Genomic DNA, 56,513 nt, shown 5'->3' on the forward strand with positions numbered 1-56,513 from the left:
GGACGCTAGTCCTCCACAAGTCTATGGGACGCCCGGGGGCGCATGACAATTAAGGGGTTGCATAGGATACCGAGCCAATACACAGCCCGATAGTGCCAATTTGCTAAAATACATGGCAAAAGTGCCGGAATAACGGCGAAATTGCCGTTATTCCGGTAGAGATGTCGCTTAGGCCACACTCATCAGCTTAGCGTAAGCTTCGAGATGATGGTCGTCATCACCCAACTGATGGCTAATCATTACCAGACGCTTGGCGTAGTGAGCGAGGGAATATTCCCAGGTCATGGCGATACCACCATGCAGCTGGATTGCCTCTTCGGCAACCTTGCGTGCAGAACGGTTAACCAGGAACTTGGCTGCGGTCAGGGTACGGGTACGCTCGACACTGTCTTCTTCGCTTGCAACGCAGGCAGCAAGAATGGTCATCGAGGTAGCCTGCTCCAGCTCTGTACGCATATCTACCATACGGTGCTGCAGTGCCTGGAACTTGCCGATCGGTACGCCAAACTGCTTGCGCTGCTTGAGGTAATCAAGCGTCACATCGCAGGCGACTTCCATGGCGCCGATAGCTTCAGCACACAGGGCAGCGATCGCGCGGCCAGCCTGGTAGGTGATAGCCGGGAAGGCTTCGCCAGCTTGGCCGAGCAATTCGCCAGGAGCATTGTCCAGGAACAGCTCACAACCTTTGCGGCCATCAACAGTAGCGTATTCACGGCGGGTGACACCGGCGCCCTTGGGGTCAACGATAAACAGGCTGATGCCTTTCTCGTCACGAACATCACCTGCAGTGCGCGCGGAGACCAGGATCTTGCCAGCGGTGTGACCACCGATGACTACAGCCTTGCGGCCGCTCAGGGTCCAGTCGCTGCCGTCTTGCTTGGCAGTGGTCTGTACATCGTTGAGCAGGTAGTGGCTGCTCGGCTCGTCCAGTGCGACGGCGGCCTGCAGTTCACCGCTGGCAATGGCGCCCAACAGCTCGTCCTTCTGGCTGTCCGAACCCAGTTGGGTAATCAGACCGCCGGCCAGGATGACCGACTCCATGTAGGGCTCAAGGGTAATACCGCGACCCAGCTCTTGCATGATCAGCATGTTTTCCACACCGGTACCGCCAAAGCCACCGAGTTCCTCGGGGAAGGGAATGGCGGTCAGGCCCAGCTCACCCATCTGTTGCCAGAATTCGGGGCTGAAACCGGTTTCGCTGGCGCTGAACTTCTCGCGCTTGTCGAAGGTGTAGGCGTCGCGTACCAGACGCGCCGCGGTTTCCTGCAGCATCTGTTGCTCTTCTGTGAGTTTGAAGTCCACGACTAATCTCCTACAGTTCCAGAATCATTTTAGAGACGATATTCTTCTGGATCTCGTTGGATCCGCCGAAGATCGACAGTTTACGCATGTTGAAGTAATCGCCTGCCAGCGCTGGGCTGGACTCGCTGTTCAGCATGTCGCCGTCAAAGTCATATTCCAGCTCTTCCGGCAGGAAGGGCAGTGCGTACGGCCCGATAGCCTTGCGCAGCAGGTTGGTGATCGCCTGACGGATTTCGGTGCCCTTGACCTTGAGGATCGAGCTCTCTGCACCGGGGACGCCACCTTCCTTCGCTGCTGCAATGATACGCAGCGTGCTCATCTCGGCGGCCATCAGTTCGATTTCCACCTGGGCAACCTGGGCGCGGAAAACCGCATCATCAATCAGCGGCTTGCCGTTCTTGTGCTGCTGGGTAGCCACTTTTTTCAAGTGGGTCAGGGCAGCCTTGGACGCGCCAATGCCGGCCAGGCCGGTGCGCTCGTGGGTCAGGAGGTACTTGGCGCAGGTCCAACCCTTGTTCTCTTCACCAACCAGGTTCTCTACCGGTACCTTGACGTCGTCGAAGAACACTTCGTTGACTTCATGGTCGCCATCCAGGGTGATGATCGGACGTACGGTGATGCCCGGGGTGGCCATGTCGATCAGCAAGAAGGAAATGCCACGCTGCTGCTGGGCTTCTGGGTCGGTACGAACCAGACAGAAAATCCAGTTGGCGTGCTGCCCCAGAGTAGTCCAGGTCTTCTGACCGTTGACGATGTAGTGATCGCCTTCACGGACCGCACGGGTTTTAAGCGACGCAAGGTCAGAACCAGCACCTGGCTCGGAGTAACCCTGACACCACCAGTCTTCACCTGACAGGATGCGCGGCAGGTAATGTTGCTTCTGCTCTTCGGTACCAAACTTGATGATTACCGGAGCAACCATGTTTACGCCAAAGGGAACGGTGCGCGGCGCGCCGTAGGCGGCGGACTCTTCATCGAAAATGTGCTTCTCGACGGGGCCCCACGTGGTGCCGCCGAATTCAACCGGCCAGCCTGGCGCGTACCAGCCACGCTTGGACAGAATTTTCTGCCAGCGCTCGTGGTCTGCCTTGGACATGTTCTTGCCAGTTTTGACTTTGGCAGCAATGTCCTCGGGCAACTCGTTCTTCAGGAACTCCCGCACTTCATCGCGGAAAGCGAGTTCTTCTGGGGTGTAATGAATGTCCATGTCAGGTCCTCGTTGAAATACAGTTCCGGGCCTGCGGCGGATGCCGTCGGGCCCAGGTCATTAAATAACAGCTGTCAGAGGTCGGCGAACTTGCGTCCTTCTCTGGCAAGCTTCTCCAGCAATGGAGCTGGTTTCCACCAGGCGCCATGTTCCTTGTGGAAAGCGCTGATCCGGGCATATACCTGATCCAACCCAAGGCTGTCAGCATAGAACATCGGACCGCCCTGATGTGCAGGGAAGCCGTAACCATTGATGTAAATGACGTCGATGTCGCTGGCGCGCTGGGCAATACCTTCCTCGAGGATCTTGGCGCCCTCGTTGATCAATGCAAACAGAGTGCGCTCGAGAATGTACTCGTCGGACAGTTGGCGGCGTTCCACGCCCTGTTCTTTCGAGGCAGCCTCGAGAATAGCTGGCAAGGCAGGGTTATCAAGCGGCGTACGCGAGCCCGCTTCATACAGATAAAAACCGCGGCCGGTCTTCTGACCCAGCATACCCGCCTCGGCCATGCGATCAAGGATCGTTGGCAAGGTGTACTCGGCCGGCAGAGTTTCGCGCTGGCGGGTGCGGATGCTCAGGCCGATATCCAGGCCGGACAGGTCACGCATGGCGAAGGGCCCCATGGCCATGCCGAACTTGCGCAACGCGCCGTCGACCTGGGCCGGTGTGGCGCCTTCCTCGAGCAGGAATTCCGCTTCGCGACCGTACTGGAAGACCATGCGGTTGCCGACAAAGCCATCACAGACGCCGACCGGCACCGCGACTTTCTTCAGCTTCTTGCCGATCGCCATGGCGGTCGCCAGAACGTCCTTGGCGGTTTTTTCGCCGCGCACCACTTCAAGCAGACGCATCACATTGGCTGGGCTGAAGAAATGCAGACCCACCACGTCCTGGGGACGCTGGGTGAATTCAGCAATCTGGTTCAGATCAAGTGAAGAGGTGTTGCTGGCCAGAATCGCGCCGGGCTTGCAGTGCTTGTCCAGAGCCTCGAACACCTTCTGCTTGACGCCCATGTCTTCGAACACGGCCTCGACCACCAGATCCACGCTGGACAGATCGGCGTAATCGATCACGCCTTCGATCAGGGCCAGGCGCTTGTTCATGGCGTCTTCGGTCAGGCTGCCGCGCTTGACGCTCATCATGTAAGTGTCACGGCAGCGCTGCATGGCCTTGGACTTGGCGTCTTCGCTGATTTCCAGGATCTTGACCGGGATGCCCGCGTTGGCAAAACACATGGCGATGCCGACACCCATGGTGCCGCCACCGATGACGCCTGCGGCGTTAATTTCGCGGGTCGGGGTGTCCTTGGGTAGATCGTCAATCTTGGACGCCAGGCGCTCGGTGAAGAACGCATGCACCAGGGCACCACGCTGGGGTGATACCAGGCACTCGGCAAAAAGCTCGCGCTCGCGCTTTAGGCCCTGCTCCAATGGCAACGTGAAGGACGCTTCGACAGCGGAGATGCAGCGCTGGGGAGAAAACAGGCCGGGCATCTTCTTTTCGATTTCGGCGCGCTTGGCTTCAACCAGGGCAGCGTTATCGACGCCATCCAGTTTGTCGGTGCGCTCGCCAGTGCGGCGGGCACCCTTGCCCTCATCGATGAGCCTTTGCGCGTAGGCGATGCCGGCAGCAGTCAGGTCACCCTCGATCAGCTCGTCGATAACGCCCAGTTCCTGTGCTTCGGTTGCGCCAATCGGGTTGCCGCTGACAATCATGTCGAGGGCTTTCTGTACACCGACCAGGCGTGGCAGACGCTGGGTGCCACCCGCGCCAGGCAGCAGACCGAGTTTGACTTCCGGCAGGCCGACCTTGGCGCTTTTCAGCGCAATGCGGTAGTGGCAACTGACGGCGACTTCCAGACCACCGCCCAGGGCTGTGCCATGGATGACCGCGACGCTCGGCTTGTTGCCGGCCTCGATGCCGTTCACCACTTCAGGCAGACCTGGGGATTTAGGCGGCTTGCCAAACTCCTTGATGTCGGCACCGGCCATGAAGGTCGAGCCTTCGCAGACCAGCACAATGGCTTTTACTTCGGGATCGGCTTCGGCGGCCTGGAAGCTATTCTGCAGACCTTCGCGTACCGCAATACCCAGTGCGTTGACCGGAGGATTATTGACTCGGACAACCGCTATGGCGCCCTGTCGTTCCAGTGTGACCACGTCCGACATGCTCGTTCTCCGTCTGTTGTGATGACTAAAACAGTTCTGAAGGGTGTTTCACCCCAGTTTCGCTATGCGAAATAATGAAATTGTATTCCGCCAGGCAAAATACAAAAAAATAAAGCGGTTGTCGATGCCCCGTACGGATGAAATGCGGCCCGATCACTCAGCGTGATGGGAAAGGCTAAACGCCCAGGCGCTCGATATCACGTGCCAGCATGGCAAGCTGATGGGCCAGCTGGTTCTGCACCTTCTCTTCGGAAACCAGATACGAAGGAGCTCCGCAGGTCAGTGCCATCAGGGTGCCGTCCTGCAAATGCAGTGGCACACCCGCGGCATTAACGTTGCGGTCCCAGTCCCCCAAAGATAGACAAAACCCGTGGCGTGCATAGTCCTCGAAGGCCTTTTCCAGTCGCGCTGCCGTCTCTGGCCAGGTGTCCGGGCTGCGGGCGGCCAGGGCGGCGATCACGTGGCTGCGCTCTTCTTCCTTCATCGCGGCCAGATAGGCGCGGCCAGCGGCCGTGGTGCCCAGCGGCAGGCGCACGCCCACATCCATGCGCAATGACGTCGTTTCCGCAGGTCGGCAGTTTTCCACGTAGATCATCGACAACCGGTCGCGGCAGGTCAGGCCCACGGAGGTATTGGTCGAGCGCGCGAACTCATCCATGTAGGGCTTGGCCAACTGGCGAACACGGAGGTTGGAAACGTAGGCGTAGCCCAGTGCGAGTACGCCGGAGTCGAGCTGGTATTTTTCCAGTTGCGGCGAATAACTCAGATAACCCAGTTTGGTCAGGGTATAGGTCATGCGTGAGACGGTAGGTTTGGGCAGACCGGTGATCCGGGCGATATCCTGATTACCCATGACTACCGTGCCCTGGCTGAAGGCCCGCAACACATCGAGCCCGCGCGATAGCGCCTCGACAAACTTGCGATCCTTGGCCGGTGTGGTTTCACTGAGAGTACTGAGGTCGTCGTTCATGCCGGTTACCTTGCTAAAGCGCAGCCTGCATCCATGACCAACCTTCTGTGGTGACGTGGAGCGGCTTTGTTCTGTTTTTATTGTGACGCAGCCGGTTTGTTCCGGTTCTGCCTGGCGGTATCAGTTTACCTGCGTCCCAATGATTGCACAGCAAAAGGGGATAGAATAGCATCTTTTTGGTATTGTATTTCGCTGTGCAAAATAACGATTCAAATAAGAGGTTTTCATGTCGACACCCGTTCATTCCACCGTTGGCGACCAGTTGGCCCAGTTGGGGCACACCAATCTCAGTGATGTCCTGGCCAAGGCCTGCCAGGATTACGGCGACAAGCCGGCTTTCTCCTGCGGGGCTGATACGCTCAGCTTCAATGAGCTGGAAAAGCGCGCCGATGCCTTTGCCCGCTATGTGCGGGGTCCGGCCGGGCTTGAGCCAGGCGACCGTCTGGCCATCCAGTTGCCCAACCTGCTGCAATATACGATTACCATTTTCGGCGCGCTGAAGGCAGGGTTGGTCATCGTCAACACCAATCCGCAATACACGCCCTACGAAACCCGTCATCAGTTTGCCGACTCAGGCGCAAAGGCGGTCGTGGTGCTCGACAAGCTGGTCCCTCTGGTCCGCAAGATTCAGGGTGAGACCGGAATAGAGCTACTGATCGTCACCAGTCTGGATGATTTTGCCAATCCCGAGTACTCCTGTGCCGAGGATGACGAGGTGCGCTTCATGCAGGCCCTGCGCGAGGGCGAGAAGTTGCCCGCAGTCAAACCCGAGCGTGATCTGGATGATCTGGCGCTGCTGCAGTACACCGGGGGCACAACCGGCGTATCCAAGGGCGCCATGCTGTCGCACCGAAACATCCTCAGTAATGTACTCCAGGCGACCAATATCATTCGTCCGGGCGACGTGGAATATGGCAACGAAGTGCGGGTCTCTCCGCTGCCGCTTTATCATATCTTCGCTTTCACCGCGAACTGCATTGCCTCGGTTGCGACTGGGTTCCACAGCGTGCTGATTACCAATCCGCGGGATCTCGACAGCATGATGGCCGATCTCAAACGGCACCGGATAACCCTGCTGACCGGAATCAACTCGCTGTTCGTTTCGCTGATGGCCCATCCGGAGTTCGATAATATCGATTTCAGCCATCTCAAATGGGTCAACTCCGGCGGTGCGCCGCTGAATACCGAGATCGCCAAGCGTTGGCAAGCCCGCACTGGCAGCGTGGTGCGCGAAGGCTACGGCCTGACGGAAACCTCGCCGGTGGTGGTCGCTTCCACCGCGTTCACCCCTTACAAGGAAGGTTTCATCGGGCGTGCGGTCATCGATACCGAAATGCGCACAGTGGATGACGCCGGCAATGAAACACCGCGTGGTGAACCCGGTGAGCTGCTGATCCGTGGCCCGCAGGTGATGCAGGGTTACTGGCAGCGCCCGGAGGCCACGGCCGAAAGCATTACCGATGACGGCTGGCTCAAGACTGGAGACGTGGGCGTAATAGACGAGGAGGGCTTTCTCAAGCTGGTCGATCGCAAGAAGGACATGATTCTGGTCTCCGGCTTCAACGTGTACCCCAACGAGGTTGAAGATGCAGTGATGGTGCATCCGGGAATCCGCGAGTGTGTGGCTGTAGGCATCCCGGACGAGAAGAAGGGCGAAGCAATCAAACTCTTTGTCAGTCTCAATGATCCTGCCCTGGATAAGGACGCGATCATCGCCCATTGCCGCGAGCACCTGACCGGATACAAGGTCCCCAGCACCGTTGAGATCCGCGATGACTTGCCCAAGTCGACAGTCGGCAAGCTGCTGCGTCGGGTACTGCGCGATGAAGCACGCGCGGCGGCGGGTGCAGCATGAGTGAGTGGCTGACGTTCAATATGAGTGATGGACTGGCCGAAATCACGCTGGATGACGGCAAGGTAAACGCCTTGTCCGAGGCCATGCTGGACGCGTTGCTCGAGGCTATCGCCAAAGCGGCCGACGGAGATGCTGCGCTGTTGATCACCGGCAGGCCTGGCTGCTTCAGTGGCGGATATGATCGCAAATTGATCCAGGCAGGCGGCTCGGCCTGTGACGCCATGCGCGCTGCAGGTGATCGCCTGACCCTGGCCATGCTGGATTATCCCGCACCACTGGTCGCGGCCAGTAGCGGCCACGCCATGGCCAAGGCCGCTTTCATGCTGTTACTGGCTGACTACCGGGTAGGAGCTGCTGGTGACTGGCGCGTGGCGCTGAATGAGGTGGCGATTGGCATGACCATGCCCCGGGCAGCCATGGCCATAGCCCGAGACCGGGTAACGCCGCAATGGCTGTCACGTTGCGCTTTGCAGGCGCAGGGGCTGAATCCGGAGCAGGCTCAGGCGGCCGGTTTCTACGATGCACTGCAGCCGCCGGAGCAGGTTATCGCCTGCGCCCGGGAACAATTGCAGCGGTTGGCAGCTCTGCCGCGCCAGGCCTATCGCGAAACCCGCCTCCTGTTGAATGCGCCGTTGCGCGCCGCAGTACTGCCCTGGCTCCAGGCCTGAATAACGACGGACTTGCCACCCCTGTGGGTGGCAAGGCATTGCTATTCCCTGGACACTCCTTGCCTATTCCTTGAAGTAGGCCACCTGCGTGCTGGTGAGCAGCAGGGTGCCGTCGGCTGCCCAAAGATGGGCGATCTGGTCGGCGTAGTTGTGGTGATAGCGGCTGGCGCCAGCCTGTCCGAGCAGAAAGTCACTACCGGTGCGCTGCAGGTCATCCAGGCTGGCATGAAAATAGTGCGTCATGCACACGGTACCTGCGGGGGTGAAACGCTGGCGCCGGCTGAAGATACGCGGTGCGAAGATGTCACCAATGGCCGTCAAGGCAGCGAAATCCAGTGGCCTGGGTGGTTCATCACGCACCCATAGCAGGCTGTCGTGTGTTTCTTCAGCCTCGCCCGGTTTGAACATCCCGCTTATGTAACGCATATCGTAATGCCTGAACCAGGCGCGCTCGTTGCGCTCCATGCGCGGTAGCTCATCCACCGCCGGCGCTGGTGGGCATTCCGCGGCCTGCTCCGACCAGGTTTCGCGGCGGCTGGCAAAAAACGCAGTTGCGCTGGTCATCACTTCGCCGTTCTGGCGCAACAATAGCAGCCAGTGCTGAGTGGAGCGGTTGGTTCGCAGGGGAGTGGCTTCGATCTCGAAATCACCCAGGCCTACTGGGCCAGCGAAGTTGACGGTCAGGGAAACCGGGTCTCCGAGTCGCTCGGGGTGCAGCAGAGCTGCGTTCAGCAAGGTCGCAGCGGTCATGCCGCCAAACGGGCCGACCATGTTCAGGTAGGTTTCATCGCAATGACCGCCAAAACGGTTTGGCGCAGTCATCTGCAGGCTGATCGCCTGATCAAGGGCATGGGAAGTGGGGGTAGTCATCGGGGTTTCCGAACTGCGTTGACGGACAGAAGGGCACGGCATGACACCGTGCCCTCACTTGGATAAACGGGCGAGATCAACCGCGCTGGTAGGTGCCAATCAGACGATTCATGGCCAGGGCGTGGGGCTCGACTTTGGCCAGCAGGTCCCAGAGGCTGAGGTTGGCAGGCAGATCCAGTTCCTTGTCCAGAGCAATGACCCAGAAATAATATTTGTGTTGGCCGTGGCCTTCGGGCGGCATCGGTCCGTTGTAACCGGTCTTGCCAAAGTTGTTCTTGCCCTGGGTAAACTCACCGGTGCCTTCGGACAGTTTGGTTACCGAGCCGGGGATGTTGTACAGCGTCCAGTGGACGAAACCATAGGTGCCATTGGCCGAGATCAGTGGTGCATCCGGGTCATGGCAGATAACAGCATAGCCCTTGGTGCCCTCGGGCGGATTGGTCCAGCTCAGCGCAGGAGAAACATCTTCTCCCTCGCCGGTGAAACGAGCAGGGATAGCACCATCGTTGCTGAAGGCGCTGCTGGTCAGTTGCATGTCGTTGGAAAATGCGAAACCCATACTGTACTCCTTGATTATCAGCGATTGAGTGGTCCAGACAAAACCGGTCTCAGTTGATCAGGGCGCTGAGCAGCCACAGGCCCAGCAGTAGCCAGATTACCGCCCCGAAAAAGCGCCGGTTGATAAGGGAGCGCACGCCGGCGTAGATCAACAGCAGCCCGATAATGACAGCCACAACGGTAAATACATTGCTGTCGACCCCCAGAGCTCGGGAAAAGCCGTTAACAAAAGCGGTGCTTGCTCCGCTCAGGATCTGAAAGACCCAGGCCAGGCTGTCGACAACAAAGCGCACCAGCGTGCCTAAGGCTTCTCCCAGCCATTCAAAGGGATTGGACGATACTTGCATCAATTGTTTCCAAGGTGAATTCAGGCTTTAACGCAGACATACCTTAGCAGAACTCTGCGCAAGCCATACCCAGGTATAGTCGTGCGGAGCTCGCTCCGGCAAGCGAGCGGTGATCGCCCCTGGCGCCAGGCAGCTGAGCCTGGGCCAGGCCGGGGCGATCATGATGCCGTGTTCAGACCCGCTCGATGACGGCGGCAACTCCCTGGCCGAGACCGATACACAGACTGACCAGTGCATAGCGCTTGCCGGTACGTTCCAGCTGGCGCAGTGCAGTGAGAGTCAGGCGCGCGCCCGACGCCCCCAGCGGGTGGCCCACGGCGATGGCGCCGCCGTTGGGGTTCAGGCGCGGATCATTGAAATCCAGGCCGAGCATCTTCGCGCAGCCGAGCACCTGTGAAGCAAAGGCCTCGTTGATCTCGATCACATCCATGTCGTCCAGGGTGAGGCCGGCGCGGGCCAGTGCCTTCTTGCATGCTTCAACCGGACCGACGCCCATCAAACGCGGTTCAACACCGGCTACCGCTCCGCTGAGGATGCGCGCCCGGGGCTTGATGTCGTACTTCTTGCCGATCTCTTCGTTACCAATCAGCAGGGCGGCGGCGCCATCGTTTACGCCCGAGGCGTTACCGGCGGTGACCACGCCGCCTTCGAACAATGGACGCAGCTTGCCCAGAGCTTCCATATCGCTCTGCGGGCGGGGGTGCTCATCCTGATCGACCAGCTTGGCTGGCTTCTTGCGGCCCTGGGAGACTTCGATCGGGTGGATCTCTTCGGCAAAAAAGCCGTCAGCGCGGGCCTGCTCGTACAGCGCCTGGCTGCGCGCAGCGTAGGTGTCCGCTTCCTCGCGGGTGATACCCAGTTTTTCGGCGACGTTGTCAGCAGTTTCGGGCATGGTGTCGCAGCCGTATTCCTTCTCCACCTTCGGATTGGGGAAACGCGCGCCAATGGTGCTGTCGAACGCGCGGAATTCCCGCGAGTAGGGGCTTTCGCTCTTGGCGATCACGAAGGGCGCGCGACTCATGCTCTCCGCGCCCCCGGCGATGATCAGCTCGCCTTCGCCGGCGCGGACCATGCGGTGGGCGTCCAGCACTGCTGCCAGGCCGGAGCCGCACAGGCGGTTGACCGTGAGGCCCGGTACTTCCTGTGGCAGGCCAGCCAGCAGGGCGGCGTGGCGAGCGATATTGCGCGCGTCTTCACCGGCCTGGTTGGTGCAGCCCATGACGACGTCTTCATATTCACGCTGGTCAAAGGGGTTGCGCGCGATCAGCGCACGCATCACTTCGGCGAGCAGGTCATCCGGCCGTACGCTGGCCAGAGCGCCAGCGTGGCGGCCGAAGGGTGAACGCAAACCATCATAGATATAGGCAGTCATCTGCAATTACTCCTGGAAGTCGGGTGTGGTGAGCGGCAGATCGAGCTGCACGCGGCGACGCAGCCAGGGGCTGGGGCGGTAGCGCGGCTCACCGTAGGTCTGCTGCATGTTGTTCAAGATGCTGAGTATGGTTTCTTTACCATAGTGCTCGCCAAAGGCCAGTGGGCCCTTGGGGTAACCGAGGGCCAACTGGATCGCGCGGTCCAGCGTCTCGGGTGTGGCGATGCCTTTCTGGGCGATCTCACTACCCAGGTTGACCACGCCGGCGATCAGCCGCTGAATCACGAAGCCTGGAGAGTCGTTGATGACCTCCACCGGTACGCCATCAGCCGCTAGCGCCTGGCGTGCCTGGGCGACCAGAGCGGCGTCGGCGGCGGGTTGACGCATCAGTGTGCGGCGTTTGTCCCAATTGGCCAGGCTGTCCAGCGCGAGGGTGCGATTGGCTGGCAGCTGCAGGCGAGTGAGCGCCGCGGTGCAGTCTTCGCCCAGGGGTGTGATCAGGCAAATGGCTTGGGCCGAGGGTTGTGCGCCGTCCTCCAGCGTGGCGCCGGCGGCGTCGAGCGCGCTGGCCACCTTGGCACGCAGTGCGTCGTCTTCGGTCTGCAGCCAGAATGGCCGGTTGATCATCACGGTGTCCGGCGTGCTCTCCTGCGGCTCTATCTTCTGGCCGTCTTCATAGCGGTAGAACCCCTGGCCGGTCTTGCGGCCAAGCAGGCCCGCGGCCACGCGCTGGGCCGCAATGAACGAGGGGGTATAACGCGGATCGTGGTAGAACTGCTCATACACCGACTCCATCACCGCGTGGGAGACATCCAGGCCGGTTAGGTCGAACAGCTCGAAGGGACCCATGCGGAAACCGGGGCCGTCGCGCAGGATGCGGTCGATCTGCGCTGGCGTGGCGACGCCCTCACTGAGCATGCGCAGCGCTTCGGTGCCGAACGCGCGGCCCGCATGGTTGACCAGAAAGCCGGGGGTGTCAGGGGTGATGGCGGCAAAGTGCCCGGCCGCTTCGGCCAGTGCCACCAGGCCTTGTACGACCGTCTCGTCAGTGCGTTCACCACGCACCACTTCGACAATCTTCATCAGCGGAACAGGGTTGAAGAAGTGAAAACCGGCTACCCGCTGCGGCCGCTGGCAGCTGCTGGCAATCCGGGTCACGGACAGGGACGAGGTGTTGGTGGCCAGCACGCACTCATCGCCCACCAGAGCCTCGAGCTGGTCGAACAGCTTCTGTTTGACCTCAAGCAGCTCGACGATCGCCTCGATCACCAGGTCGCAATCTTTCAGCGCTTCGAGTTCGGCTGCCGGCTGCATCCGCTGCATGGTCGCGTCGAAATCAGCCTCGCTGAGTTTGCCCTTGGCGACAGAGCGCTTGAGCAGGTTGCGATTGAAATCGATCGCATCGTCGATGGCTTCTGACCGTGTGTCATAGATCAGTACCTGCTGACCGCTGCTGGCAAACAGCTGAGCTATGCCGCGGCCCATGGCGCCCGCGCCGATCACGCCAATTCGATTGAACATGCAGTGCCTCCTCGGTTATTCTTGTTCCGCTGTGCGAAACAGTATTTCGTTCATAACCGTGCGAGATTAAATCCTGCGCCGAGCGAGCGCAAGTTCGTCGACGGCGGAGCTGTGGCATACTCTGCAGCCGACTCCAATGCCAAGATCTGCATCAGTGTAGTGAATAAAAGGTGACCTAGCCGTGAACCCCGACCATCGCCAGGCAGTAGCCCAATCCGTAACCGGTTTTTTCCAGGACCTGGGCTGTGAACTGCTCGAATATTCCGAGGGCCGTGCGGTCGTCGGTCTGACGCTGACCGCCAAGCATCTTAACAACGCCAGTAATCTGCATGGCGGCGTCACTGCCAGTCTGCTCGATATTGCCATGGGGTTGTGCGGCACCTGGGCGCCGACTGCCGATGAGCGTCGAGTGGCCATTACCCTGTCGATGAACGTGAACTTCTCGGCAACTGCTGCTCTGGGCACCCGGATTCGGGCGGTAGCCACTCGGCGCAGCGGCGGCCACAAGATCTTCATGGCCTCCTGCGACCTGCTCGACGATAACGACACTCTGCTCGGCTTTGGCGAAGGTGTATTCAAGAAGGGCGCCTTCCGCAAGGATCTGCCGTGAACACTGTCTGGTGACACTCATGCCCATGGCTAAAATGACCGTCGTGCTGCTTCCCTTGGGCGTTGCTCTGGAGCTGGGCGCATTGCTCAGTCAGGTCGCGTGGCTCAGCTGGCTGGCGGCATTGGCGTTCCTTGGCTACTTCATGCTGCATTTCCGGCGGCTCAATCCGTATCCGCGCTGGTTGGGTATCGTTACCCTCGCGGTGCTGGTTGCGACCGTATTGAGCCCCCGGACGGATGCGTCGCTATGGCCGAAGCTGGCCAGTTCCGCTGCCTACTACACGAGTTTTCTCGGTGCCCTGGGTCTGATGCAACTGCTGGCCAAGCGCTTGCCGCAACTCAGTGAGTTGCACAAGGCGCTATTGTCGGGTTCCAAGGTGGTGCTCTATCCGCGCTATGTACTGACGGCTGGCAGCATTGGTTCGATCCTCAATTTCGGCATGATGAATCTGCTATGCGGGACCCTGGCCACGCACCTGCGCCGTTATCCGCTAACCGATCTGCAACGCCGTGAAGGCTTGCGCAGCGTTATGGTTACCACCCTGCGGGGTTTTGCCCTGGTGCCGCTGCTGGCGCCGACCAGTGTGACCATCGCGATTATTTCCAGGGAAATGCCTTCGCTGTCCTGGAGCGCCATGGTGCCCTACGGCGCCGTCGCTGCGGTAATGATGATCCTGGTCGGTTGGCGTCGCGAAACCCGCGGGCTCCTGGCATTGCGCGACGACATCGGCGACAGCACTCGGGCCGAGGGCATGTGGGGGTTGCTTGGCGGCAGCTTGCTGGGGTTGATGCTGATCGGCTTGCTGGCTTGGCAGACGGTGCTCAGCGCGCCGCAGTCAGCCATGCTGCTGGTCCCTGTTGGCGTGACCCTGTATCTGCTCTGGCGTGATCGGTCACCCAGGCAGGCGCTGGATGAGATCGCTGACAACATGTCGAGCATGCACAACGAGATGTTTATTTTCGGCTGTGCTGCCCTGCTCGGCGGCGCCCTTGGCGCGATTGCCCCGCTGGAAGAGATTGCCGCCTGGTTGGCGGCCGAGCCCAAATACAATCTGCTGCTGGCGGTGGTCAGTCTGTTCAGCACCATCACCCTGGCGGTGATCGGTGTGGCGCCGATCGTCTCCTTGTCCCTGATTGCCGGCCTGCTATCCCAGCTGGCCCTGCTGGGCGTGCCTATCATGACGCCAGCGGTGGGTCTGATGTGCGGTTTCTCCCTGGCGATGATCTGTTCGCCATTCGGGCCGTCGACACTGATCCTGGCGCGCTACAGTGGCGAAACGCCGTTTCGCGTCGCCTTCGGCTGGAACGGTCGCTTCGTCGCCAGCGTGATGCCGCTGCTGTTGCTCTTGCTGTTCGGCACCTACTGGTGGCATAGCTAGCAGAGCCGCAAGCCGCAAGCTTCAAGCGGCAAGCCGAGCGCCCAAAGGTTCAAGAGGGCGGGTTCAGCTGGCGCAGAGATATAAGGCGCCGGTCAGCAGTCTCGCTTTGCTGTACCGTCGGAGCCCATGGATGGGCGACGCCGAGCGCCCAGGGATGGGACAGCGTGTCAGCAAAGCGAGACTGCTGACCGGCGTCCCACACGGACTAATGCTCAACATGTCGTCACGCATCATTTTTACACGGGCCCCAAAATGCCGGAACTACCTGAAGTAGAAACCACCCGCCGGGGTATTGCTCCACATCTCGAGGGCCGCACTGTCACCCGACTTGTAGTGCGCGAGCGCCGTTTGCGCTGGCCGATCCCGGAGGACCTGGCGATCCAGATCGAGGGCCAGACCTTCAGCCAGATCCGCCGCCGCGCCAAGTACCTGCTGATGGATATCGGTGGTGGCAGCGTGATCAGCCACCTGGGTATGTCGGGCAATCTACGCCTGGTACCTGTCGGAACGCCGCCACTCAAGCATGAGCATGTGGATATCGAACTGGATTCAGGCCTGGCCCTGCGTTACACCGACCCCCGACGTTTTGGCGCCATGCTCTGGATCAGGTCAGGGGAGGTTCATCCTCTACTGTCGAAGCTGGGTCCGGAGCCCTTATCGGATCTGTTCGATGGCGAACGCCTCTATCAGTGCTCACGGGGCAAGAGCATTGCGGTCAAGCCATTCATCATGGATAACGCGGTGGTGGTTGGCGTCGGTAATATTTACGCCAGCGAGGCCCTGTTTGCAGCGGGTATTGATCCCCGGCGCGAGGCCGGGCGAATCAGCCGTGCCCGCTACCTGCGCCTGGCAATCGAGATCCGCCGTATCCTGGGCTACGCAATCGAGCGCGGGGGGACGACCCTGCGCGACTTTACCGGCGGCGACGGCCAGCCCGGATACTTTCAGCAGGAACTGTTCGTCTATGGTCGGGGCGGCGAACTGTGCAAGGTATGTGGCAATACTCTGTCGGAAACCCGGCTGGGGCAACGCAGTTCGGTTTTCTGCCGCCAATGTCAGCGCTGAGTCCGGTCCAGGGGGCTGCCAAGGCCCATGTATTGTGCTTGACGACCGGTTCTGGCTTACTGTCATGGAGCTCTCGTGCAACGGAGGGTGCATAAACCCTGCGCCCGATTTCCCGATTGAGCGATTACGCCTACAATGAAGCGTGAAGGCTGTCCGGGACGGATAGCTCAACAAGACCAAGGGCCTGCCGGGCCACAACCAGGGATCTTAATTATGCGCCTGTTACGTCACTCCACAGCCTTGATGGCTGGTCTGCTGCTCAGCGCCGCTGCGCACGCTGCCGAACCCACTCAAACCGGAAAGATCGGATACACCGAAAAGCCGGGTTACTATGCAATGGTCGGTGACCTGATTATTGCTCGGCCCCTGCTGGCTGGCGTTACCGCAATCGGTGCGGCTGCTTTTGTGGTCAGTTTGCCATTCACCCTGCTCGCAGGGAATACCGCAGAAGCCGGTCGCGAACTGGTTGTTCGGCCGGGCGAGGCAACATTTGTTCGCTGCCTGGGTTGCACCAAGAGCGGTTACGGTCGCACGCACGCCGACGAAAACCGCTGATTGTTCTGGTCGTGGGTCGCTGACGCACGATCGCAGCCCGCAGCCTTTTTACGAGTAGTAGGCTGATGCGCAACATGTTCAAACCCCTCTGGGTGCCAGTGCTTCTGCTGGCGCTTGTCGTATTGTTTGTCTGGAAATCAGACCTGGCCACCCTGGCGGCCGGCATAGCCCTGTTCATGCTTGGCATGTTCCACCTGCAGGATGGTTTCCGGGCTTTTACCGGTGGCGCGCTTGAGCGCTGGTTGAAGCGTAGTACCAATCGCCTGTGGAAAAGTCTGCTATTTGGTGTGGCCAGCACGGCCCTGGTGCAATCCAGCTCACTGGTTACTCTCCTCACGATGGCCTTCCTGAGCGCCGGCATGATCAGCTTGGTGGCAGGCATAGGTATTATTTTTGGTGCCAACCTGGGAACCACAACGGGCGCCTGGCTGATTGCCCTTGTGGGCCTGAAGGTCGACCTGTCCGTAGCGGCAATGCCCCTGTTGGTATTCGGCGTCCTGCTTGGTCGCCGTGCCGAGAGTCTGTGGAAGGGGCTAGGCCAGTTACTGCTGGGTATGGGCCTGCTTTTTCTGGGTATTGACCTGATGAAGGCGGGATTTGTCGGCTTCGAGGGTCTGCTGAGCCTGGACGGTTTGTCCGTATCCGGCTGGGTTGGCGTGCTGATTTATGCCTTTATCGGCCTGTTGGCTACGGTACTCATGCAGTCCAGCCATGCGGCGCTGATGTTGACGTTGGCTGCGCTGGCCAGTGGTCAGTTGCTGTATGGCAACGCACTGGCGATGGCGGTGGGTGCCAACCTGGGCACCACGGTCACCGCGGTTATCGGCGCCGTGGGTAGCAACAATGCCGGCCGCCGGCTGGCTGCTGCGCATATCCTGTTCAATCTGATCACCGCAGTGGTGGCCCTGGCAATCCTCCCCACATTGGTCAGATCGGTCGACTGGACCGCGGATCTTCTGGGCATTGCGGCCGAGGCCCATACCCTGAAGCTGGCATTATTCCACACCCTGTTCAACGTGCTGGGACTGTTGATCATGTTGCCGTGGATCCCGCTCCTGGTGAAGTACCTGATGCGCTGGCTGCCGGATCAGCCTGCGGTAGGGGATACCGTGACCGGGTCTGCGACCCTCAGCGAGCAGCCACGGATGCGTGCCCAGTTTCTCAATGACAGCGCGCTGCTGCATGCCGATACGGCACTCAAGGTGCTGGATCAGGAGGTGCGTAACCTCGCTGCACTTGCCCGTCAGGTCGTAGCTGCGGCGGTGTATCTGCCGCCGGGCGGTTTGCAGGATCTGTCCCGAGAGATGTTGCACCGGATGGTGTTGCGCAAGGTGCCCCTAGAGCGACGGGAGGATGCAGAGGCGTTGTACGAGCGGCACGTCAAGGGTGTATACGCGGACATCATCGACTTCAGTAGCCGTATCGACCAGTCACTGCAGCCTGAGCAGCAGCAGTTGCTGCTGGATGACAATGCCGCCGCCCGCGAGTTGATCGAGGCAGTAAAAGCAGCAAACTATCTGCAACGGAACCTGCGCAAGCAGGTCGACAGCCAGCAACCTGCCATTCACCAGTCCTACGACATGTTGCGCGAACAATGTGGCCTGGCGATCGTCGAACTTGCCCGGTTGCTGGACATGCGCGGCGACCGCGAGGCGCAGACTGATGTGTTCGAGCATTACGAGGAAGAGGAAGCGTTTTTTGCCGAGCACTATCAGCAGGAGGTGCAAAGGCATCTGCGTAACCGGGAACTGGACGGCTGGCAGGCGACGTCACTGCTTAACGACCTCCATGCCGTGCTACGTATCCGCCGTCATCTGTATCGCGCACATGTCATATTGGCCGAGAAGCCGTTGGCATCCACCGGTGAGGCCCTGGGTGAGCCGGGTGGCCGAATAGAACCGACCTTTACTCTGTCATGACTGCGGGCTGAGGCTCTGACTTGAACTCCGCCTCAGGTACAGTCTGGATCTGTGCCTGACCGACACCCCGGGGATCACTGGCAGCACTCAAGGTGCCATTGGTCTTGTCCCAGCGCACCGCATGCATGTCCCCGTAATCCCGGCCGACGGGCTTGATCTGGTGCCCCATGGCTTCCAGCTCGGCACGCTGTCCTGCATCCAAGGCAGCATCTTCAACCTGGATGTGGTCAGGCAGATACTGGTGATGGAAGCGCGGGCGGCTCACCCAGGCGTCAGGCGTCTGGCCCTCGATTGCCTCCAGCGCACCCAGTAGCACCATGGTAATGATGCGGCTGCCGCCAGGCGTGCCAAGTACCGCCAGCTGCTGGCTGTTTTCCAGCATGGTTGGCGTCATACTTGACAGGGGACGCTTACCCGGAGCGATTGCGTTGGCCACGCTGCCGGCCAGGCCGTAGGCGTTAACGCCCTCGGGGTCGGCAGCGAAGTCGTCCATTTCGTTATTCAGCAATACGCCGGTCCCCGGTACGGTGAAGGCGGCGCCGAAGGGCAGGTTGATACTGAGTGTCGCCGACACTGCGTTGCCTTGTCGGTCGATCAATGAAAAATGAGTGGTGTTATTGCCTTCGTTGAAGGGAGTCAGAGGGCCGAGTTCGGCGCTGGGCGTGGCGCGGGCAGGGTCTATATCGGCGGCCATGTTGCGGGCATGTTCCACGGATAGCAGCTGTTGCACTGGAGGCGTGACGAAGTCGCTATCACCCAGCAGCAGGCGGTCGCGGTAGACCCGGCGCATCAATTCCACCAGTTGGTGGGTCCATGCGCTAGTGCCAGGCTGCGCCTTTGGCAGTGCTTCCAGGCCCTGCAGCATTCCCGCCAGGGCAATGCCCCCGGCTGAGGGTAATGGCGCGCTGATTATCTCGTGGCCATGGCTGGAAAACCGCACTGGTTGACGGGTAACTACCCGGTAAGCATCCAGATCGGCCTGTTGCCAGGCGCCGCCAGCGTCCCGCACCGCATCCAGCAGATGGTTGGCTACCGGGCCCTGGTAGAAGCCGGCACGGCCCTGGGTCGCCAGTTGCCTCAGGGTGATGGCCAGCTCCGGTTGGCGGATGACAGTGCCCTCGGCGGGCAGCTCGCCGTCGCGTAGAAACAACCGGGCGGTTTCTGCGTCGGCGCGCATGGCTTCGAGCCGGAAGCTGCCCAGGGCCCGATACCGGCTGGTAACGGCAAAACCTTGCTCTGCGGCGTCAATAGCTGGTTGTAGACTCTTGTGCAGGGGTAGATTGCCGTACTGTACGCTAAGCACAACCAGCGCGGCTGGCAGGCCCGGTATACCCGCAGCCCGCGGTCCATTGATGGCCGGATCCCGTTGTACCTCGCCCGCACTGTCACGGTAGAAATCGCGACCAGCGGTCAGCGGCGCAGTCTCGCGGGCATCCAGGAAGGCATATTCGGCCCCAGGCTGGGCATTCTTGCGGAGCAGAAAGAAAACACCGCCGCCGAGCCCCGAACTGTACGGCTCCACTACGCCCAGAGTAGCGGCAACCGCGACGGCGGCGTCAAAAGCATTACCGCCCTGATCGAGGATCTGGTGGCCGGCTGCGGTGGCCATCGGGTGGGCGCTGGCTACGGCCTGTTCTTCCAGGGCTGCGTGGGCAGGCAAGGTACTGCCAAGCAGAATGCATAACAGCAGGGGGATGGCCGCCAGGCGGGGTCGGCGCAGTCTGTATTGCATGGGCTTATTGGCCTGTCAGTATGTGGTATTTCTCCAACAGCTCTTCCTGGCTCTCGACGTGTTCCGGGTCAAGTGGGATGCAATCTACCGGACAGACCTGCTGACATTGGGGCTCGTCAAAATGCCCTACACACTCGGTGCACAGGTTGGGATCGATTACATAGATCTCTTCACCTTGGGAGATCGCATTGTTGGGGCATTCGGGTTCGCAAACGTCGCAATTGATGCAATCGTCGGTGATGATCAGGGACATGTATCGGGAGCTCCGCGTGAAAAACCCGGCGGTCTATTCGTGGTAGCGCTTGATCAGCGCTGCGTTGACGGACGGGTGCACAAACTTGGTGACGTCCCCGTTCAGCGCGGCAATCTCACGCACCAGCGAGGAGGAGATATAAGAATACTGCTCCGATGGCGTCAGGAACAGGCTTTCTACATCTGGAGCCAGGACCCGGTTCATGTTGGCAAGCTGAAATTCGTACTCGAAATCCGATACCGCACGCAGGCCACGTAACAGCACGTTGGCATCCACCTTCTTGACGAAATGCGCTAGCAGTTCGGAGAAACCCACCACTTCCACGTTGGGAATGTGTGCAAGCACCTCGCGGGCCATGTTGACTCGCTCTTCGAGCGTGAACGCGGGGTTTTTCTTGGTGCTGGCAGCAACAGCCACCACCACCTTGTCGAACAGGCGTGCGGCGCGCTCCACCAGGTCGGTGTGCCCCTTGGTGATGGGATCGAAAGTGCCGGGATAAAGAACCGTGTTCATTGCGACTGATCCTGCAACAGTGATTGATGCGCCGATGGTAGCCCAATGCTGTCCCCAGGGCCAACCGGAGCCCTTCCGATAGGCTAGGTCGGGCTCTGCATCCGGGTAGCCAGACTGCTGGCCAGCCTGGAAACCAGGCCATAGATCGATAGCTGCGGGTTGGCGCCGATGCTGGTGGGGAAAAGTGAGCCGTCAAATATCGAGAGATTCTCTATCTGGTGGTGGCGTCCCAGACTGTCGGTCACCGCCCGGGTCGGGTCTTCACCCATGGCGCAGCCGCCCATGACGTGTGCACTGGCCAGGCGTACGTCATAGATAGCGTATTTCAGGCCCTCCACTTGCTGCTTGAAATCTGTCCAGTTGCGGCTCATCTGTCCCTGGCTGTGTACGGGCATCACTGCCTTGGCCCCGGCGGCGAACTGAATTTCGCCCATGGCAAGCCAGGCGCGGCGGGCGCCGTCCCAGATATAATCATCAAGCGGGTAGTCAAGCACCGGGTTGCCATCATCGCGCAGTGCCACGCTGCCGCCCTGGCTGCGCTCATCGAAGCCGTCACGCATCAGCGCGATCAGAATGTTGCTCTGCGCGAGCTTCTGGTTGCGCTCGAAATTGGTCTGTCCATGACCACCGAGCAGCGCCGAAGTAATACTCGGCTGCATGGGCGGTACCTCGAGCTTGAAGCCGATCGGCCCGGTGGTGCCGTTGCTCCACTGGAACTCATCCGAATAGATCGACTGTGGCGCCCCGTAAAAACCATTGATGTCGTTATCGTACTGGGCGACGTTGAAGTTCACCGGATGCAGAAAGGTGCGCTTGCCCAGGCGGCCGTGCGGGTCGGGAGCGCCGGAGCGCATAAGCAGTGCGGGACTGTTGATAGCACCACCAGCCAGTACCACATGGCGGCCGCGCAGGGTAAAGCCCTGGCCATTGGCGAGCGTTAGCCGGTCGTTCATGGCGCGGCACTGGACACCTGTTATCAGGTCACCCTCGAAGACCAGCTTTTCCGCCCGGGCCGTATGGATCAGGGTGGCCCCCTTTTCCAGCGCCGCAGGTATGGTGGTCACCAGCATCGACTGCTTGGCATTGGTCGGGCAACCTGTACCGCAATAGCCGAGGTTCCAGCAGCCGCGCACGTTGCGCGGAATCACCTGCCAGTGCCAGCCCAGGCTCTCGCAGCCAGCACGAATCACGTCGTTGTTGGCATTGGCCGGCACCGCCCAGGGCGCAACGCCCAGGCGCTCCTCCATGCGTGCAAACCAGGGAGCCATACTCCCCGAGTCCAGGTTCTTTACGCCGTGCACATCGGCCCAGTGGGCCAGGGTCTGATCCGGGGTGCGAAAGCTGCTGGTCCAGTTGACCGTGGTGGTACCGCCTACCGTACGGCCCTGCAGAATACCGATACCGCCGTCAGCCGTAGCGCGTGCAGCGCCTTCCTGGTAGAGCTCGGCATAGGCCTTGGCCTCGTCGTTCTTGAAATCACTGGAGGTTTTCAGAGTGCCTTCTTCCACCAGCAGCACCTTCAGCCCGGCCTGGGCAAGAATCTCTGCGCTGGTGCCTCCGCCGGCACCGGTGCCGATGATGATGACATCGGCTTCAAAGGTTTGCTCGGAGTCGAATTCACTGGCATCCAATACCTGCCAGCCGCGGTCAATACCTTGTAGAAATAGATCGGGAACGGGCATGTCGATTTACCTGCAGAGAATCAGATTTGCGGCGGGCCGGGATAACCGGCGGCGGCCCAGGAAGCGGGGGTGGCGTACCAGGCCATCAGAAGCAACTGGCTGAGGGCGTTGTGGCCCTGGCGCAGCATGTCCAGACGGCTATCGCGCCAGCGTTTCAGAAAGGCCTGCACCTCGGCAATTGACGCCTTGTCCCAACTGCCCCAGATGCCGGTCATCGGACCACGTGTAATAGGCATCGACAGCATGCCAAGCAGGTCGGTGACCTGTGTCTGTACCGCTGTGGAGGTCCAGGCCAGAGTGGTGTCCAACTGGTCTATAGCGGCTTGCAGCGTATCCTGGCTGAGCGCTGGATGCGGCCCTACCAGGCCACTCATGATCGCCGCCACCACCGGAATATCCGTATCGCGCAGTACTGAATAACCGACGCCGGGTTGGCTGCTGCTGCAACCGGAAAGGGTGGCTGTCATGCCCACTGTGGCCAGCGTCGCGCTGGCACCCAGACCGAGCTTCAACAGATCCCGCCGGTTGATCCGGGCGGAGTTGATAGAGTTCATTTTCGGCTCCCCGCCATTAACGGATGAACAACTTGTAGACCAGCTTCAATACCGCACCACCATAGGGAGGATAGATAGGCCGCGCGCCATTGAAGCGTTGCTTGATATATATGCCCTTGGCCTTGCTGAAGGTCAGAAAACCTTCATGGCCATGGTAGTGCCCCATGCCCGAGGGGCCGATACCACCGAAGGGCATGTCATCCTGTGCCACGTGGAGGATGGTGTCGTTGATACACATGCCGCCCGCATGGGTCTGATTCATCAGCCGCTCCTGCTCGGGCTTGTCATAGCCGAAGTAGTAGAGTGCCAGTGGCCGCGGGCGGTCTGCTATGTATTCCATGGCATCTTCAATGCGGTCGTAGGGCAGAATCGGCATCAGGGGACCAAAGATCTCTTCCTGCATGATTTTCATGTCGTCGGTGACATCCAGCAGCAGGGTCGGGGGCAGAATCCGCGTGTCGCTGAACTCCTCGTCCTTCGGATTCAGCTCGATGACCCGTGCGCCCTTGTCGCGAGCATCCTGGAGATAACCCTGGATGCGCTGGTGCTGACGGGGATTCACCACCTGGGTGTAGTCGGTATTGTCACGCAGGCTGGGGTAGAGCCGCGCAAACTGCATGCGCAGGGCTTCGATCAGCTCATCAACACGTTCTCGGGGGCACAGCACATAATCGGGGGCCACACAGGTCTGTCCGGCGTTCACGCCCTTGCCGAAGGCGATGCGTTCTGCCGCGTCGGCAATGGGCACATTCTTGGAGACGATGGCCGGTGACTTGCCGCCCAATTCCAGGGTGACAGGGGTCAGGTTCTCCGCTGCTGCGCGCATAACGTGCTTGCCGATACTGGTGGCCCCGGTGAACAACAGGTGATCGAAGGGCAGTTGGGAAAATGCCATGCCCACCTCGGCCTCACCGGTCACCACGGCGACCTGATCCTCGGGGTAGATATCCGCGAGCATCTGCGCAAACACCCTGGCTGTCTCGGGGGTGGATTCGCTCATCTTGATCATCACCCGGTTGCCGGCCGCCAGCGCGCCGGTCAGCGGCCCCATGGCCAGATACAGCGGATAATTCCAGGGTACGATAACGCCCACCACGCCCAGGGGCTGATAGATCACCTTGGCCTTGCCGGGCTGGAAGGCCATGCCAACGTGCCGGCTGGATGGCTTCATCCAGCGGCGCAGGCGCTTGCTCACGTATTTGATTCCCTCAAGGGCGGGCAGTATTTCCGCCAATTTGGTCTCGTCAGCAGAGCGGCGGCCAAAATCGGTGCTGATGGCCCTGATCAGCGGTTCCTGATAGCGCAACAGCGCTGCCTTCAGGGATTGGAGAGTTTCGATCCGTTTGTCTGCCGTGGGCATGGGATCATGACGAAAGGCCGCACGCTGTTGCTTGAACAATAGCTGCATTCGCGAAATCGACTGTTGCTGGTCCTGCATATAAGCAATATCGGCTACCATGGCAACGCTCCGGCAGACCTTTATGGGCCTGTTTTATTTGAGAAAGGGTATTTTTAGAGCAATTGCTCTAAGCTGTCAATGCAACTGCCCGTTCGGTGGGACATCCGAAACATTTTGACACTGAGAGAAGGCATGAAAACCCGCGATCGCATACTCAACGCAAGCCTCCAGCTATTCAACGAGCTCGGCGAGCGCTCGGTAACCACCAACCATATCGCGGTGCATCTGGGTATGTCGCCGGGCAACCTGTATTACCATTTTCGCAATAAGCAGCAGATCATTGCCGAGCTGTTCAGCGCCTATGAGCAACAGGTGGACGCTTATCTGAGTGTGCCGGAGGGTCGGTCGCTGGTCATCGCTGACAAGGCGCATTACCTGGAGTCGATCTTTGCCGGGCTTTGGGATTACCGATTTCTGCACCGGGATCTGGAACACTTGCTCAACAGCGATCCGGACCTGGCTCAGCGGTATCGGGTGTTCTCCCAGCGCTGTGTCCAGAGCGGCCAGAGGATTTACCAGGGCCTGGTCGACGCCGACATTCTCTGTAGCGAGCGCACCGATCCACAGGCATTGGCGACCAACAGTTGGCTGTTGATGACCGGCTGGGTGGGCTATCTGTATACGACGGTGCTGGACCCCGAGCAGCCGCAGCTGACGCCAGATCTGTTGCGGCGGGGCGTCTACCAGGTGCTGGCGCAGGAACGCGGGCTGCTGACCGAGAGCTCGCGAGAGGCCGTGCAGGCCATGCTGGATGATTATTACGTGCCGCTGTGAGGCTGATTACCTACTGCTCAGCAAACCATTGCGGCAGGCGCCGCTCCAGGTAGAAGCGCGGATTGAATGGGGAGCCCTCTACAAAACCGACATGCCCGCCGCCGGGATGCAGCTCGAACCGGGTGCCGGGGGCCAGCTCGCTCTGTTCGGGCAGGCTGTGGGGATAGACAAAGGGATCGTTCAGCGCCTGGATGAGCAGCGTGGGTACGCTGATGGTACCCAGGAAAAAGCGGCTACTGCAGCGACGATAGTAATCCTCGGCGCTGGCGTAGCCATGTAACGGGGCCGTGACACGATCATCGAAATCCCAGAATGAATCCATGCCCTCCAACGAGCCGAGCGCGGCCAGACTGGCTTGCTCGGCTTCGCGCCCCTGGTGGGCAAACAGGCGTTGCTTGTTCCTGACGTAGGCCAGCATGTCGCGCATGAAGCGCGCCTGATAGACCCGTGAAAATCCCAGTTGCAAGCGGTCCGCGCACTGGTCCAGGCGAAAGGGCACAGACACTGCAGCGGCGGCCTCAAGGAGCGAGTCGTTGCCGCGCTCGCCCAGGTATTTCAACAGCACATTGCCGCCGAGGGAGTAACCCGCTGCATACAGGCGTCGGTGCGGGGCGGCTGCGTGCAAGTGGGTAATAACCTCGGCCAGGTCCTCGCTGGCGCCGGAGTGGTAGCCACGGGCCAGGTGATTGGGCTCCCCGGAACAGCCACGCCAGTTCACAGCCACGCTCGGCCAGCCCATCGCGGCCAGCGCTTGCTGCTGACCGAGGATATACAGCGAGCTGGAGCTGCCGGTCAGACCGTGCAGGAGAATCACGCAGGGCTGGTCCGCTGTGTCCGGCCCGTACCAGTCCAGATCAAGAAAGTCGCCGTCGGCCAGGGTCAGACGTTCGCGGCGCCGCTCCAGCGCAGGGGCAGTGCGGCACAGCGGGCCATACAGAGTGGGCAGGTGCCCGCCAGGCAACCATCTGGCGGGGCGGAACGGGGTCATGCGTTGCGTTGCCAGAGGCTGTACCAGACTTGTCCGGCGCGCTTTTCCCGGTGCAGTGACCAGGTGGCAGGCCGTGGCAGCTGGCTTGGCGGGCATTCGCTTTCGGTATAGATCATTGCGTCAGCGCTCAGCCAACCGTTGTCTTCCAGCGCCGCACAGGCTGGCGCTAACAGGTCCTGGCGAAACGGTGGATCCAGAAAGGCGAGCTCAAAGGGCTCCGCAGGCGGGGTAGACAGCATGGCCACAGCGTCCTGCTGGCGTACTTCCGCCCGGTCGCAGTCCAGGGTCTGTAGATGCCCGCGCAAGGTATTGACCACTTCCCGGCTGGTGTCGCCGGCAAGGACCCAGGCGGCACCGCGGGACAGGGCTTCCAGGGTCAGAGCGCCGCTTCCGGCAAAGGGATCCACGCAGCGCGCCCCTTCGATATGGCCACTGAGCCAGTTGAACAGGGTCTCGCGCACCCGGTCCGGCGTTGGCCGCAAGCCGGGCTGCTCGGTGAAGCTGAAACGGCGGCTGCGCCAGTTGCCGGCAATGATGCGCAACTGGCTCTGACGATTGGTTCCGGGCTTCATTGTGCGGACTCCGGCGGCGCATCCGGCACAATAACCTCGTCGGTCGCTTCGGCGTCTTTCAGTGCATTCACTTCGGCCATAACGGGTTCAGGTCCGACTGTCACGATAAGCCGACGCTGCGGATCGATGTGGCGCTGAAAGGCCGCGCGCACGTCCTCAACCTCAAGCTTCTCCACCTGATCAAGAAACAGTTGCATGTGGTTGAGCGGCAATCCGTAAAAACCGATCATGCCCAGTTGGCCAACGATGGCATCATTGCTCGCCGTGGACAGGGGAAACTCCCCCATGATCTGACGCTTGGTGCGGATCAGCTCCGCCTCGGTCGGCCCCTCACTAACGAACTCTTCGAGGGTTGCATCTATCACTTCCAATGCCAGTTCGACCTGATCGTTGCGCGTCTGCATGCCAATCTGGAATGGGCCTGCGGCCTGCATGGGCACCAGGCTGCTGCTGACCGAATAGGACAGGCCACGCTCTTCGCGAATCTGTTCCATCAGGCGTGAACCAAAGCCGGAGCCACCGAGAATCTGGTTGCCCACGTAGAGCGCCGCGTAGTCGGGGTCGTGCCGGCTGATACCCAGTTGGCCGAGGAGAATGTGGGTCTGCTGCGAATTGAACACTACATGCTCATGCCGGGACGTCACCTGATCGGGCTGGGCCACCGCGGCCACTGCCGGGCCCTGGGGTAGGGTGCGGGAAAGGCGACTGGCGATACGCTCCGCCTCTGCTCTGTCGATATTGCCCACCATGGCGATCACCGCATTGCCGGCGGTGTAATACTCTTTGTGAAAGGTGTCCAGGATGCCCGGCGTCAGCAGAGCCAGGCTCTCTGGCTCGCCCGAGGGCAGGCTGCCGTAGGGGTGCTCGGGGTAGAGCCCCGCCCAGAAGGCTTCGCTACCCAGCGCGCCAGGGCTCTGCAGACGCATCTGCAGACTGGCCTGCAGCTGATTGCGCAGACGTTCGAAGGCGTCGGCGGGGAAGCTCGGCTGGCTAACTACACGGGTAAACAGGTCCAGGGCCGGCTGCAGCTTGTCGTGGGCGGTCAGCGTCCGCAGGCCGGTCAGCGCCATATCGCGGTGGGAGCTGTTGTCGTACTGGGCGCCAAGTTTTTCGAAGCCCGCGGCGATTGCGCCGGAATCCATACCCTCGATCCCCTCGTTGAGCATGCCATTGGTAACCATGGCCAGGCCCGGGAGGGTGCCATCGCGGCTGGCGCCGGCAGCGAAGAGTAGCTGCACGTCGAGCATTGGCAGCTCGACGGCCTGCATGAAATAGACACGCGCGCCTTCGTCCGTGGTCCAGTGCTGCAGGTCCAGGCTGCGACGCGCGGGCGCCTTGTCCAGGTTGATGCGCTGCAAGGAGTCCAGCTCAGGTAACGTATCGGTGCTGGCCTCCGAGGGCAGCGCATCGTTCGATTCGGCCGCGGGTGCCTGCTCTGCGGCGGCGGTTTCAATAGCCGGTTCGTCTGGCTTGATCGATTTGCTCAACAACAACGCGAAAACGAGCACCAGCACAACTACGGCCAGCACCCAGCGAACCATGGGTATGGGTTTTGCCGACATCAGTTGGCTCCTTGATTGGCGGGTGCTGCAGATTGCGCTACCGGTGGTGTGGGCAACACATGACCCCGGGTCAGGCGCTCGGGTACCAGGAATTTGCGGGCCACGGCGCTTATCTGCTCTGGCGTCACGGCCTCCAGTGCGTCGGCATCCTGTTCGATCAGTTCCCACGACAATCCGACGCTTTCAAGCTGGCCTATCAGGTTGGCTTGGTGGGTAATGCTGTCCCGTGCGTAGACGTCCTGGGCGATCAACTGGGTCTTGACCCGTGTCAGCTCGGCGGAGTCGGGCGGGTTGTTCTTGAGCTGATCAATTTCGTCCCATAACGCGGCTTCCAGATCGGCCAGGCTCACTTCACGTGACTGGTTGGGCAGGCCGCTGAGCGTAAACAGGGTGTCGCCACGGGTAAATGCGCTGTAACTGGCATTAACCGAGGTGGCCACCGAGCTGCCTCGTTCCAGGCGGCTGGGCAAGCGCGCGCTGTAACCGGCATCGAGTACGCCCTCCAACAGGCGCAGGGCATGAATCTCCCAGGCTTCCTCTGCGGTGCTCAGGCTGGGCACATTGAAGCTCATCAACAGGCTGGGGAGTTGTACGTCGACTTCGATGGTCACATTGCGCTGGGCGCCGCCCGGCAGTTCCAGGGGTGCTTTCTGGGCGGGTAGCTTTCCGGCGGGGATGGGTCCGAAGTAAGTTTCTACCAGGGGCCGGACTTCCTCCAGGGTTACATCGCCGACTATGACCAGAATCGCATTGCCCGGTTGGTACCAGGTGCCATACCAGGCACGCAGATCCTCGATGGTCAGGCGTTCGATGTCATGCATCCAGCCGATTACCGGTTGCTGGTAGGGGCTGGCGATATGGGCCTGGGTCAGAAAGCGTTCGTAGGCAAGGCTGTTGGGGTTGTCGTCCACGCGCAGGCGACGCTCTTCCTTTATCACTTCCATTTCACGCAGAAATTCGTCTTCCGGCAGCCGTGCGCTGTGCATGCGCTCGGCTTCCATCTCCAGGGCAATGGGCAGTTGCTCGCGGCTAAGCACCTGGTAGTAAGCGGTGTAGTCGCGGCTGGTGAAGGCATTTTCCTGGGCGCCCAGGCTGCCCAGCAGTTTGGAGGCTTCCCCCGGCTCGAGGTTCTCGCTGCCCTTGAACATCATGTGTTCCAGGGCATGGGAAATACCGGTCTGACCGGGCGGCTCGTGGCTGCTGCCGACCCGATACCATAGCTGGGAGACCACCACCGGTGCGCGGTGATCTTCACGAACTATCACCTTCAGCCCGTTGTCCAGATGGAACGCGTGGGTGGCCTGGCGCGGCTCCTCGGCAACGGCCGGGAGGCAGGTGAACGCCAGGACAAGTGTCGTAAAAGCGGTTTTCAGCCGTAGCATGCAAGCATCCTGTAGGAACGTACCGCCTGTGGCGGAAGTGGGGTAGGATAACCCAACCTTCAATGCGGCGGTCAAACACCCGCTGCCCGATCCTAGATAGTGAAAGTCAATGTTTGGTTCCAAAGACAAGTCTGATCAGTCCGCTACCCCTAAAGCCGCCCTGGATGGCAACAAGCCCGAGAAAAAGGGTCTGTTTGGCTGGGGCAAGCGCAAAAACGAGAACGCTGAAGCCGAGCCGGCGGCACGGCCAGAAGCTGTCCCGCAGAACAGCGATGAGGCCGCCCGCCAGGTAGCTCAATCGCTGTTTTCCGGCCTGGGCCAGGCGGAAGCCAAAGTCCAGCCCGAGCCTCAGGAGGCAGAGCCGGCGGCCGGCAGCTTCTTCGCGCGGATGAAAGCCGGTCTGTCCAAGACCAGCGGCAACCTGGGCGAGGGCATGGCCAACATGTTCCTCGGCGAGAAAGACATCGACGACGAGCTGCTCGAGGAGCTGGAAACCCGGCTGCTGATGGCCGACGTGGGTATCGAGGCTGCGACCCTGATCATGGAGTCGCTGCAGCAGCGCGTGCGTCGTCGCCAGCTGTCCAATCGCAAGGCGCTGTACAGGGCATTGCAGGACGAACTGGAAACACTGCTCGCTGATGTCGCCAAGCCCATGGTCATTACCCCCGAAAAGCAGCCCTTCGTGATTCTGGTGGTGGGCGTCAATGGTGTGGGCAAGACCACGACCATCGGCAAGCTCGCCAAGCGCCTGCAGAACGAGGGTCGCAGCGTCATGCTGGCCGCCGGTGATACCTTCCGCGCGGCGGCCGTTGAACAGCTGCAGGTGTGGGGTGAGCGCAACAATATTCCGGTGGTGGCGCAACACACCGGCTCGGATTCGGCCTCGGTGGTGTTCGATGCCCTGCAGGCGGCCAAGGCTCGGGGTGTTGATGTGTTGATTGCCGACACTGCTGGCCGGCTGCACAACAAAGACAACCTCATGGACGAGCTGAAAAAGGTCAAGCGGGTAATGAGCAAGCTTGATCCCGACGCGCCCCATGAGATTCTGCTGGTACTCGATGCCGGCACCGGTCAGAACGCCATATCCCAGACCAAGCTGTTCGATCAGGCGGTGGGTCTCAGTGGCCTGGTGCTGACCAAGCTCGACGGCACGGCCAAGGGTGGGGTGATCTTCGCCCTGGCCAAACAGTTCGGCCTGCCCATCCGTTTTATCGGTGTGGGCGAGCAGATAGACGACCTGCGGCCCTTCACCGCACCGGAATTCGTCAAGGCACTGTTTGGGCGTGAGTAGACCATGATTCGTTTCGAGCAGGTCAGCAAACGCTATCCCAACGGCCATATGGGTCTGGATAACCTGAGCTTTCATATAAAGGTTGGCGAGATGGTTTTCATCACCGGCCATTCCGGCGCGGGCAAGAGTACCCTGCTCAAGCTGATCATGTGCATGGAGCGCCCCAGCTCCGGCCAGGTGCATGTGGGCGGGCAGAACCTGCGAGAGCTGAGCGGTGATGACATCCCCTACCTGCGCCGGCAGGTTGGCGTGGTCTTCCAGAACCACCAGCTGTTGTTCGACCGCACGGTGTTCGACAACGTCGCCCTGCCGCTGATCATCAACGGCACGCCACCGGGTGAAGTCGGCCGGCGCGTGCGCGCGGCGCTGGACAAGGTTGGCCTGCTGAGCAAGGAAAGCCTCTATCCCATAGCCCTGTCCGGCGGCGAGCAGCAACGCGTCGGCGTGGCCCGTGCCGTGGTGCACAAGCCAGCACTACTGCTCGCCGACGAGCCGACCGGTAACCTCGACCCGGCACTGTCTGCCGAGATCATGGGGCTGTTCGAGGACTTCAACCGCGTAGGGGTCACGGTCATTATTGCCAGCCACGATCTGCCGCTGATCGCAACACTCGACCACCGCATGTTGACCCTGGATCAGGGTCGATTGCTTCGGGATGGTGAATAGCCATGGCTGACGACAAACAGAAAGCCCCGGCCAGACGTGGTGCAAAGGTGCCCAGTGGTGCGGCGCGTTCAGGCCACAGCTGGAAACATACCCTGCGCAGCTGGTTTGGTAGCCACCGGGACAGCGCGCGGCAGGCTCTGGAGCGTCTGCGTCTCAATCCACTGAGCAGTGCGATGACGATTCTGGTCATGACCATCGTCCTCGCCCTGCCCATGGGTCTGGCCGTGTTGATCGGTCAGGTAGAACGGTTGGGCGTGGACTGGCAACGGGCGGCGCAGCTGTCGGTGTATCTGATCGAGGATGTAGAGACGGCAACCGCGGCGTCTTTGCTGGCTGAGGTGCGCGCTCTGGAGCAGGTTTCCGAAGCTCATCTGCTCGATCCCGAGTTGGCTCTGGCTGAGTTCAAACAGCATTCGGGTATGGGCGATGCCCTGGATCAGCTGGCCTATAACCCCTTGCCGGCAGTGATCATCGTGACGCCCTCGAGTATCGAGGGCGGCGCCTCGACACTCGAACCGTTACGCGATCAGCTGACTGCCCTGTCAGGCGTTGATCAGGTGCAGATTGATCTGCTCTGGATCGAGCGCCTGACCGGTATTCTGGCGCTGCTGGAGCGTTTTACCGGCGGTCTGGCCGTGTTGCTGGTGTTGGCCCTGTTACTGGTCATGATCAATACCATCCGTCTGGCGATCGAAGGTCGCCGTGACGAAATCGTGGTGATCAAACTGGTGGGGGGGACGGATGCCTTCGTCCGACGGCCATTCCTTTACATCGGGGTGCTTTATGGTCTGCTGGCCGGGTTGCTCGCCTGGTTGCTGCTCGCGATTGGCATGGGCTGGCTGAACAATACGGTGCGCGATCTGGCAGAGCTCTATCAGAGCGATTTTGCCCTGACCGGCATGCCGGTTATCGACGGTCTTACCCTGGTTGCCGGCGCAATGCTGCTGGGCCTGGTTGGTGCCTGGCTTGCTGTGGGTCGACATATTGCTGATATTCAGCCGGAATAATTGCAAGACATTGCAGACTGGGGCCCATTCAGCCGCCCGTCGGAGCTGCCCTGCGCGTCGGCTCAGCACGGAACTAGGCCGGGGTTTCATAGTCTTATCTGGCAGTGATACACTCGGCTGTCAATTTTTTGGAGTACAAACATGAGCACTGCCCTGCAGCCCATACATAATCTGGTCCCGGGTGCGAACCTGGAGGCTTATGTTCAGACGGTGAGCAGAATTCCGATCCTCAGTGTTGAAGAGGAGCGGGAGTTGGCTGATCGTTTGTTCTACAACGAAGATCTCGAAGCGGCGCGTCAACTGGTCATGTCGCACCTGCGGTTTGTTGTGCACATTGCGCGCAGTTATTCCGGTTACGGCCTGGCTCAGGCAGACCTGGTACAGGAAGGCAACGTCGGTCTCATGAAGGCGGTCAAGCGCTTCAACCCGGAAATGGGTGTGCGTCTGGTGTCCTTCGCAGTGCACTGGATCCGTGCCGAAATACACGAGTTCATCCTGCGCAACTGGCGCATCGTCAAGGTGGCCACCACCAAGGCGCAGCGCAAGCTGTTCTTCAACCTGCGCAGCGCCAAGAAGAAACTGTCCTGGTTGTCAGAAGACGAAGTCAATGCCGTTGCCGCCGACCTGGGCGTGGTTACCCGCGAAGTACGCGAAATGGAGAGCCGGCTGTATGGCCAGGATCTCGGCTTCGATGGTGCCCAGGACGACGACGATGATGCTGTGGCCTATGCGCCGGTGCACTACCTGGAAGACAAACGCTACGATCCGGCTACCCAGCTGGAATCGGCTGACTGGACTGACAGCTCTGTTGCCCAGCTGCAGAATGGGCTGGAGCAACTCGATGAGCGCAGCCGCGATATTCTCTATCAGCGCTGGCTGGCTGAAGAAAAGGCTACCCTGCACGAACTGGCGGCCAAGTACCAGGTGTCGGCTGAACGTATCCGCCAGCTGGAAAAGAACGCCATGAACAAGTTGAAGAAGAATCTGGACAGCGAAGACGCTGCCTGATTCTGTTATCCGCCTGACCGGTCACGTCAAAGGCATCCCTAGGGATGCCTTTTGTGTTTCTGGCCCCCCAGCGCGGCAACCGGCATAATCCCGGCATAAATAATAATCTGTCAGGAGCATCGAATGAGTTTTCGCCCCCGCGCCGGCATGGCCACCCTGTTCAGTCTGGTAGTCATCGCCCTGTTTTTCCTCGTCACCTGGGTCATGGATCAGCGCGAGCCTGAACCCATGCAGTGGCAGGAGCGTTACCAGCAATCGATCTGGACTCCCCTGCGCGAGGGTGACCTGACCCTGGCCGGTGTCGACAAGCCGTTAGGCGTGGGCCGGTTATGGATGGTCAGTGTCGAGGATGAGCCTTTGCTGGTCAGCCGCTATGTGATCCAGAGCGACGAGCTGAACTGGCGCGTGCAGGCGGTAATCGAGTTGGATACTGAGCGCATGGCCAGCCTGATCAAGGCGCAGGACTGGACGGCCGGCATGCGCGATCAATCTGTGTCGCCTTCGGTCGGTGCCGCCCTGGCTGGTCAGCCGGTGGAGCGGATCAGTCTGATTCCCTCCGAACCGGTAGCAATCAAGCGCATTGTCGGCACTCTGGGTGAACCCGATATGCGCATGGATGTGAGTGAGGGCAACCAGGCCTGGGTTTACGGCCGCATGGGCGCCGTGGTTGCTGTCAGTGGTGACCAAGCCCATTCGATCATGTTCGGCTTGCAGGGCGCCCGCTAGGGCAAGTCAGGCTTTATCCGCTTAGACGTCCAGGCGGTTGCGCCAGTAACGCAGGGTCAGCCATTGCGGCAGTGGCTGGCCCTTCTGCATCTCGCGCAGATAATGGCTGCCGCCCAACTGTCTGGATTGGTTTTGAATCCAGGACGCCCGGCGCTGTACGTGTGCCGGCGGGCTTGCAGCACGCCACTCCCGTGGATTAGGCAGCACCGCAGCCAGCAGGCTCGCCTGGCGATCAGAGAGGTAGCTGGCGCCCACGCCGAAATGCTCACGGGCTGCTGCATCCACACCAAATACGCCGCGATCCCATTCGGCAATGTTGAGGTAGACTTCGAGAATACGCTGCTTGGGCCAGAAGACTTCGATCCAGAGGGTGAACCAGACTTCCAGACCCTTGCGGACCCAGCTGCGCCCGGACCAGAGAAACTGATTCTTGGCTACTTGCTGGCTGATAGTGCTGGCGCCGCGCACACTACCGCCCTGGCGATTGTGCTCTACTGCGGCCTTGATGGCCTCAACGTCAAAACCGTAATGCTCGGCAAAGCGCTGATCTTCGGCGGCAATCACCGCCATTTTCATGCTGTCGGGTATGCTGTGGTACGGCACCCAGTCTCGCCGGATCTCATAGGGGGTGTCATCGCCACGGTGCTCGATCCAGCGCTCGACCATCAGCGCCGAGCCGGGAGAGGGTATCCAGCGCAGTGCGATGACCGGAAGCAGGCTGACCAGCATCAGAATCAGCACCCACTTGGCGATTTTGCGCAGCACTAACTTGATCATTCACGGGCCCTTCACAGCGTTGGCCCGCAGTATAGAACGGAGTATTCAACCATGGCCAAACTATTGCTTTTACTGGCGTCCTTCAGTGGTTTTACCGGGGTGGCCCTCGGTGCATTCGGCGCCCATGGCCTGCGTGACAAACTCCCGGAGAATCTGCTCAATGCCTTCCAGACCGGGGTGCAATACCAGCTCTGGCACACCGCTGCGCTGATGGGCATTGCATTGTTACTGCTGCGCTGGCCGGAAAGTACCCTGTTCAAGGTCTCAGGGGGGCTCTTGGTGCTTGGCATTTTGCTGTTTTCCGGCAGTCTCTACGCCATGGCACTCAGTGGGATCGGCAGGCTCGGCATCATCACCCCCTTTGGCGGCTTGTCCTTCCTGCTGGCCTGGTTGTGCCTGGGTGCCGGAGTATGGCGTCATCTGTGAGGCGTTGAGCATGGTCAGCCCCGCCGTGATCACGTTACAATAGCGCTTTCCCGATGACCCCCAGCCCCCGAGAAGCCCATGCAGATTCAACTGAATGGCGACCCTTTCGTCCTTGACCGCGCAATGACCCTGACTGACCTGATCGAGCATCTGGGTCTGAGCGGCAAGCGTCTGGCCATCGAGCTGAATCTGGAGATCGTGCCGCGTAGCGAGCACAGCCAGACTTTCCTGGCCGAGGGTGATCGGATCGAAATCGTCCATGCCATTGGCGGCGGCTAGGCTGCCCTGCGGAGAACCCATGACAGATCTGAATCAGGACGCCTTCACCATTGCCGGCGTGCAGTACGGCTCACGGCTGCTGGTTGGCACCGGCAAGTACAAGGATATGGAAGAGACCCGCGCGGCCATCGAAGCCTCGGGTGCAGAAATCGTCACCGTTGCCATCCGGCGCAGCAACATCGGCCAGAACCCCGATGAGCCCAATCTGCTGGATGTGATCCCGCCAGACCGTTACACCATTTTGCCCAATACCGCCGGCTGCTTCACCGCCGAAGACGCCGTGCGCACTTGCCGCCTGGCCCGTGAGCTGCTGGATGGTCGTAACCTGGTAAAGCTGGAAGTACTGGCCGACCAGAAGACCCTGTTCCCCAATGTGATCGAAACCATCAAGGCGGCAGAAGTGCTGATCAAGGACGGCTTCGATGTGATGGTGTACACCAGCGATGACCCAATCATTGCCCGTCAGCTGGCGGAAATGGGCTGCGTGGCTGTAATGCCACTGGCCGGCCTGATTGGCTCGGGCCTGGGTATCTGCAACCCCTACAACCTGCGCATCATTCTCGAAGAAGCCACGGTGCCGGTGCTGGTCGATGCGGGTGTGGGCACTGCCTCCGACGCAGCCATCGCCATGGAGCTGGGTTGTGCAGGCGTATTGATGAACACCGCGATTGCCCACGCGAAACAGCCCGTGCTGATGGCCGAAGCCATGAAGCATGCGGTACTCGCCGGCCGCGGTGCATTCCTCGCCGGCCGGATGGAACGCAAGCTTTACGCCAGCGCCTCTTCGCCGCTGGCCGGCACCTTTTTCTGAACGAGAGCTACATGTCCGAGACCCCAACCGATAACCCGTCCGACGATCTGGCAGATGATGCTGAAAATGAAATGATTGAGGGCGCTGAAGCCGTCGAGGAGGGCGCAGCGCCCCCCCGCCGCGCGATTCGCAGCTTCGTGATGCGCGCCGGACGTATGACCGAGGCGCAGAAACGCGGTATCGATCTCGGCTGGCCGCGCTTTGGCCTGAACCTGAATCAGGGCCCACTGGATCTGGACACCCTCTTCGGTCGCCAGGCCCCACGTACCCTGGAAATCGGCTTTGGCATGGGGCAGTCCCTGCTGGAAATGGCGCAAGTTGCTCCCGAGCAGGACTTTATCGGCGTCGAAGTGCATCCCCCAGGTGTGGGCTCGCTGCTGAACGGCGTGCTCACTGAAGGCGTCAGCAACCTGCGGGTATTTGACTGTGACGCCATTGAAGTGCTCAACCAGTGCATCCCCGATGGCAGCCTGGACCGGGTGCTGCTGTTCTTCCCTGATCCCTGGCACAAGAAGAAGCACAACAAGCGCCGCATCGTGCAACTAGCCTTTGCCGAGCAACTGCGTAACAAACTAAAGATCGGCGGCATCTTCCATATGGCCACCGACTGGGAAGCCTACGCTGAGCACATGCTGGAAGTCATGAGCGCCGCGCCGGGTTACCGCAATCTGGCCGAAGACGGCACCTACGTTCCCCGCCCGCAAGAACGACCCATCACCAAGTTCGAGCGCCGCGGCGAGCGATTGGGGCATGGGGTCTGGGATCTGAAGTTCGAGCGGGTGGAGTGAGTCCGCGTCTGCCCTGATTGTCATGGGGCAGGAATTTGCGCGTATCGCAGCTGGATGCGCGCCAGCTCTCCCGCCTCGCGTAGCTGCTCCAGAGCCTCGGCCCAGGCAGCTACTACCTCATCCTCACTATCCCGGCTGAACGCAATGTACAGCGAGGCGCGATAGATCTCGATGGGAATCTGGCGCAGGGTGTCGGGCGCGATGTCCAATTGGCGAGAATAGTAGTCCACCCCGCCATCGGTGTCGCCGATGATGATGTCGGTGCGTCCGGCTATTAGCATGCGGTAAAGCTGTTGGTTCTTGGTGGCGCTTTTGTCCAGATTGTCGAACCCCAGAGACTCCAGTAAATCTGGAAGCAGGCCAGCATTGCGCGTGGTGATCCGCGGGGCGTTCATCAGTTGTGCCAGGGAATATATCTGCTGCGGGGCGCTGGCCAATTGGTAGGGATGAATGGAATCCTCGACGATAGGTCCCACCCATTTGTAGAGCGGCTCGCGTTCTGCCGTGCGAAATAGTGAATACATGATTGTGCGCGGCTGCTCGTTTAAGGCGCGTGTGGCCCGCATGCTGGGCAATACTTCCACCTTAAAGTTATCACCGGTCAGCGCCATGATTGCCTGCACGATGTCCGTGGTTATACCCGCGAGCTGATCGTTTTCCAGGTAGTTGTACGGCGCCCACTCCTCGGTAACGATCTGATAATGCTCAGCTCTGGTAATGGTGCTGATTACCAGAACGAGTAGCCCTGCTGTAAGTGTTGAAAATTTCACAGGTTCGGCCTGGTCGTCTGTGAGTTGTTGAAAGGGGGCTTTGACCAAAGTGATAATCCAAGCATAGACCCTGGAGCAAGCCAGAAAGGCCCTCTGATCAGTGGAAAGGAGACAACTTGTAACGTCATGGCCTGAAAATGATTGATACGACGGCTAAATGTTGCGGTCAATCTCCCTTGCCCACCTGATTTGATGCCAAAGACGAGCGCATCAGCGATGCCGACGAGATCAAGCGCCTCAACGCTCTAGCGGTACCTCCGGCTTATACCGTGGTCTGGATCTGCGCCGACCCGCGCGGCCATCTGCAGGCCACCGGCCGCGACGCCAAGGAACGCAAGCAATACCGCTACCATCCGCGCTGGCGTGAAGTGCGCGATATCGACAAGTACTCGCGCCTGCAGGAGTTCGGCAAGGCGTTGCCGAAACTGCGCAAGAAGCTGGAAACGCAACTCGCCGATCCAGGCTTCAGCCGCGAAAAGGTCCTTGCCGCGGTCGTCATGCTGCTGGACGCCACCCTGATTCGTGTAGGCAACAGCCAACACGCCAAGGACAACAAATCCTATGGCCTGACGACTTTACGCACCCGCCATGTGGACGTCGCCGGCAGCGAGATTCAGTTCCATTTTCGCGGCAAGAGCGTTATTGAGCACGAAGCCAGCGTCAAGGATCGACGCCAAGCCGCGAGGGCGCAAGGGACTCAAAGCCGAAGAGGTGGCCTTGGCGACTTTTCTGGAGTGGCCGAGGCTGATTTGGCGGGGGAGGCTGAGGCGGGGTAGGCCGATAGGCGGCAAGTATTCCACTGGTGCTATAGCCCGCTGTCTCTTCTGAATGACCCGTTTTTCAGAAAATGTACGGTTTGCTCAATAGCTGTTTCGTTTCTCATCAGAAAAGGGTGGGTTGCCGGTAAAGCGATAAAGTCGGTCATGCCTTCGACTTTGGTGGCTTCAACCGACACCTTGCCATCGTTCGGATTGGGCAGGAACGTCGACAGTATCAAATTGATGCTCTGCGTGCCGGCAATCACCCCGAGCTCGAATTTCACCGGCCCGAGGGACTTGGGCGCATCAGTGCGGTCGGTGCCAAGCTGCATGCCGGCAGGGCCGTTCAGCCACTCGAAGCCCGGCGTCTCCCGCAAATTATCCACCACCTCGCTACCCTGGTTTGGCGGTCCCAACATGACTACGCGCCCTATCTCGGCGTTTTCATGCTGCGCCATATAGGCGCGTACAAGAATGCCGCCAAGCGAGTGGGTGACGAAATGGATCCTGGTTGCGCCCGCTGCGGTGCACGAGCCAAGGCCTTCTCCCACAGCCTTGTTGGCCAGTTCCCCAACGGAGTGCTTGCGAGACGGGTAATCTATGTTTTCAACCAGATAGTTTTCGGCCAACAGCGCCGCTTCCAGCTTGCCCATGGAGTCAGCGGTGCGCGCCAGGCCGTGCAGCAGAACCACACATTCCACCGCCTGAGCTGAGCCGCATAGCAGGCACAGAGTAAGGAGAGAGCAAAGCTGCTTCCAACGATCTCGATTCATCGGTTTATAGCGCCCAGCGTACCGGGCGGTCCTCTAGTGTGATCGGTCCTTTGAAAGCCATAGTATCGCGCCTTTCGATCCCCACAAGCGGCCTCGCCAAGCTCCGCTACTTTTCTAGTGCCATTGCGCGTGCTATATCTACCCCACTGGCCAAGCTCGCTTGACAGCACTCCCTCCTATTTTGGCAAGGACTGCCGACAATCTCGCTTGTGTGTATTTTTATCGTCCGGACAGACGTGGTGCGTGTGCTTGTGCGCGTAGGTCGGGCGGTAGCCTGCCAGAGGCCCACCATGGGTCGTTCTGAGCGCCTTGCCCGGGCAGTAGTACAGGAATGTAGAGAATAATTAAAAAAGGGAAATGAGATGAGTGACTCTGCTATAGACAGCTTTCAGGTGGTGTATTCAGGCGTCCTGCCCGGTTTTAGCCATACGGACGTACGCACGGCAATGGCCAAACTGTTCAAGACCACCGAAGAGAAAGCCGAACGGATTCTTGCCAGCAATCGCGCCGTGATCAAAGCGGGTATTGATCAGGCCATGGGGGAGAAATATCTGGAGAAGCTGTCGAGTATTGGTATCGCTGCCCAGTTGAAACCCGAGCCTGCGATAGTAGCTATAACCTCAGACGCTGCAACCACTTTCACGGCGGCTGTAGCTGGGGGCGGTGGCGAGCGAATCTCCACCAATGCTGGTGCTGCAACAAAACATAAAGCCGAAGAGCACGTGCCTTTTGTCTTTACCGGTAACGGCTTCGAGTACTTCAAGATCTGGATCGTCAACATTCTGCTATCCGTTATCACCCTGGGTATTTATTCTGCCTGGGCCAAGGTACGCAACAAACAGTACTTCTACGGCAATACGCTGCTTGATGGCGCCAGCTTTTCCTATACGGCCAATCCGGTCAAGATTCTGATTGGACGCATCATCGCCTTTGTCTTTTTCGTTGTTTACGCCGTGGCGGGGGAGCTGAGTATTGTCGCGGGTATCATAATGGCTGGGTTGTTATTGGTGATAATGCCCTGGGTGATCTGCAAATCGCTGCGCTTCAATGCCCACTACAGTCGATATCGCAACGTGCCTTTCGTGTTTCACGGTCGCATGGGTGAAGCCGCCATGGCGTTTCTGCTTTGGCCGCTACTCGGCGCTATTACGCTTGGCATCTTGATGCCCTATGCCTATTACCAGCAGCAGAAATTCATCTATAACAACCACAGTTACGGCACGGCAGATTTTGATTTCAGGGCCACTGTGGGCGCGTACTACGGTATTTTCCTGTTGATACTCGGCATTTTCGTGGTGGGAGGCATCGCCGCCTTTTTAGCTGGCATGGTGCTGCCGCCGCTGGCGTTCCCGGTGATTGCAGCGATGTATCTGGTGGTTTTCGCCTACTTTGTCGTGGCCACCAGCAACCTTAACTACAACAATATCCATGTGCGCGAGCACCGCTTCAAGGCCCGGTGGAAGGTGCAGTCCTACTTCTGGCTGATGTGTACCAATACCCTGGGTATCCTCTTCACCCTGGGCTTTTTCATTCCTTGGGCTCGTGTGCGCACTGCTCGTTACAAAGCCAGGCATACCAGTGTGTTGGCAGTGGGCGACCTGGATAGCTTTGCCGCTGCCGAGCGCGATGCGGTGGGTCCGGTGGGTGAGGGTATGGGCGATCTGTTTGATATCGAGGTCGGCTTCTAGTGAGTTCTGCAATGCAGCCTATAGCGGGTAGCTGGTTTATGGCGGGCCAGGCTCGCCGTGAACCGGCCGAGTTGGCGGTGGATGGATCCGGTGTGGCGCGCGTTGTCTCTCAGGGAGAAGGCCGCGAGCTGGCGCGGGTGAACGCCGCCGAGCTGGATGTCAGCTCGCGGCTCGGGCAGACGCCACGGTTTGTGCGTCTGCCCTGTGGCGGCGTACTGGAAACCGATAACAATGATGCGGTAGACGAGCTGATGCATCAGTGGCAGCCCCGCCGTTTCCTGGGCTGGATTCACAAGCTGGAAAGTCACTTGCCCTTTGTGATCGTCACCGCATTGCTTGTGGCGATCTTAGCCTGGGCCAGTGTTTTTCACGGCTTGCCGGCTGCCGCTGAGCGCATGGCCCACGCTCTGCCAGCTGAAACACTCAACACCATTTCCCGGGAAACCCTGGCGCTGATGGACAGGCTGTACCTGAAGCCCAGCGAACTCTCCGCCGCAAAGCAGGCTGAACTGCAGGCTGACTTTGCCCCGGTCCTGGCCGCCTATCGGCAATTGCCGCTCAAGGTTCTGTTTCGCCAGGGTGGCGAGCGCGTAGGCGCCAATGCCTTTGCCCTGCCCGATGGCACCATGATCTTTACCGATGAAATCGTGACACTGGCACAGCGCAACGAGGAGCTTGTGGCGGTGTTAGCGCACGAAGTGGGTCATATTCATCATCGCCATAGCCTGCGCGCCATGATCCAGAATAGTGTGATTGGTATTGCCTATCTGATGGTGGTGGGCGACGCCTCGGCAGTGGGCGACCTGTTTGTCGGCTTACCCGTAGTGGCGGCGACCCTGGCCTATTCCCGCGACCACGAACTGGAAGCGGACCGCTTTTCCGTTGCCTACCTCGACCGTCAGGGCATCGAGCGCCAGGCGTTCGTAAATATTTTGCAGCGGATGAACGACAGTGCCCAGTGCCGCGAACTGCTCAGTGAGCAGGATGGCATAGCTGTTGATGAGCTGTCCGAGAGTGAGCGCCTGGCATTGTGCGGGGAGTTGCTAGCTGAGGGAGGTAAGTCCAAAGACAGCATCTGGAGCGACTACTTTTCCACTCATCCGGCCATGCAGGAGCGGTTGGAACGGTTTGTTGAATATCCATTCGTGGATAGATGATGTGGGAAAATGGTGGTCGGTAGAAATGCTTACCAGGCCCCGTGCATAAATGTGTCCGGTTCGTCCGAATCAGAATCGATAGTCCCAACCCATTGCCGGGCCTTGCAGGGCGGCGTCGAAGGCAAAGTCTGATGAGGTATAGTCCACCGCAAGCCTCCGGTAAGCTAGCAACAGTGCGCTTCGATCAGTGAGCTTGTAGCCAAGCGCTCCCATTAGATCGGAGCTGAATCTGGAGCCAACATCAAAACCGCCAATCATTGCCCAGCCGGTAAAATAGGTTCGTTCACCAAGATGGTAGGTGCCTTTTATCCCCACGATGGGGTCGATCCAGCTTTCCTCGTCGCGTCCGTCTACAGAAAACAGATTGCCGAGACTGACATTGATGTCTGTTTGTAGCCCCCAATAACGGGCGCCACCGACGACGTCCATGTATCCGTGGTCGTTATCGATCGCGCGATACTGCCCCGCAAGCATGAATGTCGCCGCCTTGACCTTGGCTTGCGCATCAACCTCAATGCCGACAGGCGTGGGGATACGACCTGATTCGCTCAGACTGACATACAGCAAGTCAGTCAACACACCGTAGCGCCCACGTCTTGCTTCGAATGCCAGCATTGCACCGGCATCCAGGCCTTCAAGTACGTCGCTGAAGTTTTTGCTGACATCTGCGCGGCGCGAAAATTTGCCCACCTCACCCTCGAGCCCAGCGCCCCAAAGGTATGGTGTCACGCGATAACGCCATTGGCTCTCATCGATACGCTCATGTTCTGTTGTCACAGCCGCTGTGGCACTTAAAGAAAGCGCAGAGGCCAGTACGCCACCGAGTAATCCGCGTAAAACTGTTGTTTTTTGCATAGCTTACTTCTGCCAACAAGTTAATGGAGTTGAAGCCTGGTTGTTCCTGAAAGGGATCTCTGGGCGCATGCACGAGTCAGGGTAAGGTCTTGTTATCTGCCGATTAAATTTTGTAATAGGCAAGCAATTCGCGCAGTTTTTCTGCCAGTAAGGTGAGGTTTTGGCTGGCATCTTGCGTCTGTTGAACCAAGTCGCCATTCTTGGCTGCCTCGTCACTGATGCTCAACACGTTGCGATTGATGTCCTCGACAACATGGCTCTGCTCTTCAGCCGCGCTGGCAATTTCAGTGTTTACCTGGCTGATACGGGTGATAGCTTCCAGAACATCATCGAAAGCTTCGCCTGCATCTTTCGCCGCCTCGGCATTGATAATAGCTATCTTGCTGTTTTCTGACATCATTTCGGAGGAGCGATTCACACCCTGTTGCACCCGTTCGATCATGCTGCGGATTTGCTCGGTGGAGGCTTGCGTTCTTTGCGCAAGCGAGCGGACCTCATCAGCTACTACGGCAAAGCCCCGCCCCTGTTCGCCTGCACGCGCAGCTTCAATGGCGGCATTGAGCGCCAGTAGGTTAGTTTGTCCGGCAATATTTACAATAACTTCCAAGACTGTGCCAATGTCCGTGCTAGCGGAAGCAAGGTCATCTATAACTTTCATGGAAGATGAGATGTCATGTGCCTGGTTTTGAATGCTCCTGATCGTCGATTCGAGGGAGTTCCTGCCTTCCAGTGCCTGTGAGCTGGCCCGGTTCGCAGCATCTTCGCCAGTTGCTGCGCTTTGCGCGACACTTTGTGCGGTCAGGCTCATCTCATGCATGGCCGTGGCCACCATTTCGGTTTCACGATTTTGGTTATTGATTGATTCATTCGAGCGTTCCGCTACTGTCGCCAGCTCGTTAGCCTGCACCAGCAGGGTATTGGCTGATTCAAGAGCTGCACGCATTGTGTGCTGCATGCGATCAAGCAGGCGATCAAAGGCACGAGCTAACACACCTAATTCATCCTTGCTGGTACTGTTGAACCGTACGGTCAGGTCACCGTTGCCATCGGCAATATCTTCGATCGTTGCAATGGTTGCATTCAGGGGGCGACTTATAATCAGTGTCATCATCAGACTGATGCAGAGCGCCAATATGAGGCCTGCTAGCGTGATCATAACGGCCATGGAAAGGGAGCTGGTGAGCACCAGTTGGCGTAGCTCGGATTTGGAATAGGCTGTAATGATCTCGTAGCCCCAGGGTGTATAGGCATGGGTTTCAATGTGCCATTGCTGGCTGGCCTCCCCGATCGCTTTGGTAATAGCATCTTCAGATACGTGATCAGAATGCATCCTCAGCGTGCCTTTCGGGTCACGCAAGGCCACAAAACCTTGCTCCAGAATTCGTGAGTTCGATATCGCTTCAGACGAGGCGCTCAAGTCAGCGGAATAGCCGACGTACCAGATTCCGAGTGTATTGCCTTGCGCATCTTTGATGGGCTCATAGCCGGTCAGGTAGGGCATGCCCAATATGTCAACCTGGCCATAAAAAGCGTTGCCTTCCAGAATGGCATTAATTGCCGCACCGTTGGGATCGAGTTGCGTACCTATGGCGCGCTGCCCATCTCGCATCACGTTGGTAGAAACTCGTACGAAGTTGTTACCTTGGCGAGAAAAGAGAGTTGCAGTCCCGCCCATAATTTCCGTAACCCATCCACCAGCGCGAAGTTGTTGGCCTGTGGTTGACCGCCCAGCTGTAACTCCGGTGGCGAAGCAGTGCCCACACTGACAGGCTGACCAAGCGACGGGTCGCCTATGGTCATGCCGCGTTGAATCAGTAGCTGCATGCTGTTTTTTACGCGCTCACTCATGATTGAATCAGTCAACCCCAAGAGCCTTGCTGCCTCATTCTTTCGGTGGGTTGCTTCAGCTAGTGCTTGATCATGAATCCACTTGCCTTGCGTTACAGAGCTGAAAATCACGGTAGCGGCGATGAATGAGAGCAGTACCACTGTCAGAGTCAGGACGAATTTTTTTCTGAGTGTCATTTGTGAGCGTCCCTGGTTGGAATAGCACTGATTATTACCCCGTTCACCGTATTCACAACGTTCTAATAGAATTAATTTGCGCAAAAGTGTTTCTCACCTTGCGCTGCACAAATACCTCATGGAAAAAATGGCCTGGGGTACTTGGGGAGCAGTTCAGATGAATATCAATTCAGGAGGGGTGAACGTTAGACATGTCTATCAACCTTTGTTTGTATTGCGCTTCCGGTTTTACTCGCCGTCCGCCAAGTTATTGCCATATCAACCGATCACCCCTATCTATTGGCCCAAATGCACCCGCCGAGAACCTGCGCTCTCCCCTAAGATAGGCATACAAAAATAAGGGGGTAAGCATGAAGAAGTGGATTATCTCGATCGTCATTTTGCTGTTGGCGGGAGGCGGCGTTTTTTGGGCTACGGCTGACCAGGACATGCGCAGGCTGGTGCTGAACCTGCCTACCAATTCCGATGTGCTGTTCTGGTCTACGCCAGAGCGTGATGCTGCTTTTCGGGCTATGGACCGCTTGCCTGTTTTATCCGAGTCGCGCGTTATCGCCGCCGGTAACAATGCCTATCCGTTGCCTGAGGGTGCGCCGCTGGATATTGGCATGGACGTGGATGCCTTTATGGCCTCGCAACGCGCCGCGGCGCTGGTGATTGTGCATGACGGCAAGGTACGCCTTGAGCAGTATGGCCTGGACTTCGGGCCCGATGGCCGCTGGACCAGTTTCTCCGTGGCCAAATCCTTTACCTCGACCCTGGTCGGCGCCGCTATCAAGGATGGCCATATCAAGAGCATCGATGACATGGTGTCGGCGTACATTCCCGGCCTTGAAGGCTCTGTTTACGACAATGTCACCATCAAGCAGTTGCTGACGATGACATCCGGTGTGAAATGGAATGAGGATTATGGCGACCCCCAGTCGGACGTGGCCCTGTTTTCCGACCACAAGCCCGAGCCGGGTGTCGATGTCACCGTGAGCTACATGCGCCAGCTGGAAGCCGAGGCGGAGCCGGGTACCAAGTGGGTGTATAAAACCGGTGAGACCAACCTGATTGGCGTTCTGGCCAGTTCGGCCGCCAACAAACCGCTGGCGCAGTACCTTTCCGAGAAAGTCTGGAAGCCCTTTGGCATGGAGCAGGACGCGACCTGGCTATTGGGGTCCACGGGGCATGAAATCAGTGGGTGCTGCATCCAGGCTGCCACACGCGACTACGCTCGATTCGGGCTGTTCATCATGGGTGGCGGCATCGCTGATGGCGAGCAGGTACTGCCGGAGGGCTGGATCGCCGAGGCGACCACCAAGCAGGCGGACATTGGTGCCCCGGGGCATGGCTACGGTTATCAGTGGTGGACGCTGGATGATGGCGCCTACATTGCGCAGGGTATCTTCGGCCAGGGTATTTTCATCGATCCCCAGCGGAAGCTGGTAATTGCCTCGAACGGCAACTGGCCCCAGGCTACTGATATGCAGGGTGGTACTCAGGGTGAAGAGCGTCTGGCGTTTTTCCGGCAGGTGCAGGCGGCTATTGATCGGGAGCTTGAGCGCTAGTTCAGGCATATTAGTGCGCCCGAGGAGGGGGCGCAGGAGACAAGCTTTGCTTCCCTGCGCCTCTCGCAAAAAGGAGATAGATTTATTGAGTGCTAATTGACCGGCATCAGCTCATCAGACCTTCGCATAGATCAACCAGCTTATGAAAGCCGCAAACGGCGCAAGCAACACGAGGCCGCCTACCAACAAAGCAAAGCCCCAGGCATAACCGCTTTCGCCTTCGAATCTGCCGCCGCTGAAAAGCTTCAGCACGCCAACGCCGATCCGATGGCATACAACGTTGACTAGAAAATCGAAAATAACGTCCATTGCTTGTTTCAAGACCTCTCGCTTCCTGCATCCACCCCAACAATACCCCCACATACGCTTTCGTAACACAACTGGTGGCTGTGACCGGTCGGTTCTACACTGGGCGGCACATGATCAACAGGGAGTACCCGCATGTCTTATGAAACACTCGATTACCAGGTAGAGGACGGCATTCTGACGCTGACCCTTAACCGCCCCGACCGCATGAATGCATTCAATGGCGCAATGTGTCGCGAGTTGATTGCGGCCTTTGATGCGGCCGATGCTGACGATGCTGTACGTGTGATTGTGGTGACGGGTGCGGGCAAGGCGTTTTGCGCCGGAGCGGATCTGGAGAAGGGTGGTGATACCTTCAACCGTCACAAGCGCCAGGGCGAACCGGAAGGCGATACGCTGCGTGATGGTGGCGGCACGGTATCGCTGCGGATCTATGAGTGCACCAAGCCGGTGATCGGGGCGTTCAACGGTGCGGCGGTGGGTGTGGGCGCGACCATGACCTTGCCGATGGATATTCGCATGGCGTCGACCAAGGCGAAGTTCGGCTTTGTGTTTGCCCGTCGCGGGATCACCATGGAGGCCTGCTCCAGCTGGTTCCTGCCGCGCCTGGTAGGCCCGATGCAGGCAGCCGAGTGGGTGTATACCGGTCGTGTTTTCAGTGCCGAGGAGGCGCTCAAGGGTGGTCTGGTCCGCAGTCTTCATGAACCCGACGAGTTACTGCCGGCAGCCTACGAGCTGGCGCGGGAAATTGTCGATAATACCTCCGGCATGTCCGCGCTGCTTAACCGTCAGTTGATGTGGCGCATGATGGGCGCGGATCATCCGATGGAAGCGCACAAGGTAGATTCGCGGGCGATTGCCTTCATGGGCGAGTCTGCAGACGCCCAGGAAGGAGTACAATCCTTCCTCGAGAAACGTCCGCCGCAGTTCAAGTTGAGCCCGAGCAAGGACCGCCCCCCATTCTACCCCTGGTGGGACGAGCGCCCCTTCAAGTAAGGGCCGCCACTCACCCAGGTACAGAGGAGTCCGCCATGAGCCGTCATTTCGAATCCGCGACCGGTCTGTGTGAAAACCGCGATCCAGCGACCGAAGGCTTTGTGTTCAACCAGACCATGCTGCGCATCAAGTCACCGGAGGTCACTCTGGATTTCTACACGCGGATCATGGGCATGACGTTGGTCAAGAAGCTGGATTTCGAGCAGATGCAGTTCAGCCTGTATTTTCTGGCTGCGATCGACAGTAAGGATCTGGGATTGTGGTCGGATGATCCGCAGGAGCGGCTGGTACAGACCTTCGGCCGCCCGGCCATGCTGGAGCTGACCCATAACTGGGGCACCGAGAGCGATGCGGACTTTGCCTACCACAATGGTAACGATGAACCGAAGGGCTTTGGCCACATCGGTTTTGCGGTGCCCAATCTGGAGGTCGCCTGTGAGCGTTTCGAGGGGCTGGGTGTCAGCTTCGTCAAGCGGCCGCAGGATGGCAAGATGAACAACATTGCCTTTATCCGCGACCCGGACGGCTACTGGATCGAGCTGTTCACGCCGGGGGATTTGCGGGGAGCTTTCAGCTGACAGCTCGGATGAAATCTCGCCTGACTTTTCCATAGGCATAAAAAAACCGGGCGCTGTAAACAGCGCCCGGTTTCGTTTGTCGCTGGATCAGACCAGATCGAAACGATCTGCGTTCATCACCTTGGTCCAGGCTTTGACGAAATCCTTGACGAATTTCTCCTTGGCATCGTCTTGGGCGTATACCTCTGCGTAGGCGCGCAGTATCGCATTGGAACCGAATACCAGGTCGACCCGGGTGGCGGTCCACTTCACTGCACCGCTCTTGCGATCGACGATATCGTAGGAGTTCCGGCCGGTGGGCTTCCAGGTGTTGCGCATGTCGGTCAGGTTGACGAAGAAGTCGTTGCTCAGCACACCCTCGTTATCCGTGAACACGCCATGCTTGCTGCCACCATGGTTGGTGCCCAGTACGCGCATGCCACCCATCAGCACGGTCATTTCCGGCGCGGTCAGGCCCATCAGCTGGGCGCGATCGAGCAGCATCTCTTCAGGCGTGACCTCGTAGTGCTTCTTGGTCCAGTTGCGGAAGCCATCGTGCACTGGCTCCAGATACTCGAACGAGTCGGCATCGGTCATTTCTTCGCTAGCGTCGCCGCGGCCGGGGGCAAAGGGCACGGTAATATCGACACCGGCGGCTTTGGCTGCCTGCTCCACTGCAGCAGTGCCGCCCAGGACGATCAGGTCGGCCAGGCTGACTGGCTGAGGCAGACCGGCCCGGATGCCTTCCAGCACGGCAAGTACCTGTTGCAGCCGCTCGGGCTCGTTACCTTCCCAGGCCTTCTGCGGGGCCAGACGAATGCGAGCACCGTTGGCGCCGCCACGGAAGTCCGAGCCGCGGAAGGTGCGCGCACTGTCCCAGGCGGTGCTGACCAGATCCGCCACACTCAGGCCACTGGCCAGAATGGTGCGTTTGAGGTCGGCGACTTCGGTCTCGTTCAGCATGTAGCCGGGAGTCGGGATCGGATCCTGCCAGATCAGGTCTTCTGCCGGTACATCCGGACCCAGATACCGGCTCTTGGGGCCGAGGTCGCGGTGCGTCAGCTTGAACCAGGCACGGGCGAAGACTTCCGAGAAGTACGCATGATCCTTGTGGAAGCGCTCGGCGATCTTGCGGTATTCCGGGTCCATCTTCATCGCCATGTCGGCGTCGGTCATCATCGGGTTGAGGCGGATGGAGGGATCCTCCACGTCGACCGGCTTGTCTTCCTCGCGGATATTGATCGGCTGGTACTGCCAGGCACCGGCGGGGCTCTTTGTCAGCTCCCACTCGTAGCCGAACAACAGGTCGAAGTAGCCGTTGTCCCACTGGGTCGGATGGGTAGTCCAGGCACCTTCGATGCCACTGGTGACGGTGTCCCGGCCAATGCCGCGCGATACGGTATTGTTCCAGCCCAGGCCCTGCTCGTGTACATCGGCGCCTTCGGGGGCTTCGCCTAGGTTCTCGGCGCGGCCGTTGCCGTGGCTCTTGCCGACGGTGTGACCGCCTGCGGTAAGCGCAACGGTTTCTTCGTCGTTCATGGCCATGCGTTCAAAGGTGACGCGAATATCGTGGGCGGTCTTGAGCGGGTCGGGGTTGCCGTCGACACCTTCCGGGTTGACGTAGATCAGGCCCATCATCACCGCGGCAAGCGGATTTTCGAGGTCGCGTTCGCCGGAGTAGCGGCTGTTTTCGCTTCCGCTGGGTGCGAGCCATTCGGTTTCGGCGCCCCAGTAGATGTCCTTTTCCGGGTGCCAGATGTCGGCGCGGCCACCGGCGAAGCCGAAGGTTTTCAGGCCCATGGATTCATAGGCCATGTTGCCGGCGAGAATCATCAGGTCGGCCCAGGAGAGCTTGTTGCCGTACTTCTTCTTGATCGGCCAGAGCAGGCGACGAGCCTTGTCGAGGTTGGTGTTGTCCGGCCAGGAGTTGAGCGGGGCGAAGCGCTGGTTGCCGGTGCCTGCGCCACCGCGGCCGTCGGCGATGCGGTAGCTGCCAGCCGCGTGCCAGGCCAGACGAATCATCAGGCCGCCGTAGTGACCCCAGTCCGCCGGCCACCATTCCTGGCTTTCGGTCATCAGGGCCTTGAGGTCGGTCTTGACGGCTTCGAGATCAAGCTTCTTGAATTCTTCGGCGTAGTCGAACGCTTCGCCGAGCGGGTTTGTCTTGCTGTCGTGCTGGTGAAGGATGTCGAGGTTGAGGGCGTTCGGCCACCAACTGATGTTCGATTTGCTGTTTGCGGTGTTGCCGCCGTGCATGATTGGGCACTTGCCCTGACTGTCACTCATGTGTATCTCCCGCATGTACTAATTAAATGATGCTGCACGGGGCGGCATCCTGTTCTGTTCTTGCCGGGCAGTTATGCCGTTCTACAGCTTGGCGTTTGGATCCGGCTGGATGATTTCGACTGCCTCTGAGTAGCATATTGGCAACGATTGTAAATTGAGAACAGTGATAATTAGAAAAGAGCTTGATAGCTCTTCTCTATTAGCCCGGCTGGCGGCGATGCAAGAACCTATGCGTGCCCGGGTTGTACATCGGAGTGGCTAGGGCATGTAACTCAGGGGATCAGGCGGGACAGGGCAGCCCGTGGTCCTTCAGGGATGGCACAGGAACGGTTACTGCTGCGCTCGACAAATACATGCACGAAGCGGCCAACCGCACAGGCGGCTTCCGTCCCTGCCTTGAAAACAGCCAGCTCGTAATGTATCGAACTGTTGCCGAGCTTGGCGACGCGCACGCCAATCTCGATGGCATCGGGGAAAGCGATCGGCGCCAGGTAATCGCAGCCGGAGCTGACCACGAAAGCAATCTGTTCACCCTGGTGAATATCTAGCCCACCCTGCTCGATCAGCCAGCTGTTCACTGCGCTGTCGAAGTAGTTGTAATACACCACGTTATTCACATGGCCATAGACGTCGTTGTCGTGCCAGCGGGTGGTGATGGGGTGCAGGTAGGGGTAGTCGTTACGTGTGGGTTTGGTGCTCATATCGAAGTGTTCTCTCGGGAAATTCGGTTCTACCAATGCCGCTGTGACCTATGGGTGACTCTGGATTCGCTGCTTGCTGCCTTGAGCGACACCCTCCGCAGACACGCCGTGAACCCGTCCTTGGGGGCTCCCTAAGCCCATCCCTGGGCATAAAGGGTCTACTGCGGATGTCCCTCAAGTCAGCCCAGGCATAGGAGTGGCCTGCGGACTGAATTCTGTAAGTTCAAAACGCCTTGCGATAGATCGCCAGGGCGTCGGCTTCGGTCAGCTCCCGTGGGTTATTGACCAGCAGTCGCTGTTGCAGCATCGCGTCCTTGGCCAGTTGTGGCAGCATGTCTTCCGGTACGCCGGCATCGCGCAGGCGCGTGGGTAGCTTGCAGCGTGGGCTCAGGGCGGACAGCTCGGCGACCAGTTGCTCGGTCAGGCTGGTAGCGTTGCCGGCTTTCAGATCCTTGACCAGCAATGGCGCCAGCTCGGCGTACAGGTCCTCGGCCGCGGAGGAATTGAACTCGATCACGGCGGGGAGTACCAGGGCATTGGACAGGCCGTGGGGAATATGGAAGTGACCGCCGAGCGGGTAGGCGAGGGCGTGTACCGCAGCGACTGGGGCGTTGGCGAACGCCTGGCCAGCCAGCAGGGCGCCAAGCAGCATGCCCTGGCGCGCTTCGCGGTTGCTGCCATTATGCACGGCTTCATCCAGGTTGGCGGCCAGCAGGCGCAGAGCCTCACGGGCGAGCATGTCGGACAGCGGGTTCTTCTTGATCTTGCTGGTATAGGCCTCGATCGCGTGCACCATGGCATCAATGCCTGTGGCGGCGGTAACGGCCGGTGGCAGACCGACAGTCAGATCGGCATCGAGCAGCGCCATATCGGGCAGCAGAACCGGTGAGACCACGCCCATCTTGGTGGTTTCGCCTGTGGTGATAATGGAAATCTGCGTGACTTCCGAGCCGGTACCGGCGGTGGTCGGTACCTGTATCAGCGGCAGGCGCTGGCCCTTGGCATTGCCCACGCCGTAGATGTCGGAAAGCTGCTGATTGCAGTCGGGGTGTGCGAGGAAGGCGACCAGTTTGGCCACGTCCATGGAGCTGCCACCGCCAAAGCCGACGACCAGATCAGCGCCCATGGCGCGGCCCTGTTCCACGGCGGCCATGACGACCGCTTCCGGCGGATCGGCCTGGACCTCATCGAAGATTTCATAGGCGACGCCAGCCTTGGCAAAACCGGGGGTGATGCTGTCGAGCATGCCCAGTTTGGTGATGCCGGGGTCGGTCACGATCATCACTCGGGAGGCGCCACGCTCCTTGCAGAGCTCGGCTAGACGGACAGCGGAACCGGATTCACAGAGGATCTGGGCAGTGGTGGCAAACAGGAACGGAGACATGGGTACCTCGGTCAATGAGACAGTTCGGGATACTGTATGGAAGCTGGCGCCAAGCTGCAAGCTGTAAGCCTCAAGCCTCAAGCCTCAAGCCTCAAGCCTCAAGCCGCAAGCCACAAGCCACAAGCCACAAGCTTCAAGCTTCAAGCGGCAGGCGGTAGGCGGTAAGCCAGGAGCTGGAAGCTAGAAGCGGTGCGGCAGCTGCGGGTCTCGGGTCTCGAACTTCAAGCTTCAAGCTTCAAGCTTTAGGCTTCCAGCTTCCAGCCAAAACCCAGCCCAGCCCCTCCGCCAAGGGACCAGACCACACCGCGCTGGGTCTTAGCTTGTGGCTTGCCGCTTGATGCTTGCGGCTGGGTTTGGCAGCTTGCGGCTGGGCTAGAGAAACATCTCCAGCAGATCATTCAGAAACAGGCGACCCCGCTCGGTGGGGCGTAGCTGTTGCTGCCAGGGCTCGAGCAAGCCGCGCTCAACCGCACGATCCAGCAGCGGTGCGATGCTGTCCAGGGACTGGCCGGTGCGTGCCTGGTAATAGGTGGCGGGTACGCCGTCGCTCAGGCGCAAGGCATTCATCAGAAAATCGAAGGGCAGATCGTCTGGCTCGATCATCTTGTCGCCAGCGCGAAAGGGCTTGGCTGGGTCCAGATAGTCTTTAGGCAGACGGGTTTTCCAGTTGCGTTCCACGCGGCCGTCGGCATGGGTTGTCTTGCCGTGTGCGCCGGCCCCGATGCCGATAAAGTCACCGTATTGCCAGTAGTTCAGGTTGTGCCGCGCCTGGCGGCCTGGCTGGGCATAGGCTGATATCTCGTATTGCACCAGACCCGCTTCGGCCAGTCGCTGCTGCCCGTCCTCCTGGATGGTCCAGAGTATGTCCTCCACTGGCAGGGTCGGCGGCTTGTTGTAAAACACCGTGTTGGGCTCCAGCGTGAGCTGGTACCAGGACAGGTGTTCCGGGGCCAGCGCCACCGCCTGCTCGATATCGGCCAGTGCCTGTTCCACCGATTGGCCGGGCAGGCCATGCATCAGATCCAGGTTCAGATTGTCGAACCCGGCGCGGCGGGCCATCTCGACGGCGCCCAGCGCTTCGCGGTCGTCATGGATGCGGCCCAGGGCCTTGAGATGTTCGGGGTTGAAGCTCTGGATGCCGATCGACAGGCGATTGATGCCGGCGCTGCGGTAGTCGGCGAACTTGGCCTGCTCGAAGGTGCCGGGGTTGGCTTCCAGGGTGATTTCGATATCGTCGGCAAAGTGCAGGCGGGCAGCCATGGCCTCGAGGATTCGACCCAGACTGGCCGCGGAAAAGAGACTGGGCGTGCCGCCGCCAAAGAAAATCGAACGCAGCTTCCGTCCGCCGACCAAGGGCAGGTCCTGTTCAAGGTCGGCGATCAGCGCCGCTACATATTCCTGCTCGGGCAGACCGCTATCACTGACATGGGAGTTGAAGTCGCAGTAGGGACATTTGCGCACGCACCAGGGTATGTGCACGTAAGCTGACAGAGGCGGGAGTTGCAAGCGGCAAGCTTCAAGCTGCAAGCTGTCCGAGTGGTTGGCTGGGCTTGCTTGAGGCTTGAGACTTGTGGCTTGCGGCTTGGTCAACTGAGTCCCAGACGCTTGCGCAAATCAGCCATGGCCTTGGCTCTGTGACTGATACGGTTTTTGTCCGCGTAACTCAGTTCAGCGCTGGCGCAGTACCTTTCGGGTACCCAGAACAGGGGATCGTACCCAAAGCCCTGGCTGCCGCGCGGCTCTTGCATGATCCGGCCGTGCCAGGCGCCTTCGCAGATGATTGGCGTGGGATCTTCTGCGTGCAGCATCAATACCAGCACTGAAATGAAGCGCGCACCGCGTTTATCATCGGATACGTCTTGCAAAGCTTCCAGCAGCTTGGCGTTGTTCGCCTGGTCTCCGCCGCCGCCGGCATAACGCGCAGAATAGATACCTGGCGCGCCGCCAAGGGCATCCACGGCTAGGCCGGAATCATCGGCCAATGCAGGCAGGCCTGAAGCTCGGGCGGCGTGCCTGGCTTTGAGGATTGCGTTCTCGACAAAGGTCAGGCCGGTTTCCTCGACTTCTTCCTGAACGAAGCGGCTTTGCGGTATGACCTCAACCTCGTTGCCCAGCATGGCCTGTAGCTCGGCCAGCTTTCCTGCGTTGCCGCTGGCCAGCACCAGTTGGCTGAAGGGGAGTCGTGACGCTTCACTCATCCGGGAAGAACTCCTTCTGGAAGTTCAGAGTATGCACGGCGCCGCCTTCCTCGGGCTGTATATCGATTTCAAAACGCAGAATAGAACGTGTTGGTGCGCCATAATTGGCAACGAAATACAGGGCGTCCTCTTCCTTTACGCGGATGAAGTTCAGGGGTGTTTCCTGTTCTATCAGCGTTTTCACCGTGCCGGTCACGCGAGCGTCGACGGGTACTGCCCCATCAGGAGTTTCCCGCTGCACGGCGATATTCAGCACGCCCTTGTCGGGTGCCCGTTCCAAGCCCACGTTGGCAGCGACTTGCGGTGCAACGTAGCTGCTGTTGAAGGGGCTGAAATAGACAATGATGTCACCAAAGCGTTTGGGGCTCTGATCCTGGGCCATGGCCAGAGGGGCGGCGACCAGCATCAGTGTGCAAAGCAGATTGCGTAGCATAGTGTTCTCCTATCGGGTAACCCGGTAGATGGCAATTTCACCCAACAGGTTTGGCCAGAGCCCACTCAACCAGGTGCTCTGGTGTGACTGGTCTACCACAAGGCGATCAAGAATGCGTATGGATCGCTCGCGGCATAGCTCCTCAAAGTCCTTGAATGTGCAAAAGTGGATATTGGGTGTGTTGTACCAAGTGTAGGGCATGAACTCCGATACAGGCATGCGGCCCTTTGTACCCAGATATAAGCGGCAGCGCCAATGGGCAAAGTTGGGGAAGGTGAGAATCGCTTCGCGGCCGATGCGCAGCATCTCTTCCAGCACTTGATCAGGGTAATGGACGGCCTGCAGCGCCTGGGTCATGAGTACGCTGTCGAAGGTGTTGTCGCCAAAGTTGCTCAGGCCGGCATCCAGGTTTTGTTCGATCACGTTGACGCCGCGCTCGATACAGGCGTTGATCTTCTCCG

Annotated in this window: 55 protein-coding genes and 1 pseudogene (1 of these 56 running past the window's edge); 23 read left to right on the plus strand and 33 right to left on the minus strand. The window is 59.6% G+C overall.

Annotated features, from left to right (window positions below; all coding sequences use genetic code 11):
• Positions 1-168 precede the first annotated feature (168 nt).
• The 4 genes from FZF01_RS02735 to FZF01_RS02750 all read right to left on the minus strand — a co-directional run bounded on the left by FZF01_RS02735 (position 169) and on the right by FZF01_RS02750 (position 5,647).
• Positions 169-1,302 (minus strand): acyl-CoA dehydrogenase family protein, encoded by a 1,134-nt coding sequence (locus tag FZF01_RS02735; RefSeq protein WP_150276552.1) that lies wholly within the window; start codon positions 1,300-1,302, stop codon positions 169-171.
• A gap of 10 nt (positions 1,303-1,312) precedes the next feature.
• Positions 1,313-2,509, minus strand: coding sequence for an acyl-CoA dehydrogenase family protein (locus FZF01_RS02740; RefSeq protein ID WP_150276553.1), 1,197 nt, complete (start codon positions 2,507-2,509; stop codon positions 1,313-1,315).
• 74 nt (positions 2,510-2,583) lie between these two features.
• Positions 2,584-4,677, minus strand: a complete 2,094-nt coding sequence (locus tag FZF01_RS02745) for a 3-hydroxyacyl-CoA dehydrogenase NAD-binding domain-containing protein (RefSeq protein ID WP_150276554.1) — start codon at positions 4,675-4,677, stop codon at positions 2,584-2,586.
• Positions 4,678-4,852: 175 nt separating this feature from the next.
• A complete protein-coding gene (locus FZF01_RS02750) occupies positions 4,853-5,647 on the minus strand; it encodes an IclR family transcriptional regulator (protein WP_150276555.1) in 795 nt (264 codons plus the stop codon).
• A 226-nt stretch (positions 5,648-5,873) separates the two neighbouring features.
• Between FZF01_RS02750 and FZF01_RS02755 the strand changes: the two genes are divergently transcribed.
• Together FZF01_RS02755 and FZF01_RS02760 are read left to right on the plus strand one after the other, a co-directional pair.
• Entirely contained in the window at positions 5,874-7,502 is a 1,629-nt protein-coding gene (locus FZF01_RS02755; RefSeq protein ID WP_150276556.1) for an AMP-binding protein, read from the plus strand.
• Positions 7,499-8,170: a crotonase/enoyl-CoA hydratase family protein gene (locus tag FZF01_RS02760; protein WP_150276557.1), complete on the plus strand. Its 672-nt coding sequence runs from the start codon at positions 7,499-7,501 to the stop codon at positions 8,168-8,170. The genes FZF01_RS02755 and FZF01_RS02760 overlap by 4 nt, the downstream gene beginning before the upstream one ends.
• A gap of 63 nt (positions 8,171-8,233) precedes the next feature.
• Here FZF01_RS02760 and FZF01_RS02765 read toward each other — a convergent pair whose 3' ends face one another.
• From FZF01_RS02765 to FZF01_RS02785, 5 genes are all read right to left on the minus strand, one after another.
• Positions 8,234-9,040, minus strand: a complete 807-nt coding sequence (locus tag FZF01_RS02765) for an acyl-CoA thioesterase (RefSeq protein ID WP_150276558.1) — start codon at positions 9,038-9,040, stop codon at positions 8,234-8,236.
• Between the two features lie 76 nt (positions 9,041-9,116).
• Positions 9,117-9,599 carry a YbhB/YbcL family Raf kinase inhibitor-like protein gene (locus tag FZF01_RS02770; protein WP_150276559.1) on the minus strand — a complete coding sequence of 161 codons (483 nt, stop codon included), beginning with the start codon at positions 9,597-9,599 and terminating at the stop codon, positions 9,117-9,119.
• A gap of 49 nt (positions 9,600-9,648) precedes the next feature.
• Complete coding sequence (locus FZF01_RS02775) at positions 9,649-9,945, minus strand: hypothetical protein (RefSeq protein ID WP_150276560.1); 297 nt, start codon at positions 9,943-9,945, stop codon at positions 9,649-9,651.
• 172 nt (positions 9,946-10,117) lie between these two features.
• Entirely contained in the window at positions 10,118-11,317 is a 1,200-nt protein-coding gene (locus tag FZF01_RS02780) for a 3-oxoadipyl-CoA thiolase (protein WP_150276561.1), read from the minus strand.
• Positions 11,318-11,323: 6 nt separating this feature from the next.
• Complete coding sequence (locus FZF01_RS02785; protein WP_150276562.1) at positions 11,324-12,838, minus strand: 3-hydroxyacyl-CoA dehydrogenase; 1,515 nt, start codon at positions 12,836-12,838, stop codon at positions 11,324-11,326.
• A 181-nt stretch (positions 12,839-13,019) separates the two neighbouring features.
• Here FZF01_RS02785 and FZF01_RS02790 point away from each other — a divergent pair, with 181 nt between their 5' ends.
• The 5 genes from FZF01_RS02790 to FZF01_RS02810 all read left to right on the plus strand — a co-directional run bounded on the left by FZF01_RS02790 (position 13,020) and on the right by FZF01_RS02810 (position 18,365).
• Complete coding sequence (locus tag FZF01_RS02790; protein WP_150276563.1) at positions 13,020-13,448, plus strand: PaaI family thioesterase; 429 nt, start codon at positions 13,020-13,022, stop codon at positions 13,446-13,448.
• 19 nt (positions 13,449-13,467) lie between these two features.
• The gene (locus tag FZF01_RS02795) at positions 13,468-14,826 is read left to right on the plus strand and encodes a hypothetical protein (protein WP_223825361.1); all 1,359 of its coding nucleotides are present in this window, start codon (positions 13,468-13,470) and stop codon (positions 14,824-14,826) included.
• A 252-nt stretch (positions 14,827-15,078) separates the two neighbouring features.
• The gene (mutM, locus tag FZF01_RS02800) at positions 15,079-15,891 is read left to right on the plus strand and encodes a bifunctional DNA-formamidopyrimidine glycosylase/DNA-(apurinic or apyrimidinic site) lyase (protein WP_150276564.1); all 813 of its coding nucleotides are present in this window, start codon (positions 15,079-15,081) and stop codon (positions 15,889-15,891) included.
• Positions 15,892-16,104: 213 nt separating this feature from the next.
• Positions 16,105-16,446, plus strand: a complete 342-nt coding sequence (locus FZF01_RS02805) for a multidrug transporter (protein ID WP_150276565.1) — start codon at positions 16,105-16,107, stop codon at positions 16,444-16,446.
• Between the two features lie 74 nt (positions 16,447-16,520).
• Positions 16,521-18,365 carry a Na/Pi cotransporter family protein gene (locus FZF01_RS02810; RefSeq protein ID WP_188434350.1) on the plus strand — a complete coding sequence of 615 codons (1,845 nt, stop codon included), beginning with the start codon at positions 16,521-16,523 and terminating at the stop codon, positions 18,363-18,365.
• Here FZF01_RS02810 and ggt read toward each other — a convergent pair.
• The 6 genes from ggt to FZF01_RS02840 all read right to left on the minus strand — a co-directional run bounded on the left by ggt (position 18,352) and on the right by FZF01_RS02840 (position 24,558).
• Positions 18,352-20,097 carry a gamma-glutamyltransferase gene (gene ggt / locus FZF01_RS02815; protein WP_150276567.1) on the minus strand — a complete coding sequence of 582 codons (1,746 nt, stop codon included), beginning with the start codon at positions 20,095-20,097 and terminating at the stop codon, positions 18,352-18,354. The two genes, FZF01_RS02810 and ggt, sit on opposite strands and share 14 nt — an antisense overlap.
• 4 nt (positions 20,098-20,101) lie before the next feature.
• Positions 20,102-20,350, minus strand: coding sequence for a YfhL family 4Fe-4S dicluster ferredoxin (locus FZF01_RS02820; RefSeq protein WP_150276568.1), 249 nt, complete (start codon positions 20,348-20,350; stop codon positions 20,102-20,104).
• Positions 20,351-20,383: 33 nt separating this feature from the next.
• Complete coding sequence (gene coaD / locus FZF01_RS02825; RefSeq protein ID WP_150276569.1) at positions 20,384-20,863, minus strand: pantetheine-phosphate adenylyltransferase; 480 nt, start codon at positions 20,861-20,863, stop codon at positions 20,384-20,386.
• 83 nt (positions 20,864-20,946) lie between these two features.
• Entirely contained in the window at positions 20,947-22,545 is a 1,599-nt protein-coding gene (locus FZF01_RS02830) for a GMC family oxidoreductase (protein ID WP_150276570.1), read from the minus strand.
• A 20-nt stretch (positions 22,546-22,565) separates the two neighbouring features.
• A complete protein-coding gene (locus FZF01_RS02835; RefSeq protein WP_150276571.1) occupies positions 22,566-23,099 on the minus strand; it encodes a twin-arginine translocation pathway signal protein in 534 nt (177 codons plus the stop codon).
• A 16-nt stretch (positions 23,100-23,115) separates the two neighbouring features.
• Positions 23,116-24,558, minus strand: a complete 1,443-nt coding sequence (locus FZF01_RS02840) for a coniferyl aldehyde dehydrogenase (protein WP_150276572.1) — start codon at positions 24,556-24,558, stop codon at positions 23,116-23,118.
• A 120-nt stretch (positions 24,559-24,678) separates the two neighbouring features.
• Between FZF01_RS02840 and FZF01_RS02845 the strand changes: the two genes are divergently transcribed.
• On the plus strand, positions 24,679-25,332 hold the full coding sequence (locus FZF01_RS02845) for a TetR/AcrR family transcriptional regulator (RefSeq protein WP_188434356.1): 654 nt from the start codon (positions 24,679-24,681) through the stop codon (positions 25,330-25,332).
• A 10-nt stretch (positions 25,333-25,342) separates the two neighbouring features.
• Here the strand turns inward: FZF01_RS02845 and FZF01_RS02850 are convergent, their stop codons facing one another.
• Genes FZF01_RS02850 through FZF01_RS02865 form a run of 4 tightly spaced genes read right to left on the minus strand, consistent with a single transcriptional unit; the run spans position 25,343 to position 29,836 of the window.
• Positions 25,343-26,320, minus strand: coding sequence for a hydrolase (locus FZF01_RS02850; protein WP_150276574.1), 978 nt, complete (start codon positions 26,318-26,320; stop codon positions 25,343-25,345).
• Positions 26,317-26,892: a 16S rRNA (guanine(966)-N(2))-methyltransferase RsmD gene (gene rsmD / locus FZF01_RS02855; RefSeq protein ID WP_150276575.1), complete on the minus strand. Its 576-nt coding sequence runs from the start codon at positions 26,890-26,892 to the stop codon at positions 26,317-26,319. The genes FZF01_RS02850 and rsmD overlap by 4 nt, the downstream gene beginning before the upstream one ends.
• The gene (locus FZF01_RS02860) at positions 26,889-28,454 is read right to left on the minus strand and encodes a M16 family metallopeptidase (protein WP_150276576.1); all 1,566 of its coding nucleotides are present in this window, start codon (positions 28,452-28,454) and stop codon (positions 26,889-26,891) included. Before FZF01_RS02860 ends, rsmD begins: the two co-directional genes overlap by 4 nt.
• Positions 28,454-29,836: a M16 family metallopeptidase gene (locus tag FZF01_RS02865; RefSeq protein WP_150276577.1), complete on the minus strand. Its 1,383-nt coding sequence runs from the start codon at positions 29,834-29,836 to the stop codon at positions 28,454-28,456. Before FZF01_RS02865 ends, FZF01_RS02860 begins: the two co-directional genes overlap by 1 nt.
• Positions 29,837-29,945: 109 nt before the next feature.
• On the opposite strand from FZF01_RS02865, the gene ftsY reads away from it, so the two are divergent.
• The 5 genes from ftsY to FZF01_RS02890 all read left to right on the plus strand — a co-directional run bounded on the left by ftsY (position 29,946) and on the right by FZF01_RS02890 (position 34,534).
• A complete protein-coding gene (gene ftsY / locus FZF01_RS02870; RefSeq protein WP_150276578.1) occupies positions 29,946-31,127 on the plus strand; it encodes a signal recognition particle-docking protein FtsY in 1,182 nt (393 codons plus the stop codon).
• 3 nt (positions 31,128-31,130) lie between these two features.
• Entirely contained in the window at positions 31,131-31,793 is a 663-nt protein-coding gene (ftsE, locus tag FZF01_RS02875; RefSeq protein ID WP_150276579.1) for a cell division ATP-binding protein FtsE, read from the plus strand.
• Positions 31,794-31,795: 2 nt separating this feature from the next.
• Positions 31,796-32,800: a permease-like cell division protein FtsX gene (ftsX, locus tag FZF01_RS02880; protein ID WP_150276580.1), complete on the plus strand. Its 1,005-nt coding sequence runs from the start codon at positions 31,796-31,798 to the stop codon at positions 32,798-32,800.
• A 141-nt stretch (positions 32,801-32,941) separates the two neighbouring features.
• On the plus strand, positions 32,942-33,808 hold the full coding sequence (rpoH, locus tag FZF01_RS02885) for an RNA polymerase sigma factor RpoH (RefSeq protein ID WP_150276581.1): 867 nt from the start codon (positions 32,942-32,944) through the stop codon (positions 33,806-33,808).
• Positions 33,809-33,931: 123 nt separating this feature from the next.
• Positions 33,932-34,534: a hypothetical protein gene (locus FZF01_RS02890; protein WP_150276582.1), complete on the plus strand. Its 603-nt coding sequence runs from the start codon at positions 33,932-33,934 to the stop codon at positions 34,532-34,534.
• 21 nt (positions 34,535-34,555) lie between these two features.
• Here FZF01_RS02890 and mtgA read toward each other — a convergent pair whose 3' ends face one another.
• Complete coding sequence (mtgA, locus tag FZF01_RS02895; protein ID WP_150276583.1) at positions 34,556-35,311, minus strand: monofunctional biosynthetic peptidoglycan transglycosylase; 756 nt, start codon at positions 35,309-35,311, stop codon at positions 34,556-34,558.
• 51 nt (positions 35,312-35,362) lie between these two features.
• Between mtgA and FZF01_RS02900 the strand changes: the two genes are divergently transcribed.
• From FZF01_RS02900 to trmB, 4 genes are all read left to right on the plus strand, one after another.
• A complete protein-coding gene (locus tag FZF01_RS02900; protein WP_150276584.1) occupies positions 35,363-35,737 on the plus strand; it encodes a DUF423 domain-containing protein in 375 nt (124 codons plus the stop codon).
• A 78-nt stretch (positions 35,738-35,815) separates the two neighbouring features.
• On the plus strand, positions 35,816-36,016 hold the full coding sequence (gene thiS / locus FZF01_RS02905) for a sulfur carrier protein ThiS (protein WP_150276585.1): 201 nt from the start codon (positions 35,816-35,818) through the stop codon (positions 36,014-36,016).
• A 19-nt stretch (positions 36,017-36,035) separates the two neighbouring features.
• Positions 36,036-36,827, plus strand: a complete 792-nt coding sequence (locus FZF01_RS02910) for a thiazole synthase (protein ID WP_150276586.1) — start codon at positions 36,036-36,038, stop codon at positions 36,825-36,827.
• Positions 36,828-36,898: 71 nt separating this feature from the next.
• Positions 36,899-37,615, plus strand: a complete 717-nt coding sequence (gene trmB / locus FZF01_RS02915; RefSeq protein WP_150276734.1) for a tRNA (guanosine(46)-N7)-methyltransferase TrmB — start codon at positions 36,899-36,901, stop codon at positions 37,613-37,615.
• 20 nt (positions 37,616-37,635) lie between these two features.
• On the opposite strand, the gene FZF01_RS02920 is transcribed toward trmB, so the two are convergent.
• Positions 37,636-38,385 carry a substrate-binding periplasmic protein gene (locus FZF01_RS02920; RefSeq protein WP_150276587.1) on the minus strand — a complete coding sequence of 250 codons (750 nt, stop codon included), beginning with the start codon at positions 38,383-38,385 and terminating at the stop codon, positions 37,636-37,638.
• A gap of 191 nt (positions 38,386-38,576) precedes the next feature.
• On the opposite strand from FZF01_RS02920, the pseudogene FZF01_RS02925 reads away from it, so the two are divergent.
• Positions 38,577-39,065, plus strand: a pseudogene (locus tag FZF01_RS02925) (DNA topoisomerase IB); the annotation flags it as partial.
• 125 nt (positions 39,066-39,190) lie between these two features.
• On the opposite strand, the gene FZF01_RS02930 reads toward FZF01_RS02925, so the two are convergent.
• Positions 39,191-39,835, minus strand: coding sequence for an esterase/lipase family protein (locus tag FZF01_RS02930; protein ID WP_223825362.1), 645 nt, complete (start codon positions 39,833-39,835; stop codon positions 39,191-39,193).
• 443 nt (positions 39,836-40,278) lie between these two features.
• Here FZF01_RS02930 and FZF01_RS02935 point away from each other — a divergent pair, with 443 nt between their 5' ends.
• The gene (locus FZF01_RS02935) at positions 40,279-41,604 is read left to right on the plus strand and encodes a YjgN family protein (RefSeq protein ID WP_150276588.1); all 1,326 of its coding nucleotides are present in this window, start codon (positions 40,279-40,281) and stop codon (positions 41,602-41,604) included.
• 11 nt (positions 41,605-41,615) lie between these two features.
• Complete coding sequence (locus FZF01_RS02940; RefSeq protein ID WP_150276589.1) at positions 41,616-42,761, plus strand: M48 family metallopeptidase; 1,146 nt, start codon at positions 41,616-41,618, stop codon at positions 42,759-42,761.
• 69 nt (positions 42,762-42,830) lie between these two features.
• Here the strand turns inward: FZF01_RS02940 and FZF01_RS02945 are convergent, their stop codons facing one another.
• From FZF01_RS02945 to FZF01_RS02955, 3 genes are all read right to left on the minus strand, one after another.
• Positions 42,831-43,616 carry a hypothetical protein gene (locus tag FZF01_RS02945; protein ID WP_150276590.1) on the minus strand — a complete coding sequence of 262 codons (786 nt, stop codon included), beginning with the start codon at positions 43,614-43,616 and terminating at the stop codon, positions 42,831-42,833.
• Positions 43,617-43,719: 103 nt separating this feature from the next.
• Entirely contained in the window at positions 43,720-45,291 is a 1,572-nt protein-coding gene (locus FZF01_RS02950) for a methyl-accepting chemotaxis protein (RefSeq protein ID WP_150276591.1), read from the minus strand.
• Positions 45,225-45,641 (minus strand): hypothetical protein, encoded by a 417-nt coding sequence (locus FZF01_RS02955; protein WP_190325443.1) that lies wholly within the window; start codon positions 45,639-45,641, stop codon positions 45,225-45,227. Before FZF01_RS02955 ends, FZF01_RS02950 begins: the two co-directional genes overlap by 67 nt.
• 350 nt (positions 45,642-45,991) lie before the next feature.
• Here FZF01_RS02955 and FZF01_RS02960 point away from each other — a divergent pair, with 350 nt between their 5' ends.
• On the plus strand, positions 45,992-47,191 hold the full coding sequence (locus FZF01_RS02960) for a serine hydrolase domain-containing protein (protein WP_150276593.1): 1,200 nt from the start codon (positions 45,992-45,994) through the stop codon (positions 47,189-47,191).
• Positions 47,192-47,305: 114 nt separating this feature from the next.
• Here the strand turns inward: FZF01_RS02960 and FZF01_RS02965 are convergent, their stop codons facing one another.
• Positions 47,306-47,512, minus strand: coding sequence for a hypothetical protein (locus FZF01_RS02965; protein ID WP_223825363.1), 207 nt, complete (start codon positions 47,510-47,512; stop codon positions 47,306-47,308).
• A 120-nt stretch (positions 47,513-47,632) separates the two neighbouring features.
• Here FZF01_RS02965 and FZF01_RS02970 point away from each other — a divergent pair, with 120 nt between their 5' ends.
• Positions 47,633-48,493 (plus strand): crotonase/enoyl-CoA hydratase family protein, encoded by an 861-nt coding sequence (locus tag FZF01_RS02970; RefSeq protein ID WP_150276594.1) that lies wholly within the window; start codon positions 47,633-47,635, stop codon positions 48,491-48,493.
• Between the two features lie 35 nt (positions 48,494-48,528).
• Positions 48,529-49,071, plus strand: coding sequence for a lactoylglutathione lyase (gloA, locus tag FZF01_RS02975; protein WP_150276595.1), 543 nt, complete (start codon positions 48,529-48,531; stop codon positions 49,069-49,071).
• An 87-nt stretch (positions 49,072-49,158) separates the two neighbouring features.
• On the opposite strand, the gene katG is transcribed toward gloA, so the two are convergent.
• The 7 genes from katG to metW form a co-directional block, all read right to left on the minus strand.
• A complete protein-coding gene (katG, locus tag FZF01_RS02980; protein WP_223825364.1) occupies positions 49,159-51,336 on the minus strand; it encodes a catalase/peroxidase HPI in 2,178 nt (725 codons plus the stop codon).
• Between the two features lie 272 nt (positions 51,337-51,608).
• Entirely contained in the window at positions 51,609-52,037 is a 429-nt protein-coding gene (locus tag FZF01_RS02985; RefSeq protein ID WP_150276597.1) for an acyl-CoA thioesterase, read from the minus strand.
• A 223-nt stretch (positions 52,038-52,260) separates the two neighbouring features.
• Positions 52,261-53,421: an iron-containing alcohol dehydrogenase gene (locus tag FZF01_RS02990; RefSeq protein WP_150276598.1), complete on the minus strand. Its 1,161-nt coding sequence runs from the start codon at positions 53,419-53,421 to the stop codon at positions 52,261-52,263.
• Positions 53,422-53,793: 372 nt separating this feature from the next.
• On the minus strand, positions 53,794-54,948 hold the full coding sequence (hemW, locus tag FZF01_RS02995) for a radical SAM family heme chaperone HemW (protein ID WP_150276737.1): 1,155 nt from the start codon (positions 54,946-54,948) through the stop codon (positions 53,794-53,796).
• A 59-nt stretch (positions 54,949-55,007) separates the two neighbouring features.
• On the minus strand, positions 55,008-55,619 hold the full coding sequence (gene rdgB / locus FZF01_RS03000; RefSeq protein ID WP_150276599.1) for an RdgB/HAM1 family non-canonical purine NTP pyrophosphatase: 612 nt from the start codon (positions 55,617-55,619) through the stop codon (positions 55,008-55,010).
• Positions 55,612-56,052, minus strand: coding sequence for a DUF4426 domain-containing protein (locus tag FZF01_RS03005; protein WP_150276600.1), 441 nt, complete (start codon positions 56,050-56,052; stop codon positions 55,612-55,614). The genes rdgB and FZF01_RS03005 overlap by 8 nt, the downstream gene beginning before the upstream one ends.
• Before the next feature lie 9 nt (positions 56,053-56,061).
• Positions 56,062-56,513: the 3' portion of a methionine biosynthesis protein MetW gene (gene metW, locus FZF01_RS03010; protein WP_150276738.1), read on the minus strand. Its footprint extends 139 nt past the window's final position; the window shows 452 of its 591 coding nt (coding positions 140-591); the start codon falls outside the window, past its right edge; its stop codon occupies positions 56,062-56,064.

This window comes from Halopseudomonas salina (assembly GCF_008641105.1).

Coding starts and splice junctions, on each gene's coding strand:
- FZF01_RS02910 (WP_150276586.1), top strand. CDS start 36,036: ATGACAGATCTGAATCAGGACGCCTTCACCATTGCCGGCGTGCAGTAC.
- FZF01_RS02900 (WP_150276584.1), top strand. CDS start 35,363: ATGGCCAAACTATTGCTTTTACTGGCGTCCTTCAGTGGTTTTACCGGG.
- rpoH (WP_150276581.1), top strand. CDS start 32,942: ATGAGCACTGCCCTGCAGCCCATACATAATCTGGTCCCGGGTGCGAAC.
- FZF01_RS02955 (WP_190325443.1), bottom strand. CDS start 45,641: ATGACACTCAGAAAAAAATTCGTCCTGACTCTGACAGTGGTACTGCTC.
- rdgB (WP_150276599.1), bottom strand. CDS start 55,619: ATGAGTGAAGCGTCACGACTCCCCTTCAGCCAACTGGTGCTGGCCAGC.
- FZF01_RS02985 (WP_150276597.1), bottom strand. CDS start 52,037: ATGAGCACCAAACCCACACGTAACGACTACCCCTACCTGCACCCCATC.
- FZF01_RS02740 (WP_150276553.1), bottom strand. CDS start 2,509: ATGGACATTCATTACACCCCAGAAGAACTCGCTTTCCGCGATGAAGTG.
- ftsX (WP_150276580.1), top strand. CDS start 31,796: ATGGCTGACGACAAACAGAAAGCCCCGGCCAGACGTGGTGCAAAGGTG.
- gloA (WP_150276595.1), top strand. CDS start 48,529: ATGAGCCGTCATTTCGAATCCGCGACCGGTCTGTGTGAAAACCGCGAT.
- FZF01_RS02810 (WP_188434350.1), top strand. CDS start 16,521: ATGTTCAAACCCCTCTGGGTGCCAGTGCTTCTGCTGGCGCTTGTCGTA.
- FZF01_RS02970 (WP_150276594.1), top strand. CDS start 47,633: ATGTCTTATGAAACACTCGATTACCAGGTAGAGGACGGCATTCTGACG.
- FZF01_RS02780 (WP_150276561.1), bottom strand. CDS start 11,317: ATGACTGCCTATATCTATGATGGTTTGCGTTCACCCTTCGGCCGCCAC.
- mutM (WP_150276564.1), top strand. CDS start 15,079: ATGCCGGAACTACCTGAAGTAGAAACCACCCGCCGGGGTATTGCTCCA.
- FZF01_RS02990 (WP_150276598.1), bottom strand. CDS start 53,421: ATGTCTCCGTTCCTGTTTGCCACCACTGCCCAGATCCTCTGTGAATCC.
- FZF01_RS02830 (WP_150276570.1), bottom strand. CDS start 22,545: ATGCCCGTTCCCGATCTATTTCTACAAGGTATTGACCGCGGCTGGCAG.
- rsmD (WP_150276575.1), bottom strand. CDS start 26,892: ATGAAGCCCGGAACCAATCGTCAGAGCCAGTTGCGCATCATTGCCGGC.
- coaD (WP_150276569.1), bottom strand. CDS start 20,863: ATGAACACGGTTCTTTATCCCGGCACTTTCGATCCCATCACCAAGGGG.
- FZF01_RS02850 (WP_150276574.1), bottom strand. CDS start 26,320: ATGACCCCGTTCCGCCCCGCCAGATGGTTGCCTGGCGGGCACCTGCCC.
- ftsY (WP_150276578.1), top strand. CDS start 29,946: ATGTTTGGTTCCAAAGACAAGTCTGATCAGTCCGCTACCCCTAAAGCC.
- FZF01_RS02865 (WP_150276577.1), bottom strand. CDS start 29,836: ATGCTACGGCTGAAAACCGCTTTTACGACACTTGTCCTGGCGTTCACC.
- ftsE (WP_150276579.1), top strand. CDS start 31,131: ATGATTCGTTTCGAGCAGGTCAGCAAACGCTATCCCAACGGCCATATG.
- FZF01_RS02785 (WP_150276562.1), bottom strand. CDS start 12,838: ATGTTCAATCGAATTGGCGTGATCGGCGCGGGCGCCATGGGCCGCGGC.
- mtgA (WP_150276583.1), bottom strand. CDS start 35,311: ATGATCAAGTTAGTGCTGCGCAAAATCGCCAAGTGGGTGCTGATTCTG.
- FZF01_RS02760 (WP_150276557.1), top strand. CDS start 7,499: ATGAGTGAGTGGCTGACGTTCAATATGAGTGATGGACTGGCCGAAATC.
- FZF01_RS02805 (WP_150276565.1), top strand. CDS start 16,105: ATGCGCCTGTTACGTCACTCCACAGCCTTGATGGCTGGTCTGCTGCTC.
- FZF01_RS03005 (WP_150276600.1), bottom strand. CDS start 56,052: ATGCTACGCAATCTGCTTTGCACACTGATGCTGGTCGCCGCCCCTCTG.
- trmB (WP_150276734.1), top strand. CDS start 36,899: ATGATTGAGGGCGCTGAAGCCGTCGAGGAGGGCGCAGCGCCCCCCCGC.
- FZF01_RS02960 (WP_150276593.1), top strand. CDS start 45,992: ATGAAGAAGTGGATTATCTCGATCGTCATTTTGCTGTTGGCGGGAGGC.
- FZF01_RS02765 (WP_150276558.1), bottom strand. CDS start 9,040: ATGACTACCCCCACTTCCCATGCCCTTGATCAGGCGATCAGCCTGCAG.
- FZF01_RS02820 (WP_150276568.1), bottom strand. CDS start 20,350: ATGTCCCTGATCATCACCGACGATTGCATCAATTGCGACGTTTGCGAA.
- FZF01_RS02745 (WP_150276554.1), bottom strand. CDS start 4,677: ATGTCGGACGTGGTCACACTGGAACGACAGGGCGCCATAGCGGTTGTC.
- thiS (WP_150276585.1), top strand. CDS start 35,816: ATGCAGATTCAACTGAATGGCGACCCTTTCGTCCTTGACCGCGCAATG.
- FZF01_RS02860 (WP_150276576.1), bottom strand. CDS start 28,454: ATGTCGGCAAAACCCATACCCATGGTTCGCTGGGTGCTGGCCGTAGTT.
- FZF01_RS02935 (WP_150276588.1), top strand. CDS start 40,279: ATGAGTGACTCTGCTATAGACAGCTTTCAGGTGGTGTATTCAGGCGTC.
- katG (WP_223825364.1), bottom strand. CDS start 51,336: ATGAGTGACAGTCAGGGCAAGTGCCCAATCATGCACGGCGGCAACACC.
- FZF01_RS02795 (WP_223825361.1), top strand. CDS start 13,468: ATGCCCATGGCTAAAATGACCGTCGTGCTGCTTCCCTTGGGCGTTGCT.
- FZF01_RS02755 (WP_150276556.1), top strand. CDS start 5,874: ATGTCGACACCCGTTCATTCCACCGTTGGCGACCAGTTGGCCCAGTTG.
- FZF01_RS02750 (WP_150276555.1), bottom strand. CDS start 5,647: ATGAACGACGACCTCAGTACTCTCAGTGAAACCACACCGGCCAAGGAT.
- FZF01_RS02940 (WP_150276589.1), top strand. CDS start 41,616: ATGCAGCCTATAGCGGGTAGCTGGTTTATGGCGGGCCAGGCTCGCCGT.
- ggt (WP_150276567.1), bottom strand. CDS start 20,097: ATGCAATACAGACTGCGCCGACCCCGCCTGGCGGCCATCCCCCTGCTG.
- FZF01_RS02950 (WP_150276591.1), bottom strand. CDS start 45,291: ATGGGCGGGACTGCAACTCTCTTTTCTCGCCAAGGTAACAACTTCGTA.
- FZF01_RS02775 (WP_150276560.1), bottom strand. CDS start 9,945: ATGCAAGTATCGTCCAATCCCTTTGAATGGCTGGGAGAAGCCTTAGGC.
- FZF01_RS02835 (WP_150276571.1), bottom strand. CDS start 23,099: ATGAACTCTATCAACTCCGCCCGGATCAACCGGCGGGATCTGTTGAAG.
- FZF01_RS02890 (WP_150276582.1), top strand. CDS start 33,932: ATGAGTTTTCGCCCCCGCGCCGGCATGGCCACCCTGTTCAGTCTGGTA.
- FZF01_RS02840 (WP_150276572.1), bottom strand. CDS start 24,558: ATGGTAGCCGATATTGCTTATATGCAGGACCAGCAACAGTCGATTTCG.
- FZF01_RS02770 (WP_150276559.1), bottom strand. CDS start 9,599: ATGGGTTTCGCATTTTCCAACGACATGCAACTGACCAGCAGCGCCTTC.
- FZF01_RS02945 (WP_150276590.1), bottom strand. CDS start 43,616: ATGCAAAAAACAACAGTTTTACGCGGATTACTCGGTGGCGTACTGGCC.